This window comes from Streptomyces sp. NPDC002467 (assembly GCF_042889825.1).
Classification (GTDB): Bacteria; Actinomycetota; Actinomycetes; order Streptomycetales; family Streptomycetaceae; genus Streptomyces.
In genome coordinates, this window is record NZ_JBIARJ010000026.1 from 54,884 (window position 1) to 106,159 (window position 51,276).

The 51,276-nt window shown below is 71.3% G+C and carries 56 protein-coding genes (1 of these 56 running past the window's edge); 28 read left to right on the top strand and 28 right to left on the bottom strand.

Going from position 1 to position 51,276, the window contains the following annotated elements:
• Positions 1-514, top strand: the 3' portion of a protein-coding gene (locus ACFYYJ_RS36840) for a hypothetical protein (protein WP_389138734.1). The gene continues 755 nt to the left of window position 1, outside the view; 514 of the gene's 1,269 nt are visible here — the last part of the coding sequence; the start codon falls outside the window, past its left edge; the stop codon is at positions 512-514.
• An 85-nt stretch (positions 515-599) separates the two neighbouring features.
• Here ACFYYJ_RS36840 and ACFYYJ_RS36845 read toward each other — a convergent pair whose 3' ends face one another.
• On the bottom strand, positions 600-1,172 hold the full coding sequence (locus tag ACFYYJ_RS36845; protein ID WP_385123270.1) for an antibiotic biosynthesis monooxygenase: 573 nt from the start codon (positions 1,170-1,172) through the stop codon (positions 600-602).
• Positions 1,173-1,237: 65 nt separating this feature from the next.
• On the bottom strand, positions 1,238-1,582 hold the full coding sequence (locus ACFYYJ_RS36850; RefSeq protein ID WP_389138736.1) for a GNAT family N-acetyltransferase: 345 nt from the start codon (positions 1,580-1,582) through the stop codon (positions 1,238-1,240).
• A 166-nt stretch (positions 1,583-1,748) separates the two neighbouring features.
• Between ACFYYJ_RS36850 and ACFYYJ_RS36855 the strand changes: the two genes are divergently transcribed.
• Entirely contained in the window at positions 1,749-2,273 is a 525-nt protein-coding gene (locus ACFYYJ_RS36855; RefSeq protein ID WP_389138738.1) for a carboxymuconolactone decarboxylase family protein, read from the top strand.
• Between the two features lie 98 nt (positions 2,274-2,371).
• Here ACFYYJ_RS36855 and ACFYYJ_RS36860 read toward each other — a convergent pair whose 3' ends face one another.
• From ACFYYJ_RS36860 to ACFYYJ_RS36880, 5 genes are all read right to left on the bottom strand, one after another.
• A complete protein-coding gene (locus ACFYYJ_RS36860) occupies positions 2,372-3,976 on the bottom strand; it encodes an MFS transporter (RefSeq protein WP_389138740.1) in 1,605 nt (534 codons plus the stop codon).
• Positions 3,957-4,943: an FAD binding domain-containing protein gene (locus tag ACFYYJ_RS36865; protein ID WP_389138742.1), complete on the bottom strand. Its 987-nt coding sequence runs from the start codon at positions 4,941-4,943 to the stop codon at positions 3,957-3,959. Before ACFYYJ_RS36865 ends, ACFYYJ_RS36860 begins: the two co-directional genes overlap by 20 nt.
• Positions 4,940-7,108 carry a xanthine dehydrogenase family protein molybdopterin-binding subunit gene (locus ACFYYJ_RS36870; RefSeq protein WP_389138744.1) on the bottom strand — a complete coding sequence of 723 codons (2,169 nt, stop codon included), beginning with the start codon at positions 7,106-7,108 and terminating at the stop codon, positions 4,940-4,942. The genes ACFYYJ_RS36865 and ACFYYJ_RS36870 overlap by 4 nt, the downstream gene beginning before the upstream one ends.
• Positions 7,105-7,611: a (2Fe-2S)-binding protein gene (locus ACFYYJ_RS36875; protein WP_389138746.1), complete on the bottom strand. Its 507-nt coding sequence runs from the start codon at positions 7,609-7,611 to the stop codon at positions 7,105-7,107. Before ACFYYJ_RS36875 ends, ACFYYJ_RS36870 begins: the two co-directional genes overlap by 4 nt.
• 193 nt (positions 7,612-7,804) lie before the next feature.
• Positions 7,805-9,217: an aminopeptidase P family protein gene (locus tag ACFYYJ_RS36880; protein ID WP_389138748.1), complete on the bottom strand. Its 1,413-nt coding sequence runs from the start codon at positions 9,215-9,217 to the stop codon at positions 7,805-7,807.
• Between the two features lie 158 nt (positions 9,218-9,375).
• Here ACFYYJ_RS36880 and ACFYYJ_RS36885 point away from each other — a divergent pair, with 158 nt between their 5' ends.
• The 3 genes from ACFYYJ_RS36885 to ACFYYJ_RS36895 all read left to right on the top strand — a co-directional run bounded on the left by ACFYYJ_RS36885 (position 9,376) and on the right by ACFYYJ_RS36895 (position 11,902).
• Positions 9,376-10,359 (top strand): LuxR family transcriptional regulator, encoded by a 984-nt coding sequence (locus tag ACFYYJ_RS36885; RefSeq protein ID WP_389138750.1) that lies wholly within the window; start codon positions 9,376-9,378, stop codon positions 10,357-10,359.
• A gap of 160 nt (positions 10,360-10,519) precedes the next feature.
• Complete coding sequence (locus tag ACFYYJ_RS36890) at positions 10,520-11,497, top strand: MBL fold metallo-hydrolase (protein ID WP_389138752.1); 978 nt, start codon at positions 10,520-10,522, stop codon at positions 11,495-11,497.
• 42 nt (positions 11,498-11,539) lie between these two features.
• Entirely contained in the window at positions 11,540-11,902 is a 363-nt protein-coding gene (locus ACFYYJ_RS36895) for a hypothetical protein (RefSeq protein ID WP_385366641.1), read from the top strand.
• Between the two features lie 11 nt (positions 11,903-11,913).
• Here ACFYYJ_RS36895 and ACFYYJ_RS36900 read toward each other — a convergent pair whose 3' ends face one another.
• A complete protein-coding gene (locus ACFYYJ_RS36900; protein WP_385123298.1) occupies positions 11,914-12,504 on the bottom strand; it encodes a hypothetical protein in 591 nt (196 codons plus the stop codon).
• A gap of 207 nt (positions 12,505-12,711) precedes the next feature.
• Here ACFYYJ_RS36900 and ACFYYJ_RS36905 point away from each other — a divergent pair, with 207 nt between their 5' ends.
• Positions 12,712-13,218 carry a hypothetical protein gene (locus ACFYYJ_RS36905; RefSeq protein ID WP_389138754.1) on the top strand — a complete coding sequence of 169 codons (507 nt, stop codon included), beginning with the start codon at positions 12,712-12,714 and terminating at the stop codon, positions 13,216-13,218.
• A 66-nt stretch (positions 13,219-13,284) separates the two neighbouring features.
• Here ACFYYJ_RS36905 and ACFYYJ_RS36910 read toward each other — a convergent pair whose 3' ends face one another.
• On the bottom strand, positions 13,285-13,809 hold the full coding sequence (locus tag ACFYYJ_RS36910; RefSeq protein ID WP_389138756.1) for a DUF1877 family protein: 525 nt from the start codon (positions 13,807-13,809) through the stop codon (positions 13,285-13,287).
• Between the two features lie 357 nt (positions 13,810-14,166).
• Between ACFYYJ_RS36910 and ACFYYJ_RS36915 the strand changes: the two genes are divergently transcribed.
• From ACFYYJ_RS36915 to ACFYYJ_RS36940, 6 genes are all read left to right on the top strand, one after another.
• The gene (locus ACFYYJ_RS36915; protein WP_385366644.1) at positions 14,167-14,937 is read left to right on the top strand and encodes a metallophosphoesterase family protein; all 771 of its coding nucleotides are present in this window, start codon (positions 14,167-14,169) and stop codon (positions 14,935-14,937) included.
• A gap of 104 nt (positions 14,938-15,041) precedes the next feature.
• Entirely contained in the window at positions 15,042-15,701 is a 660-nt protein-coding gene (locus tag ACFYYJ_RS36920) for a helix-turn-helix domain-containing protein (RefSeq protein WP_389138758.1), read from the top strand.
• Positions 15,698-17,050: an MFS transporter gene (locus ACFYYJ_RS36925; RefSeq protein WP_389138760.1), complete on the top strand. Its 1,353-nt coding sequence runs from the start codon at positions 15,698-15,700 to the stop codon at positions 17,048-17,050. The genes ACFYYJ_RS36920 and ACFYYJ_RS36925 overlap by 4 nt, the downstream gene beginning before the upstream one ends.
• A gap of 68 nt (positions 17,051-17,118) precedes the next feature.
• Positions 17,119-17,934: a hypothetical protein gene (locus tag ACFYYJ_RS36930; RefSeq protein WP_389138762.1), complete on the top strand. Its 816-nt coding sequence runs from the start codon at positions 17,119-17,121 to the stop codon at positions 17,932-17,934.
• A gap of 825 nt (positions 17,935-18,759) precedes the next feature.
• Positions 18,760-19,353, top strand: a complete 594-nt coding sequence (locus ACFYYJ_RS36935; protein ID WP_389138764.1) for a hypothetical protein — start codon at positions 18,760-18,762, stop codon at positions 19,351-19,353.
• 115 nt (positions 19,354-19,468) lie between these two features.
• A complete protein-coding gene (locus tag ACFYYJ_RS36940; protein ID WP_389138766.1) occupies positions 19,469-20,071 on the top strand; it encodes an SMI1/KNR4 family protein in 603 nt (200 codons plus the stop codon).
• Between the two features lie 42 nt (positions 20,072-20,113).
• Here ACFYYJ_RS36940 and ACFYYJ_RS36945 read toward each other — a convergent pair whose 3' ends face one another.
• Together ACFYYJ_RS36945 and ACFYYJ_RS36950 are read right to left on the bottom strand one after the other, a co-directional pair.
• Positions 20,114-21,166 carry a beta-propeller fold lactonase family protein gene (locus ACFYYJ_RS36945; protein ID WP_389138769.1) on the bottom strand — a complete coding sequence of 351 codons (1,053 nt, stop codon included), beginning with the start codon at positions 21,164-21,166 and terminating at the stop codon, positions 20,114-20,116.
• 130 nt (positions 21,167-21,296) lie between these two features.
• Positions 21,297-22,340, bottom strand: a complete 1,044-nt coding sequence (locus ACFYYJ_RS36950; RefSeq protein ID WP_389138771.1) for a sulfotransferase family protein — start codon at positions 22,338-22,340, stop codon at positions 21,297-21,299.
• A 336-nt stretch (positions 22,341-22,676) separates the two neighbouring features.
• Between ACFYYJ_RS36950 and ACFYYJ_RS36955 the strand changes: the two genes are divergently transcribed.
• On the top strand, positions 22,677-23,510 hold the full coding sequence (locus ACFYYJ_RS36955; protein WP_389138773.1) for a PIG-L family deacetylase: 834 nt from the start codon (positions 22,677-22,679) through the stop codon (positions 23,508-23,510).
• Between the two features lie 142 nt (positions 23,511-23,652).
• Here the strand turns inward: ACFYYJ_RS36955 and ACFYYJ_RS36960 are convergent, their stop codons facing one another.
• On the bottom strand, positions 23,653-24,249 hold the full coding sequence (locus ACFYYJ_RS36960) for a DinB family protein (protein WP_385123329.1): 597 nt from the start codon (positions 24,247-24,249) through the stop codon (positions 23,653-23,655).
• 52 nt (positions 24,250-24,301) lie between these two features.
• Positions 24,302-24,628 (bottom strand): hypothetical protein, encoded by a 327-nt coding sequence (locus ACFYYJ_RS36965; RefSeq protein ID WP_389138776.1) that lies wholly within the window; start codon positions 24,626-24,628, stop codon positions 24,302-24,304.
• 32 nt (positions 24,629-24,660) lie between these two features.
• Here ACFYYJ_RS36965 and ACFYYJ_RS36970 point away from each other — a divergent pair, with 32 nt between their 5' ends.
• The 3 genes from ACFYYJ_RS36970 to ACFYYJ_RS36980 all read left to right on the top strand — a co-directional run bounded on the left by ACFYYJ_RS36970 (position 24,661) and on the right by ACFYYJ_RS36980 (position 26,309).
• Complete coding sequence (locus ACFYYJ_RS36970) at positions 24,661-25,347, top strand: HAD-IA family hydrolase (protein WP_389138778.1); 687 nt, start codon at positions 24,661-24,663, stop codon at positions 25,345-25,347.
• Positions 25,348-25,770: 423 nt separating this feature from the next.
• The gene (locus ACFYYJ_RS36975; RefSeq protein WP_389138780.1) at positions 25,771-26,028 is read left to right on the top strand and encodes a hypothetical protein; all 258 of its coding nucleotides are present in this window, start codon (positions 25,771-25,773) and stop codon (positions 26,026-26,028) included.
• Positions 26,029-26,135: 107 nt separating this feature from the next.
• Positions 26,136-26,309 carry a hypothetical protein gene (locus ACFYYJ_RS36980; RefSeq protein WP_389138782.1) on the top strand — a complete coding sequence of 58 codons (174 nt, stop codon included), beginning with the start codon at positions 26,136-26,138 and terminating at the stop codon, positions 26,307-26,309.
• A 133-nt stretch (positions 26,310-26,442) separates the two neighbouring features.
• Here the strand turns inward: ACFYYJ_RS36980 and ACFYYJ_RS36985 are convergent, their stop codons facing one another.
• Positions 26,443-26,811: a hypothetical protein gene (locus ACFYYJ_RS36985; RefSeq protein ID WP_389138784.1), complete on the bottom strand. Its 369-nt coding sequence runs from the start codon at positions 26,809-26,811 to the stop codon at positions 26,443-26,445.
• A gap of 649 nt (positions 26,812-27,460) precedes the next feature.
• Here ACFYYJ_RS36985 and ACFYYJ_RS36990 point away from each other — a divergent pair.
• From ACFYYJ_RS36990 to ACFYYJ_RS37000, 3 genes are all read left to right on the top strand, one after another.
• Positions 27,461-27,916 (top strand): hypothetical protein, encoded by a 456-nt coding sequence (locus tag ACFYYJ_RS36990; protein ID WP_385123338.1) that lies wholly within the window; start codon positions 27,461-27,463, stop codon positions 27,914-27,916.
• 454 nt (positions 27,917-28,370) lie between these two features.
• Positions 28,371-29,249 carry a class I SAM-dependent methyltransferase gene (locus ACFYYJ_RS36995; RefSeq protein WP_389138787.1) on the top strand — a complete coding sequence of 293 codons (879 nt, stop codon included), beginning with the start codon at positions 28,371-28,373 and terminating at the stop codon, positions 29,247-29,249.
• A 90-nt stretch (positions 29,250-29,339) separates the two neighbouring features.
• The gene (locus tag ACFYYJ_RS37000) at positions 29,340-30,164 is read left to right on the top strand and encodes a hypothetical protein (protein ID WP_385123344.1); all 825 of its coding nucleotides are present in this window, start codon (positions 29,340-29,342) and stop codon (positions 30,162-30,164) included.
• A gap of 363 nt (positions 30,165-30,527) precedes the next feature.
• Here the strand turns inward: ACFYYJ_RS37000 and ACFYYJ_RS37005 are convergent, their stop codons facing one another.
• On the bottom strand, positions 30,528-30,899 hold the full coding sequence (locus ACFYYJ_RS37005) for a winged helix-turn-helix transcriptional regulator (protein ID WP_389138790.1): 372 nt from the start codon (positions 30,897-30,899) through the stop codon (positions 30,528-30,530).
• An 82-nt stretch (positions 30,900-30,981) separates the two neighbouring features.
• On the opposite strand from ACFYYJ_RS37005, the gene ACFYYJ_RS37010 reads away from it, so the two are divergent.
• On the top strand, positions 30,982-31,890 hold the full coding sequence (locus tag ACFYYJ_RS37010) for an NAD(P)-dependent oxidoreductase (protein WP_389138792.1): 909 nt from the start codon (positions 30,982-30,984) through the stop codon (positions 31,888-31,890).
• Between the two features lie 65 nt (positions 31,891-31,955).
• On the top strand, positions 31,956-32,585 hold the full coding sequence (locus ACFYYJ_RS37015) for a hypothetical protein (protein ID WP_385366565.1): 630 nt from the start codon (positions 31,956-31,958) through the stop codon (positions 32,583-32,585).
• A 36-nt stretch (positions 32,586-32,621) separates the two neighbouring features.
• Here ACFYYJ_RS37015 and ACFYYJ_RS37020 read toward each other — a convergent pair whose 3' ends face one another.
• The 4 genes from ACFYYJ_RS37020 to ACFYYJ_RS37035 all read right to left on the bottom strand — a co-directional run bounded on the left by ACFYYJ_RS37020 (position 32,622) and on the right by ACFYYJ_RS37035 (position 36,324).
• The gene (locus ACFYYJ_RS37020; protein ID WP_389138795.1) at positions 32,622-33,749 is read right to left on the bottom strand and encodes a hypothetical protein; all 1,128 of its coding nucleotides are present in this window, start codon (positions 33,747-33,749) and stop codon (positions 32,622-32,624) included.
• 160 nt (positions 33,750-33,909) lie between these two features.
• Positions 33,910-34,515: a GPP34 family phosphoprotein gene (locus tag ACFYYJ_RS37025; protein ID WP_389138797.1), complete on the bottom strand. Its 606-nt coding sequence runs from the start codon at positions 34,513-34,515 to the stop codon at positions 33,910-33,912.
• Between the two features lie 115 nt (positions 34,516-34,630).
• Positions 34,631-35,566: a zinc-binding alcohol dehydrogenase family protein gene (locus tag ACFYYJ_RS37030; RefSeq protein ID WP_389138799.1), complete on the bottom strand. Its 936-nt coding sequence runs from the start codon at positions 35,564-35,566 to the stop codon at positions 34,631-34,633.
• A gap of 257 nt (positions 35,567-35,823) precedes the next feature.
• A complete protein-coding gene (locus ACFYYJ_RS37035) occupies positions 35,824-36,324 on the bottom strand; it encodes a MarR family winged helix-turn-helix transcriptional regulator (protein ID WP_389138801.1) in 501 nt (166 codons plus the stop codon).
• Positions 36,325-36,393: 69 nt separating this feature from the next.
• Between ACFYYJ_RS37035 and ACFYYJ_RS37040 the strand changes: the two genes are divergently transcribed.
• Both ACFYYJ_RS37040 and ACFYYJ_RS37045 read left to right on the top strand, forming a co-directional pair.
• Positions 36,394-37,167 (top strand): hypothetical protein, encoded by a 774-nt coding sequence (locus ACFYYJ_RS37040; protein WP_389138803.1) that lies wholly within the window; start codon positions 36,394-36,396, stop codon positions 37,165-37,167.
• 5 nt (positions 37,168-37,172) lie between these two features.
• Positions 37,173-37,997 (top strand): SGNH/GDSL hydrolase family protein, encoded by an 825-nt coding sequence (locus ACFYYJ_RS37045; RefSeq protein ID WP_389138805.1) that lies wholly within the window; start codon positions 37,173-37,175, stop codon positions 37,995-37,997.
• A 90-nt stretch (positions 37,998-38,087) separates the two neighbouring features.
• Here the strand turns inward: ACFYYJ_RS37045 and ACFYYJ_RS37050 are convergent, their stop codons facing one another.
• A complete protein-coding gene (locus ACFYYJ_RS37050) occupies positions 38,088-39,509 on the bottom strand; it encodes a cellulase family glycosylhydrolase (protein ID WP_389138807.1) in 1,422 nt (473 codons plus the stop codon).
• 336 nt (positions 39,510-39,845) lie between these two features.
• On the opposite strand from ACFYYJ_RS37050, the gene ACFYYJ_RS37055 reads away from it, so the two are divergent.
• Entirely contained in the window at positions 39,846-40,844 is a 999-nt protein-coding gene (locus ACFYYJ_RS37055; protein ID WP_389138809.1) for a hypothetical protein, read from the top strand.
• A gap of 94 nt (positions 40,845-40,938) precedes the next feature.
• Here ACFYYJ_RS37055 and ACFYYJ_RS37060 read toward each other — a convergent pair whose 3' ends face one another.
• Positions 40,939-41,241, bottom strand: a complete 303-nt coding sequence (locus tag ACFYYJ_RS37060; protein ID WP_389138811.1) for a hypothetical protein — start codon at positions 41,239-41,241, stop codon at positions 40,939-40,941.
• A gap of 216 nt (positions 41,242-41,457) precedes the next feature.
• Here ACFYYJ_RS37060 and ACFYYJ_RS37065 point away from each other — a divergent pair, with 216 nt between their 5' ends.
• Positions 41,458-41,985 carry a hypothetical protein gene (locus ACFYYJ_RS37065; RefSeq protein WP_389138813.1) on the top strand — a complete coding sequence of 176 codons (528 nt, stop codon included), beginning with the start codon at positions 41,458-41,460 and terminating at the stop codon, positions 41,983-41,985.
• A 21-nt stretch (positions 41,986-42,006) separates the two neighbouring features.
• On the opposite strand, the gene ACFYYJ_RS37070 is transcribed toward ACFYYJ_RS37065, so the two are convergent.
• Complete coding sequence (locus tag ACFYYJ_RS37070) at positions 42,007-42,537, bottom strand: hypothetical protein (RefSeq protein WP_389138815.1); 531 nt, start codon at positions 42,535-42,537, stop codon at positions 42,007-42,009.
• On the opposite strand from ACFYYJ_RS37070, the gene ACFYYJ_RS37075 reads away from it, so the two are divergent.
• A complete protein-coding gene (locus tag ACFYYJ_RS37075; RefSeq protein ID WP_389138817.1) occupies positions 42,526-42,648 on the top strand; it encodes a hypothetical protein in 123 nt (40 codons plus the stop codon). The two genes, ACFYYJ_RS37070 and ACFYYJ_RS37075, sit on opposite strands and share 12 nt — an antisense overlap.
• A gap of 48 nt (positions 42,649-42,696) precedes the next feature.
• On the opposite strand, the gene ACFYYJ_RS37080 is transcribed toward ACFYYJ_RS37075, so the two are convergent.
• Positions 42,697-43,038: a HopJ type III effector protein gene (locus ACFYYJ_RS37080; RefSeq protein WP_385123380.1), complete on the bottom strand. Its 342-nt coding sequence runs from the start codon at positions 43,036-43,038 to the stop codon at positions 42,697-42,699.
• A gap of 217 nt (positions 43,039-43,255) precedes the next feature.
• Between ACFYYJ_RS37080 and ligA the strand changes: the two genes are divergently transcribed.
• On the top strand, positions 43,256-45,349 hold the full coding sequence (gene ligA / locus ACFYYJ_RS37085; protein ID WP_389138834.1) for an NAD-dependent DNA ligase LigA: 2,094 nt from the start codon (positions 43,256-43,258) through the stop codon (positions 45,347-45,349).
• A 28-nt stretch (positions 45,350-45,377) separates the two neighbouring features.
• Here the strand turns inward: ligA and ACFYYJ_RS37090 are convergent, their stop codons facing one another.
• The 5 genes from ACFYYJ_RS37090 to ACFYYJ_RS37110 all read right to left on the bottom strand — a co-directional run bounded on the left by ACFYYJ_RS37090 (position 45,378) and on the right by ACFYYJ_RS37110 (position 49,630).
• The gene (locus tag ACFYYJ_RS37090) at positions 45,378-46,679 is read right to left on the bottom strand and encodes an MFS transporter (protein WP_389138819.1); all 1,302 of its coding nucleotides are present in this window, start codon (positions 46,677-46,679) and stop codon (positions 45,378-45,380) included.
• Complete coding sequence (locus tag ACFYYJ_RS37095; protein WP_385366805.1) at positions 46,676-47,215, bottom strand: ArsR/SmtB family transcription factor; 540 nt, start codon at positions 47,213-47,215, stop codon at positions 46,676-46,678. Before ACFYYJ_RS37095 ends, ACFYYJ_RS37090 begins: the two co-directional genes overlap by 4 nt.
• A gap of 214 nt (positions 47,216-47,429) precedes the next feature.
• Positions 47,430-47,600, bottom strand: coding sequence for a hypothetical protein (locus ACFYYJ_RS37100; protein ID WP_389138836.1), 171 nt, complete (start codon positions 47,598-47,600; stop codon positions 47,430-47,432).
• A 182-nt stretch (positions 47,601-47,782) separates the two neighbouring features.
• Positions 47,783-48,328, bottom strand: a complete 546-nt coding sequence (locus ACFYYJ_RS37105; RefSeq protein ID WP_389138822.1) for a hypothetical protein — start codon at positions 48,326-48,328, stop codon at positions 47,783-47,785.
• Between the two features lie 15 nt (positions 48,329-48,343).
• Positions 48,344-49,630 (bottom strand): DUF2716 domain-containing protein, encoded by a 1,287-nt coding sequence (locus ACFYYJ_RS37110; RefSeq protein WP_389138824.1) that lies wholly within the window; start codon positions 49,628-49,630, stop codon positions 48,344-48,346.
• Between the two features lie 82 nt (positions 49,631-49,712).
• On the opposite strand from ACFYYJ_RS37110, the gene ACFYYJ_RS37115 reads away from it, so the two are divergent.
• Positions 49,713-51,077, top strand: coding sequence for a glycosyl hydrolase family 28-related protein (locus ACFYYJ_RS37115; RefSeq protein WP_389138826.1), 1,365 nt, complete (start codon positions 49,713-49,715; stop codon positions 51,075-51,077).
• The last annotated feature ends 199 nt before the right edge of the window (positions 51,078-51,276 follow it).

Here is a 51,276-nt window from a genome sequence, read left to right on the forward strand (position 1 = left end):
CGCGGTGAGCGCGCTCCCGGGCCGTTCCGACGGCATCCTCGCGCTGGCGGCGGCCGAGATCCTGGGTCTGGAGCTGGTCCCGTACGACCCGGACCGCCCGGGCACCCTGCTCGTGGCCTATGACCTCAGCGAGCACGACGAGGACGTACAGGCCGGACTGCGCGACCGCGCGCCCGGTCAGGTCCTGTATGAGCACGCGAGCCGGTGGACCGAACCCGGGACGGTTCCGGCCGACTTCAGCTGTCTGCAGCGGCAGATCGGTTCCGAGCCCTGGGGCGGGCAACTGGGTGTGGACGGCATCGGCGAGGCGGATTCCCGGCAGCCGGAGGCGATCGCGCGCGACATCGTGACGGCCGACGGGGCCGATGCCGACCCGGGCGACGGTTCCGCTCCCGTCGACGCGGACACCGACGCGGCGTTCCGCGCCTTCGCCGCCGCGGTCGCCCCGCTCTGGCTCACGGGCCCGCGCGCGGCCGTCCGCTCGGCGGGCCCGATCCGGAGCAACAGCTTCTGACCTTCGGACCAGGGGGCGGTCCGTGTGCTCCTCCGGTCCCGGCGGACGCCGTCGTGTCCGCCGGGCAACCGGCCCCTGCGAAGCGCTACGGGGCGAGCCAGCCGCGCAGGAGTCTGCTCACGGCGGGCATCGCCACGTACGTCATCAGCACGTTGAACACGGCGGCCGTGATCAGGCTGTTGAGCAGGAGCGGGAGTGCGGCCAGGTGCGGCACCAGGAAGAGGCCGCCGAGCACCGAGATCGGGTAGATCGCCAGCGTCGCGCTGATCGCCATCTTCCACCGGGGCGGCGCCGGCCGCGTCGAGCCCGGTGCGGCGAACCAGGTCTCCATGCCGGTCAGGTGGCGCCGGGCGATCTCGGTGTGGTGGTGTCCCTCGCAGTCGGCGAACCAGGCCGCCCGCTCGGGGGACTCCTGCCAGGCCCGGCAGGCCTCCGCGTCCCTGAAGCGGTGCACCAGGAACCAGGGGGCGTCGCCGCCGGAGGAGCGGAAGAGCCCGTACCCCAGGTGGCCGGGGAAGCCCGCCGCGCTCTCGAGGATGCCCTTCGCCCACAGCTCGAAGTCGGTCTCGTAGCCGGGGTCGACCCGCCGGGCTATCAGAAGCGTGACCTCGCCGGTGTCGGCGGGGACGGTGGAGTGCTCAAGGCTGACAGCGGTCACGTGTACTCCTCATGATCACACCGCGCCCGGCCACACTCTACGCGCCGTACTGTGCCGCGAAGGGCTCAGCGCCCCAGCACACCGTCGAGCCAGGTGAGGATCTCGGGGGTCACGGGGTCCGTGATGTCCGCGAACTCCGTGTGCTTGGTGAGGAACTTGGCCACATAAGGGCAGACGGGCACGATCCGCATGCCCGATGCGCGGACGTCGGCGAGGGCCTGTTCGACGAGGACGGAGGCGAGCCCCTGGCCGGCGTGGGCGTCGTCGATCTCGGTGTGGAAGAAGACCCGCCGGCCGTCGCGGTCGCGGTAGGCGGTGAGGCCCGCACGGTCCTCGCCGACGAGGATCTCGTAGCGGTGACGGGCGTCGACACGGCTGACGACGGGGGCCGGGGTGGTCTGGTCGCTCATGGTGAAGGGCCTTTCGGTACTGCGGTCGGAGGTGCGCTCCCGCTCCTACCGTGCCTCGACGACGTCCCGGTTGCTGCGGCCTCGCACCAAAGTGGTTTCACTTTCAACAATCATGGGTGATCATAGTCGCGAAGACAACCCGCGACAACAGGCGAAGGAGCACAGGGTGATCGAGACGGAACAGGCCACGCAGGCCCCCCGGGCCACCGGGCGGATCCACCTCGACAAGCAGGGCCCCGCCGCGTACCAGGCGCTGGTCAAGGCCGCCGACACCGTCCGCACGACGGCTGCCGAGGCGGGCCTCGACCGAATCCTGGTCGAGCTGGTCAACCTCCGCGTGTCCCAGCTCAACGGCTGCGCCTTCTGCCTCGACGTCCACACCCGCGCCGCGCTGCGCGCCGGGGAGAGCGCCCGGCGCCTCGGCGTACTCGCGGCCTGGCGCGACACCGAGCTCTTCACCGCCGGGGAGCGCGCGGCTCTCGCCCTCGCGGAGGCCACCACGCACCCCGCCGACGCCCTCGCCCAGGAACGGGCGTACGCCGAGGCCCGGGAGGTGCTGGACGACGGCGAGATCTCGGCCGTGATCTGGGTGGCGATCACGATCAACGCCTTCAACCGCGTCTCGATACTCAGCAAGCACCCGGTACGGGAGACGCCCGGCTACCGAACCGGTCTCGACCCGCGGTCGTAGCCGGGGCCGCGCCCTGCGGGGCGGCGGCACGGCGGACGACCGGTTCGGCGGGAGGCGGAGGCCGCCGCCCGTGCCCGACCCCGGCCGGGCGCACGCCCTCACGCGGGATCCGCGTCCGTGTCCCGGCCCCCAGCGGCGGAATCGGCCTTGCCGGGCAGCGTGAGGACGGCCAGGGCAGCCGCCAGCAGCACGGCCGCCCCCACGGAGAACGCGGCCGAGACGGCGGTGGTGACCGCCCCCTTCAGGGCCGGGAGCAGATCGGCGGGCAGCCCGGCGGGCAGGCGAGAGCCCTGCTGTGTCGCCGCCACCGCCTTGCCGACCGAATGCTCGACCGCCTCCAGACGCCCGGCGGGGACGCGGCCGTCCAGGCGCAGGACCCGTCCCAGCCGTCCACCCTGTACGTGCGACACGACCGCACCCATCACGGCCAGTCCCAGCGCCGCGCTGATCTCTCGGGCGGTTTGCGTCACCCCGGCCGCGCGCCCGCGCATCCGCGGGGCCGTACCGCCGAGCGCGGTGGTCCAGGCCGGGCTGACGGACAGACCCATGCCGATGCCCATCGCGGTGTAGAAGGTCAGCAGCCAGGCGTACTCCTGCCGGTGCAGCGCCACCGCCGCACCGAGCATGGCGGCCACGCACAGCCCCGTGCCGATGCCCAACGGAACCCGCGGCCCCAGCCGGTCGTGGAGTCTGCCGCCGAGCGGTGCGCACACCACCGTGGGGAGCGTGAGCGGCAGTACGGCCAGCCCGGCCTCGAACGGGGACATCCCCACGACGTCCTGCAGCCACACGACCCCGAACACCGCGAACCCCACGAACGCGAACCGCACCGTCGAGACGACCGCCGTCCCCACCGCGAACTTCCGGTACCCGAACAACTCGAGGTGGAGCAGCGGGTGGGAGACGCGCCGTCCGCGCACCACCAGCAGCGCCAGCAGAACGGCCGCGGTGGCGAACAGCGAGATGACGGCGGCCGAGGACCAACCCCAGCGGTGCGCCTGCGTGAGCGGCAGGACCAAGCACACCAGACCGCCGATGAGCAGGGGAGCGCTCGCCCAGTCGACCGGTTCGCGCCGCGCCGGCGAGTCCGTGAGCAGAAGACGGGCGAGGGCCACCGCGGCGATGCCGAGGGGCGGGTTGACGAAGAAGATCGCGCGCCAGGAGATCGCCGTCGTCAGCACTCCCCCGATCAGGGGCGCCATTCCGTAGAACAAGGTCGAGACGCTGGACGAGATGCCCATGGCCTGTCCCCGTTCCCCGGCGGGGAACTCCTTGACGATGATCACCTGGGAGGCGGGCCGCAGCAGGGCCGCACCGGCGCCCTGGACCGCGCGGGCGGCGATGAGCCAGGCCTCGGTCTGCGCCAGACCCGCCGCGAGCGAGGCCGCGACGAACAGCAGCGTGCCCAGGCGGAAGGTGCGTTCATGCCCCAGGTCATCGCCGATGCGCCCGCCGATCGTGCTCATGCAGGCGAAGCTCAGCAGATACGCCGTGATGATCCACTGGAGGCCGGTGGCGGAGGCGCCAAGGTTCCGCTGGATGGTGGGGAGGGCGACCAGCACCACCAGCGCGTCGATGGCGATCATCGACGAAGCGCAGGTCATCACGGACAGGACCCACCATCGGTGACGCCCTCTCATGAGCCGAACGCCAACGGCCGGGACGCCGCCGCCCACGTCCCCATCAGCCTCGCCCGCACACATCGAGCAGCGTGTCCACCAGCGTGTCGCGGGCGAGCGGAACCTTGTACGCGTTGGCGCCGACCGTGCGGGCCGCGGAAAGCTCCTCGCGCGCCGCGGTCGCGAACCGCTCCGCGGTGGCCGGGGCACCGAGGAGGGCACGCTCCGCGCGGCTCGCGCGCCACGGCTTGGTCGCGAGTCCGCCGAAGGCGATCCGTGCGTCCCGGATCGCGCCGCCGTCCAGGTCGACCGCCACGGCGACCGACACGAGCGCGAAGGCGAAGGAGGCCCGGTCGCCGACCTTGCGGTAGCGCGAGCGGGCGGCCATCGGCAGCGGCGGCAGCTCCACCGCCGTGACGAGGTCTCCGTGGTCGAGCACCGTGTCGCGCTCAGGGTGGCTGCCGGGCAGCCGGTGCAGGGAGGCCACCGGAATCCGGCGGGAGCCCGCGCGGCCCCGCACGCAGACCACGGCGTCCACGGCGCACAGCGCGACCGCCAGATCGGACGGGTGGACCGCCACACAGCTCTCCGACGCACCGAGCAGGGCGGGTTGCGCGGTGCGGTCCTCCAGGGCGGCGCACCCGGAGCCGGGTTCCCGCTTGTTGCACGGGGTCCGCGGGTTCTGGAAGGAGGGGCACCGGGTGCGCTGCATCAGGTTCCCGGCCAGGGTGGCCATGTTGCGCAGCTGGGGTGACGCACCGGCCAGCAGCGCCTGTGAGACCACCGGATAGCGCTCGCGCACCGCGGGATGGGCGGCGAGATCGGCGTTGCGGACGTTCGCTCCGATGCGCAGCCCGCCGGCGGGCAGCGTCTCGACACCGTTCAGCGGCAGGCCGGTGACGTCCACCAGCCGACGTGGCTCGGCGATCCCCAGCTTGAGGTGGTCGAAGAGGTTCGTGCCGCCGGCCACGTACACGGCCCCGGGATCGTCCGCGACCAGTGCGACGGCCTCCGGAACGGTGGCGGGCCGCTCGTAGGCGAACGGCTTCACACCCCGTCACCCACCACTGCGCCGCCGTCCGTCACCGCGCCGCCGGCCACCGCCGACTCGGCGTCCACCAGACGGCGCACGCTGAGCGGCAGGCCGCGCAGGCGCAGGCCGGTGGCGTGGTGGACGGCGTTCGCGACGGCGGCCGCCGTCCCGACGATGCCGATCTCCCCGACGCCCTTCGCCCCCATGGGACTCGTGTGGAAGTCCTCCTCGTCGATCCACACGGCCTCGATCCGGGGAACGTCCGCGAATGTCGCGATGTGGTAGGTGGCGAGATCACGGGTGTGGAAATGCCCGTACACCGGGTCGATGACGCCCTCCTCGCACAGGGCCATCGAAACGCCCATGGTCATGCCCCCGACGAGCTGCGCGCGCACGGTCATCGGATTGATCACACGGCCCACGCCGAAGACGCCGAGCACCCGTGACACCCGGATCTCCCGCGTGGCCGTGTCCACCTCCACCTGGGCGAATTGCGCGCCGAACGCGTGCTGGGAGTGGGCGCGCGGTGGTGCGAGTTCCTCCAGGGTGTCCGCGGCCGCCTCCAGGCCTTCGTCCGGCACGATGCCGCCGCGGCGACCGATCTCGGCCCGCAGGGCTTCGCAGGCACGCACCACCGCGGTCCCCCAGGAGGTCGTACCGCTGGACCGCCCGGCCCAACTGGCCGACGGGTACGCGCTGTCGCCGATCTCCACCGTGACGCGGTCCAGGCCGACGCCCAGGGCGTCGGCGGCGATCTGAGCCAGGGCCGTGCGCGCCCCGGTCCCGATGTCCACCGCCGCGAGTCGCACGGCGCAGCGGCCTCTCGAGTCGGTGCGGACGCTCGCCCGGGAGGCGAAGCGGTACTGCGGAACGGTCGACGCGGCGACGCCCATGCCCACGAGCCGGCGCCCGTCGCCCCGCTCCGCGCGCAGCCGGTCCCGCTCCGCCCACCCGAACCGCTCGGCCCCCAGCCGCAGGCAGGCGGCGAGGTTCCGTGAGCTGAACGGCAGCCCGCTGTGCGGATCCGTCGCGGTGTCGTTGCGCAGCCGCAGTTCGACCGGGTCGACCCCGCACGCGACCGCGAGTTCGTCCATGGCCGACTCCAGCGCGAACATCCCGGGGCATTCCCCGGGCGCGCGCATCCACGTCGGGGACGGGACGTGCAGCCGCACCCGCCAGTGCTTGGTCTCGCGGTTCGGAGCCGCGTACATGGTGCGGGTGGGCGCGGCCGCGTACTCGGTGTGGTCACTCGTCAAGGACGTCTGCTCGAACGACACGTGGGAGACGGCCAGGAGCCGCCCGTCGGCCTCGGCCCCGAGCCGGATCCGCTGGACCGTCGGCGTCCGGTAGCCCGCGATGACACTGAGCTGCTCGCGGGTGAGCACGGTCTTGACGGGCCGGTCGACGACGAGCGCCGCCACCGCGGCGAGGGCGAGTTGGGCCTTCGGCGCGGCTTTGGAACCGAACCCCCCGCCCACGTGGCGGGCGAGGACCCGGACCCGGTCGCGGCGGATGCCGAAGAGGTGCGCGAGGACGTCACGCGTCCCCGAGGGCCCCTGGGTGGTGTCGTGGACGGTCAGCGCGCCGTCGTGCCAGTACGCGACCGTGCCGTGCGGTTCCAGCGCGTGGTGGTGGTACGGGGGAGTGGTGTACACGGCCTCGACCCGTACCGGAGCGAGCGCCAGCGCCCCTTCCACATCACCGTGCGAGCAGTCGGTGGGGAAGAACGGCTCGTGGCCCGGTGGCCGATGCAGTCCGGCTCCGGCGGTGTCCAGGTCGAGCCGGTGCGGGCCGACCGCGTAGTCGACCCGCACCGCCCGCGCCGCTTCGCGGGCGATCTGCGGGGACTCGGCGACCACCGCGGCGACGAACTGGCCCCGGTAGGTGACCGAAGGGCTCTGGAAGACGGCGAGGTCGGCATCCCCGGTCCGGTGCAGACGAGGGCAGTCGCCGCCGTGGATCACGGCCAGCACACCGGAACGGGCCAGGGCGGCCGCGGGGTGGACGGCCGTGACCCGCCCGTACGTGATCTCCGCCGGAACGACGGCGACGTACGCGAGGCGGGGCGGCGCCACGTCACCGGTGTAACGCGCACGGCCGGTCACCTTCTCCCGGGCCTCCCGTCGGGGAACGGATTCCCCGACGACCCGGGGCCGCGCCTCCAGGATCCCCGCGCCCGTCACGTCGCCACGTCCATGACCGCCGCCACGATGTTCTGATAGGCGCCGCAACGGCACAGGTTCCCGCTCATCCGCTCACGGATTTCCGCCTCCGTGATCACGGGAACACCCGAGGACAGTGCCCCCGTGGCCGAACTCGGCCACCCCTGGGAAATTTCGTCGAGCATTCCGATCGCGGAACACACTTGTCCGGGAGTGCAGAACCCGCATTGGAACGCGTCACGGGCGACGAACGCCTCCTGCAGCGGATGGAGCCCGGCTCCGCCCAGCCCCTCCACCGTCACGACGGAGGCGCTTCCACCGGCCACGGCGATGGCGAGGGTCAGGCAGGCGTAGACCCGCCGACCGTCCACCAGCACCGTGCAGCACCCACAATGGCCACGGTCGCAACCTGCCTTGGCTCCGGTCAGGCCGAGGGAATCACGCAGCACGTCGAGGAGCGACATTCTGGTGTCGACCGTCAGGAGGTGGCTTTCTCCATTGACGTCGAGCGTGATGGTTTCCAACGGGAAACGCCCCCGTCCAAGCGATCCGCAATGATCCGTAGTATTCCGCCGCGGACTCCGCCGCCGTGTGTGGACATGACGTTCGTCCCGGCGGCGGACCCGTTCGGGTGCATCCAGACCTCAGGGTCCCGACGGGTACGCGACGGAAGTCCCGGCGCCACGCGGGCGGCGCCGGGACTTCGGGATCCTTCCGTCAGCCCGCGACGCGGGCCATCCACGCCTCGACCTCGTCCGACGAGCGCGGCAGACCCGCCGACAGGTTCTCGTGGCCGTCGGCCGTCACCAGCAGGTCGTCCTCGATCCGGACCCCGATGCCGCGCCACTCCTCCGGCACCGTGAGGTCGTCCGGCTGGAAGTACAGGCCGGGCTCCACCGTGAGCACCATGCCCGGCTCCAGCACGCCGTCGACATAGTCCTCGTTGCGGGCCTCGGCGCAGTCGTGGACGTCCAGGCCGAGCATGTGGCCGGTGCCGGCCATGGTGAAGCGGCGCTGGAGTCCGAGCTCGTACGCGCGCTCCGCCGGGCCCTCGATGAAGCCCCACTCGACGAGCTTCTCCGCCAGGTACCGCTGCGCCGCCACGTGGAACTCGCGGTACGCGGCCCCCGGCTTCACGGTGGCCATGCCCGCCTCCTGGGCCCCGTACACCGCGTCGTACACCTTGCGCTGCACGGGAGTGAACGTGCCGCTGATCGGCAGGGTGCGGGTGACGTCGGCGGTGTAGAGGGTGTTCGTCTCCACGCCAGCGTCGAGCAGGAGCAGGTCACCGGGGTGCACCGGCCCGTCGTTGTCCGTCCAGTGCATGATCGTGGCGTGGTCGCCCGCGGCGCAGATCGAGCCGTAGCCGACGGAGTTGCCCTCCAGCCGTGCGCGGCGGAAGAAGGTGCCCTCGATCCACCGCTCGGAGGACGCGACCGCCCGGGACAGCTCGCCCACGCAGTCGGTGAAACCGCGCACGGTGGAGTCCACCGCCTTGCGCATCTCGCCGATCTCCCACGCGTCCTTGACGAGGCGCAGATCGCTCAGGGCCTCTTCCAGTACCGCGTCGCGGTCCGCGTCGGTGGTGACGGCGTCCTCCAGCACCGGGTCGACGCCGCGGACGATGCGGGTGGGCACGTCGGGGGCGGCGGCCAGTTCGCCCGCCGCCGTGCGCACGTCGCGGCAGGCCAGCCCGAGCCGGCGCTCGGACTCGGCGAGGGAGGCGCGCCGACCCATCCACAGCTCGGCGGTGTAGCCGAGCCAGAACTCGTCCGTGTCCCGGCCGTCCCGCGGCAACTGGTAGCAGTACGCGTCGTGGCCGCCGTCGGCACGGGGTTCGAGGACGAGCGCGCCGTCGCGGGCCTGGTCCCCGGTCATGTGGACGTAGCCGGAGTACGGGCGGAACGGGTAGGTGTCGTCGTTCGAGCGGGCCTTGAGGTTGCCGGACGGGATCACCAGCCGCTCACCGGGGAAGCGCGCGGAGAGCGCGGCGCGCCTGCGGGCCGCGTACGGAGCCTGCTCGTCGAGCGGGACGTCGTGCCGTTCGGTGTCCGCCCAGCCCGTCTTCATCAGGGCGGACAGTTCCTCGGAGATCCCCGAGTAGAGGCCGTTCTTCCGACTCTTCGCCACGTCGTGCACCTTCTTCCCGATGGGTTCGACTGCCGCCCGAGACCTCGTCGACTCGGCGACTCCCGGACGGTACTGCGCTACGGCGGGCGGGGGAGGACCGATGGTGCCAGTGGCACTGATCGGCCATTCCCCCCTCGCCGGCGTCGATAATGTGGTGCATGGCGAACACGAAACTGGGCGAGGCCTTGACGCTGCTGGGCATCGACCCGGTGGCGGGCCGCGTGTACCTGGCGCTCCTGGAACTGGCCCCCGCTCCGCTCGGCGCGATCGGGGAGGCGGCCGGAGTGGACGGCGCCGGGCTCGCCGCGGCCTACGGCGAGCTGGTCGACGCCGGTCTGGCCAGCGCCGCCGAGGAGGGCGCGGACGTGGTGGCGCCGGTGCCGCCCGCCGCGGGCCTGGAGATCCTCGCCCGGCACAGGGCGGCGGAGCTGGAGGAGTCGCGCATCACGGTCGGCGGCGCGTTCGAGTCGTTCCGCCGCCAGCGCCTCGCGGCGTACAACGACAACCTCGTCGAGGTGGTGACGGGCGACGCCATCGGCCCGAGGATGCGCCACGCGTGGGCCAGCGCCCGCGAGCAGATCCGGCAACTGGACTCGCCGCCGTACTTCCCGCTGGTCGGAGCCACCGACGACGCGCTGGCGACCCTCGCCCGCGGTGTCACGCAGCGGGTGGTCTACTCGCGGGCGTCGCTGGAGGTCCCCGGGCAGCTGGAGACGGCCATCGAACCGTGCATCGAGGCCGGCGAGCAGGCCAAGGTGGCGCCGTCGGTGCCGGTCAAGTTGGTGATCATCGACGAAGCGTACGCGCTGGTGTCCCTGTCGATCAGGGAGGCGGACGTGCACAACACGATGCTGGTGGTACAGCCGTGCGGTCTGCTCTCCGCACTGCTCGCTCTGTTCGAGCAGACCTGGCAGGCGGCCATGCCCCTGCACGGCCGTGCCACCCGCCCGGCCGGCCTGCCGCCGGCCGACCGTCGACTGCTCCGCCTCCTCGCCGGAGGCGCGAGCGACGAGGTCATCGCCCGTGAACTGGGCGTCAGCCGACGCACGTTCTTCCGCCGCCTCCAGGTCCTGATGGCCCGCCTGGGCGCCGAGAACCGCTTCCAGATGGGCCTCCAGGCGCAACGCCACGGCTGGCTGTGAGCGGGGGAGCACCGGAACCGGCACCCACCCGCCCCGATGAGGAGTCGGCAGGTCCGGGCCGTGCCGCCGGCGCGGAAAACCACGGGCCGTCCCGCCACGGTGACCGCTACGATCGCGTCCCTCACCTCGATCACGGCGGTCCGACGGAGGCACCGGCACGATGGCACAGCCCCCCGAGCGGCGCCCCGAACGGACCCCCGCCCACCCCGAACGGCTCGAACGCGGACACCCGTTCCGCCAGTGGAAGACCTGGCGGATACCCGGCACCGAGCTGACCCTCACCGGGTACTCACGCGCCAACGACAAGACGTTCTTCCACGTTCCCGAACTGCGCTGCGCGCTCGACGCCGGCCTCGTGGAAGGCCGTCAGCCGGAGACGGTCTTCCTCACCCACACCCACCACGACCATTCCAAGGACCTCGACCACCTCGCCGCCAGGCCCGCCGGCGTCGACATCCACCTGCCCGCCCCCGCCGTCCCGTACGTGGAGCGCTTCCTGCGCACCTCCGCCGAACTGAACCACGGCACGGCCTACGACCCCGCCCTGGCCGCGAACTGCCGGCTGCACGGCGTGCGCGGCGGCGACGAGTTCACCTTCGGCCGTCGCGGGCACCACGTACGGGTGGTGGAGTGCGTGCACAAGGTGCCGTGCGTGGGTTACGCGTTCTCCGAACGCCGCAAGGAACTGCTGCCCGAATACGTTGAGTTGCGCCGCTCCCTCAGCGCGCAGGGCCGGAGCGGCGCCGAGTTCGGACGCATCCTCGCCCAGCGCCGCAAGGAGGGCGCCGAGGTGGAACACGAGTCACTGCGACCGCTGTTCGCCTTCCTCGGCGACACCCACGTGAGCGTCTTCGACGCCAACCCGTGGCTCTTCGCCTACCCGGTGATCATCACCGAGTGCACCTTCCTCGACGACGCCGAGCTGGACCGGGCCGACCGGGTCGGTCACACCGTGTGGAGCCGGCTCCGGCCCGTCGTCGAGGCCCACCCGGAGACCCTCTTCGTCCTCACCCACTTCAGCCTGCGCCACTCGGACCAGGACGTCCTCGCCTTCTTCGCGGACGAGCGCCCAGACAACGTCCTCCTGTGGGCCCACCCCGACAGCCGACTGCCCGAACAGCACCGGCACGGCGGCTGACGTCGGCTGGTTTGATGGACCTCGGCGAAAGGGGGATCGGCGATGGCCGGTATGGAGACATGGGCGTTCGGGCTGGTCAACTGCATCCTGTACCAGGCGATGTACCGGGAGAGCGGTGCGGCCCTCGGCGACGACCTCGTACGCCGGTACGCGACGGCCATGCAGCTCGAACCGCTCTCGGACCGGCCGATGGCCGAGCAGGTGGCCGCGTTGCGGTGGGTGCTGACCACGGACCGGCCACTGGCGAGCACGTTCGACCCGTACGAGGGTCAAGAGCCCTTCGGGGAGGACGAGTTCCGCGCCTTCCTGTCCCGGCTCGCCGACGAACTCGAATCCCACGGGCCCTGGCCGCTCGCGGCGAAGCGCCGCGGAGGCCGGCTGCGGGACCTGTTCAACCGGCGTTGAGGCAGGCGGTGTCAGCGGTAGCGGGCCGCATCCGCTGCGAAGGCGGAGGCTTGCGCGGCGGGCGAGGCGAGCAGGGCGACCCACGAGCCGTCCGTGAACTCCATGTCCATCCGCCCCTTCTGGAGCACCCCCGTGGGGTTGACCCGCAGGGCGGCGACGGCCTGTCGGGGCGCCTCCCACACCTGCTGCATCACCGGGGTGAGCTGCCACAGCGGCGATACGTCGGCCAGGGCGAACCAGCGCCGGTCGGTGACGGCGAGCAGGCCGCCGGTGGCCGAGCCGCGGGCGTTGGCACGGCTGATCACGAAGTGTCCGGCCGCGCTCTCCCAGCCACCCTCCATGCTCTTGCCGTGCATCATGCGGGTGCCCAGGTCGTCCACCGCGTCCGGCAGTCGGTCGACCGCGTTCGCCGCGGCCGCGGGCCGGGACCGGAGGGGATCGAGCAGCCGGGACCGGGTCAGCCGGCGCAGCGGCTGGGGCAGCTTCTCCTCGATGCGCCGGTGGAGCTCGGAGGGTTGGGGCGGGGCCAGCAGCGCTTCGGGAGGGGTCGGGACCCCTGGACCCAACTCGTAGGAACACACCGCGATGAGCTGTTCCCCCATGTGCGTGAACGGTCGTACCTGCTCACTCTTCTCCGCGTCCGCGATCAACGGGAGTGCCCCCTCTTCCTGCCACAGGCCGTCGCTTGCTCTCGCTCGCTCGTGTCATGTGCATTCTCCTCGATGCGCAGACCATCATGATCATCGGGGTCCCCGGGGGGCCACGGAGAATGCCGTACCGGCCGCGTGCCTCACGGAAACGGAGGAGTCGTGAAGAAGAACCCGAAGATGACCGCACTCCTGGCGGAACACCCGCTCGCCGAACTGACCGACGAGGACATCCCGTACCTGTTCCGCCAGGTCAAGGAGAAGGGCTGGACGTACACCCCGAACGGTTCGCGGGTCCTGACCGGGTTGATCCCGAAGACCGTCCCCCCGTACGTCGACGTGCTCCAGGAGGAGACCTGGATCAACGGGCGGGGGATGACCGACCGCGACCTCCCGCGGGCGGAGTCCGAGCGGACGGGGCCTCTCCTCCGCAGGTGCTTCGCCTATGCGTTCGCCTGCCTGGTCGAAGCGGAGCGGCGCTTCGGCGACCAGGACGCGTTGGCCTACGTCATCCTCTCCCTGGGCGGACTCGACGACGACCTCCTGACGGCGACGGTCACCTTCTGCACGCGCGACCTGAACACCAGGCCCTACATCCCCGACATCGAGAACGTCCAGGACGCCGCGGTGGCCGAACTCACCTTGAGCGATCACGACATGGGGCGCTGAACACGATCCGCCGGCAGGTACGCCTTCCCCGGAGCCCGACCTGAGCAGACGGCGAGACCGTCCCTCTCAGTCCCACCAGAGCACGACGAGAAGCCGGCGTCGGGATGCGTCGTGATAGAACTCGCGCAGGGAGTCGAAGTGCCCCAGCAGGTACTTCCTCGGGCCGCCGACGATCGTGTCCGCGTCATTTCCGATCAAGGCGGCGGCCTGTGATTCGTCGTCCGGCAGGGTGGCAAGGAGGGCCGGGAAGTCGATCTGCCCGAGCAGTTCCGAGACGTGAGCCACCCGAGCCGCGGAGAGGGACGTGGGATCCGGTCCGAAGGGACCGATGGCGTGCGGATGTGTGTTGAGGAAGCCGAGGTCGACGACACTGTCGCCCGTGAGCGCCTGCCGGAGCGCGTTCAGACGGACGCCGTCGAGACCTCCCAGCACGCCGACCCGTTCGAGCAGGGACGGCGCCCAGTCCAGGTCGAGGACATCCCCCTGCGGGGGATCCCAGTGAGGGTCTCCATCCGGCGATTCGCCGGCGGACCGGCGGCAGGTGGAGAGGTACTCCGCAGGGATGCGCGCGAGCTGCTGGGTGACTGCCATGACGTCAGTATCCGGATGACGTCCACCGGGTTGTGACCGGCCCACGCTCACCGACCGGCTCCGGTAGGCGCGGGGCGCCTCCGGGCCCCTGTTCCCCGCATCCGCAGTGGTGCCCCGCGACACGGGTGGGCTCGTACGGGCTCCCGCCACCCGAGGATCCGATGGGAGTTGCCAGGCGGAGCCCCGGGCGCACGTCGTCGTCCGGCTGGTGAGTCCCACACACGTGGGGTCGGCCATGGAGACGGAGGCGCCGGCGTCGACTCCGCGCAGGGCCGCGCCTCGGCCATCCGCCAAGAGGAGCTACGCGCCTGGCGAAAGATCGCACCACCCGGCCCGCTTCAACCCACAGTGGTGACCATGCCGAACCGAACAGCCGTCCTGTCCGACATCCACGGAGTCCTGCCGGCCCTGGAGGCCGTGCTCGCCGAACCGGACGTCCGTACCGCCGACCGCATCGTGCTCACCGGTGACATCGCCGCCGGCCCGCAACCGACCCGGGTTCTCGACCTGCTGACCAGCCTCGGCGACCGCGTCATCTGGATCGGCGGCAACGCCGACCGCGAACTGCTCGAATACCGCCGGGGGCAACGCGACACGATCCCCGACCCGATCGCCCCCTGGGCAGCCGAACAGCTCCGCGAGGACCATCTCGACCTGCTCGGCTCACTGCCACCATCGCTCTCCCTCTCCGTGAACGGGCTGGGGAAGACGCTGTTCTGCCATGCCACCCCTCGCGACGACGAGGAGGTCGTCCTGGTCGATTCCCGCCTCGACCGCTGGCAGGAAGTCTTCGACGGACTCGACGCCGACATCCGCACCGTGGTCTGCGGCCACACCCACATGCCGTTCGTCCGTCTCGCTCACGGCAGACTCGTGATCAACCCCGGCAGCGTCGGCATGCCCTACGGACGGACCGGCGCACACTGGGCCCTTCTCGGCCCGGGCGTCGAACTCCGCACCACACACTTCGACCTCGAAGCCGCGGCCACCCGGCTCCGCCAGGACTCGTCCTACCCCGACATCACCGAGTGGGCCGAGTACTTCCTGCACGCTCGCGCGACCGACGCCGACGCCCTCGCGGCCTTCGCGCCGCGGGACGGCCGCGGGGCCGGTCCCGTGCGGGAATGATCGCCACCACACCGAGCGCGACGCCGCGCACCACCGACCAACTTTCCAAAACAAATTCTGCAAAAATACTTTTGCGAACCATCCGAGGCCCATAGCCTCCGGTCATGGTCAGCGAAGAACAGAGACGCTTCCTCGATCCCGAGCGGGATGCCGCAGCCCTCAAGGCCCTGACGCACCCCTTGCGCATCCGGCTGCTCGGGCTGCTCCGGCAGGACGGCCCGGCAACCGCCAGCGAGCTCGCCGTCAGGACCGGCGAGTCGTCCGCCTCCACCAGCTATCACCTGCGCGTCCTGGCGAAGTACGCGTTCGTCGCCGACGCCGAGCACCGCGACGGGCGAGAGCGCCGCTGGCAGGCGGTGCACTCCGTGACCTCCTGGAACAACCGGGCGATGGAGGCCTCACCGGACAGCCGGGCCTTCCTCGGCTTCTCCCGCAAGAGCCAGGTCGAACACCTGGAGGCGTCACTCGCCCGACACGAGGCGGACGTCGCGGCCGGTCGACTGGGCCCGGAATGGCTGGAACCGGCCGGGATCAACGACTTGATGCCCCGTCTCACCCCCGAGTCGCTCACCGAACTCTGGGACACGCTCGACCGGAAACTGGAAGAGCTGACGCAGCGCGACGAGGGCGACCCCCGCGCCGCGCATGTCGTTCTCGTCACCGCCGGACTGCCACTCGCTCCTCACGACACCGCGCCGCCGGAGCCGGAGCCGGCGCCGGACGCCTTCACCCCGTCGGAGACGCGCACCGAGGCGGCACAGTGACCGCGCCGCCCGACCCGCGCTCCGCACGACGCCGCTACGTGACGGCCTGTGTCCTCTTCTGGCTGCCCTTGAGCCTGGCCGGCACCCCCCTGATCCTCCTCTTCTCCGAACGCGGCATGACCCTGGCCGCCATCGCGGGCTTCTTCGTCGCGCACTCCCTCACCGCCGCCGCACTCGAACTGCCCACCGGCGGACTCTCCGACGTCCTCGGCCGCCGGGTCGTCCTGGCCGCGGCCGGCCTGCTGAACCTGGCCGCCTTCACCCTCCAGGGCCTGGGCACCGCGCCCTGGGTCCTCACGCTCGGCATGGCCCTCATGGGCGCCGGGCGCGCCCTGTCCAGCGGGCCGGCCGAGGCCTGGTACGTGGACACCGTCCAGGCGCACTCCGGCCCCGACGCCGACCTGCGCACCGGACTGGCCCGCGGCGGCTCCGCCACCTCCGCGGCGCTCGCCGCCGGCACCCTCCTCGGCGGCGCCCTCCCATGGCTCCTCGCACTGGTCCCCGACGTCGGTGCCCGACTGAGCGACGCCACTTCAGGGCTGGTGATACCGCTCTCCGTCCCACCGCTGCTCGGCGCGGCAGCCCAGATCGCCTTCGTGCTGTACGTCCTCGTGGCCCTCCCCGAGCCGCCCCGTGCACCCAGTACGCCGCGCTCCGTGTTCCGGGGCATACCGGCCACCGTCGCGGACGGGCTGCGGCTCGGCGGACGCGACGTCCTGGTCCGGCGCGTGCTCCTCAGCGCGGCGGCCGCCGGCAGCGCCCTGGCCGCGGTCGAGCTGCTGACGCCGAACCGTGCCGCAGCGTTCACCGGAGGACCGGAATCGGGTGCGATGCTCTTCGCCGCACTCGCCTGCGCCGGCTTCGTCTGCTCGGGCATCGGGAGCCATCTCGCGCCCACGGCCGCACGGTTGGCGGGCAGCGGCGAGCGTGCGGTTCTGGTGAGCCTGGGCACCAGTGCGAGCGGCCTGCTCCTGCTCGGCGCGACCGCCGTGGCGACGGGCCCCGTATCCACGGCCCTCGCGGTCGCCGGATACGGCCTGGTGTATCTCGGCCTCGGCGCGGCCGGACCCAGCGAGAACGACCTCCTGCACCGTCGAGTCCCCAGTGCGGGACGCGCCACGGCCCTCTCCGTCCAGTCCCTCGCCCTGCAACTGACCGGAGCCCTCACCGGCCTGGCCGTCGGCGTCCTGCCGCACGGCCCCCTTCCCTGGCTGCTGGGAGGCACTGTGCTGATGGCCGGGGCCCTCCTGTGGATCCACCGCGGCGAGCCCACCACGCCCGGTCCCGCCGCCTCCGACCCGGCCCGGCCGCACGCCGAGCACGCGCACCAGGACGCGGAACGCACATGAGCGCCCGAGTACCGCGCCCGAGGAGCGCGCCCGAGGAGCGCGGAACCAGGTGCCCATATCCTGAGCGGATGTACGAGACCCCAACGGCCCCGGTGACCGCCCTGTGGCCGCTCGCCACGTCCGCGGAGACCGACGGCCTGCGGGAACTGGCCGACGACGACGGGCTCACCGGCTTCATGCCGCCGGCGCTGCCCGACGCGGCCTGGGTGCTCCACTCCATGTACGAACACGAACTCGGGCCCTTCGACATGTCGTACGTCGAGTACCAGCGGGCCTTCCTGAACAGTCGGACCGGAGGCCGTGAGATCATCCCGGGCCTCGACCCCGCAGAGGTGTTCGACGATCCCTCCGACACCTTCGCGCCGTCCAAGGGCGAGCACCCGGGACCCCGCTGGCGCCGCCTGCGCTGGGCAGAGCTCGCCCGGCGGACGGGAGATCCCGTGGCCGCGGAGGGGCACCTGCCCGACTACAGGTCCTTTCCCTCTCTCCGCGAGTCGGGCGGCTGGCCCGTCGGCATCATCGGTCCGTCCGAGTGCACCCTGAACCGTGCCGATTGGGACCGGCTGATCGAGATCCTCACCGAACACGGCCCCCAGGGGCCGGACACCCGCTGCCTCGCCTACTACACCCCGCTGGGTCAAGGGGCCGAGGACTTCGACAACCTGCACGTCCGGGCCGGCCGGCTCGCGGACGCCAAGGCCTTGTACGACCACCCCGACGAAGGATGGTGGACCCCGTCCAACTTCTGGGCTGATGACCGCTCCTGGATCCTGTGCACGGACTACGACTTGTGGGCCACCAAGGTCGTCGGCCCGGCCCCGCTCGTCGAAGCCCTCCTCGGCGACCCGGAGATCGAGGCCGTACGCCTGCCCTGGGCCCACTGACCCGACCGCCCGAGGCGGGAACGCCCGGACGGCCACGGCCACGGCCCGGCACGGCCACGGCCGCTCACCCCGAAGCCGTGGCCGACCGGGCGCCTCAGGACGTGGGCGGTTCAAGGGGTCCGGCTCGCAGAGGCCGGCGGCGAGGTGGGCGACACCGGCCGCCCCAGGGCCGAACTCGGCGTACCGCACGGGGCGCCGGGAACGAGCCCCGAGTCCGGATCGGGCGCGGTGGTCGACTCCGGCCCGTCCGCGGGGTGGTCGCCACCGGTCCGGCACCACGGCGGGACCCGGTCCTTGAACTGCTGTTTGACGTCGGCCGCCTTGGGGGCGCCCAGGGGGGTTGCCCGCCGCGTCCAACGCCTGCACCTGCACCTGCGGGCGGATGCAGGCGGGGTCGGCCGGCGGCCGGGAAGGCCAGGCGTGCCTGGCCTCGCGGAACATGCTGCCGGGCGGGATCGCCGCACGTTTCCCCACGGGGGACGACGAGCTCCATTGGGCCGCCACATCGCCGATCGCCACCCGGCCGCGCATGCGCCAGAAGCGCACCAGGGCTTGCTGTACGAGGTCCTCGGCGCGGCCGACGTCCAACGTCAGCCCGTGCGCGAAGCGCACGAAAGCCCCCCAGCGGGCCCGTGTGAACTCGGCGAACTCCGCGTCGCCGAAAGCTCCTTGCCTGTTCCCTCCCAGATGGTCGCCCTCTCGACGACCCGAGCCCACAACGAGGTTGAGTGATCCGGATCACAGTGAACGGCGGCGCGGGCGGCCGGGCTCGACCGGCTCGGCTGCGTGCGAGATCCTCGACGCGCACCGAACCGAGGAGACGAGTTGATCACGGAGCACCAGCAGCGCGTACGCGACCGCTACCTCGCTGCCCCCGTCATGCCGGCCCCGGCACCCTGGCAACCGGTCATGGACCGCACGACCACCATCGGCGGCCTGCTCGGCATCGGCTTCGCGGTCCATCCGGACACCGGACACGACCTCGTCATGGTCGTATCCCAAGACGGCCACGGACTCTTCGACGCCGTCACCGGCGAGAAGATCGCACGCGACCGGCACCCCGACCCCGCCACCAGCGTCCCCGACGCACACCCGGACCTGGCCTGCCCCGGACTCGGACCCGTCGCGGGCACCGAGATCCGCATCGCCGGCCTCTTCGGCGGCGGTCTGCACCTCACCACCCCGGACGGTTGGACGCTGGATGTCGTCAGCCCCGACTGGCCCCAGGACCGCGTCATCCTCTCCGTCGACGGCGGAGCGAACGACGGAGCGGCGGGAGGCACCTGGTGGCACGTCTTCCACTCCAACCGCTCGACGCTGCGCGCTGCCGGTTTTTCCCCCTCCGGTCTCACCCTGGCCGTCGCGACCAGCAGCGACCTCACCCTCTGGACCCGGCCCCGGTTCCCCATCGACGACTGAACGCCCACCGGACGGGAGCGGACGGGACCGGACGGGCTGCGCCGGTGTTCGGATGGGGCGGGGTCGGCGACGGCCTATTGCTATGCTCCCGGTCGACGAGAGAAGAGGTCCTTCGATGGACCACCGGATACCGCGCATTCGCACCAAGCTGGCCCGAATGCCGTACCAACCGCAGCGCAGCCACTCAATGGGCGCCGAGCGTCACCAGTTCCGCCTCGGGGCGCGCATCGGATCCGCGCAGGCCGACGCCTTCGAGGCGGAACACCACATCGCACTCCCGACGGCCTACCGTGAATTCCTCCTCCGGCTCGGAGGCAGTGGGGCCGGCCCCTTCTACGGTCTCCTCCCGCTGGAGGAGTGCAGGCTGTTCACCATGAACGCCAAGGCGCAGGACGGAAGTCCACGTGGTTTCACCCACGTCTTCCACCCGAGCGCCATGCGTGGTGACAGGTTCCTCCACATCGTCGAGATGGGCTGCACCGACCTGTGCCTCATCGGCGTCACGGGACCGCTGGCCGGCCGCATGCTCACCGGCAACGCGGACAGCTTCTGGTCCGCGAACGTGTCTTCGGCCCGGGACTTCCTGTCCTGGTACGAACGCTGGCTCAACCACATGGGGGACGGCAAGGACAACGCCGCCCTCGGACTCACCTCCCCGCCGATCGTCGCGAGCGCACGGTGGGGCCCTCGGGCCAGGGCACGGAACCCCCGGCCATGACCCCCGCCGGCCCGGCGCGGTGTCCGGGGCACCGAACCCGGTTCAGCCCCTCTTGCCCTCTGCCTCTGGCTCTGCCACTGCCACACCCGTCGGCCCGTCGCCCACGGACACCGTGTCCGTCACGCGGCCCGTCGAGGTGTCGATGACGGACAGGCTGTCCGAGTCGAAGTTGCTGACGAAGACCCGGGAACCGTCCGGGCTGACGGCGAGGCCGTTGGGGGCGTTCCCCACGGCGATGGTGTCCGTGACGGCTCGGCGGCGCGTGCTGATCGCGGACACGTTGTCCGAGCCGATGTCGGCGACGTAGACCCGGCGGCCGTCCGGTCGCACCCCGATTCCCGCCGGTTGGTCGCCGACCGGGATGCGGTCCGATTCGGTGCCGCCGTGGACGTCGACCACCGACACGTCGTCCGAGTCCATGTTGGACACGTACAGGTGACGGTCGTCGGGGGTGAGGACCAGGGCGGTCGGTCCGCTGCCGACGGGGACGGTGCCGGCGATCGTGCCCGTGGAGGTTCGGACCACCGAGACGGTGCCGGAGGCGGCGTTGGCGACGTACAGGGTGCACCCGTCGCGGGTCACCGCCACGCCCAGCGGGGCACGGCCTACCCGGATGGTGCTCGTCACCGAGTGGGTGCGGGTGCTGATCACCGACACGTCGTCCGACTTGACGTTGGCGACGTAGACGTTCCGGCCGTCGGGGGAGACCGTCACCCTGCTCGGTTCGTCCCCGACCGTGACGGTGTCGACGACCTTCCTGGTACGGGCGTCGATCACGGACACGGTGTCTGCCGCCGAGTTGGTGACGTAGACCCGGGAGCCGTCCGGGCTGACGGCCACGCTGTCCGGTCCGTCCCCGACAGGAATACTGCCCACGACCCTGCCGGTGCCGCCGTCGACGACCGACACGGTGTCGGAGTGCAGGTCGGCGATGTACACGAGGGCACCGGGTCGTGGGGACGTCCCGGCCGCCGCCGTCCCGGTCGCTGCCGTCCCGGCGGACGCGATGCCGGCCGGACTCCCCGGCCCCATGAGCGCCACCGTCGCGCAGAGCACCACGGCCGCCCGCCGCCCCATGGCCTGATTCCTCGTCATGGACCCACGCTAGGGTCCCTGAGCGGAAGGCCGTGCGAGGCTCACGCGGAGGTGCGCCGAACGGCACGCCGAACGGCACACCGACGTGCGCCGGACGACGGTACTGGACGCCGCTTCACCACACCTCCGGTCACCACTCCTCCGGTACGCGGCTGTGTGCCAGAGCCCGTGCACCGGGGGCACAGGCCTCGCGCAGCGCGGCGAGTTCGGTCTCCGGCAGCCGCAGGGAGGCGCCCCGGCGGCCGGCGTCCAGGCGCGCGGCCCCGGCGTCGAGCCATTGCGGGAACGGCTCGACACCGATGAAAGCGGCCAGCCGCGTCAGCTCCTTGTGGGGCTCGTCGAGCAGGTCCTCGTAGGCGAGGGTGGTCCGTGCCGGTGCGGGCACCGCGTCGAGATGCGCCACACCCTGGACGATGAGCTGAGACCACAGCGTCGCGAAACCGGTGGACGGCAGCTCGCGGTCCAGTACGAGTGCCGAATCGAACGGCTCGGACAACAACGGTGACAACTCGGCCGGCAGGGAGCGGATCTGCTCCTTTGTCAGGTCCTCGACGCGCTCGACGCCGGTCCGGGCGAGGATCTCCCGCAACAGGAAGATCAGCCGATAGCCCGTGTGCCGGCTCATGGACAGCGCGCAGTCGGGCCCGTCCCTGAACAGGTGCACGAAGCGCGCCCGCGGGAAGACCCTGCGCAGCAGCGGCACCCGCTCCAGTGAGTAGCCCGACCGCTCGACCACCGCCGTACGCCCGAACCGCTCGCACAGCAGGCCGAACAGGGTCTCGTACTGGCCGGCGGCGGTCCGCTCCGGCCAGCCGCGCACCTTCTTCTCCAGCTCGTCGAGCAGGCCGTCGGGGTCGTCGCTGAGGTGGGGAAGGACCATCAGGGACAGGGCGGGGATGCCGGTGGTCTCGGTCGCGAAGCGTCCGGGACGGCGCGTGTAGAGGAACTCCGGCATCGGCACCCCGTTGCGGATCATCCGCTCGAACAGGGGATTGGGATCGGCGAGCAGTCGCCAGAACTCCCCACCGCCCAGCCGGCCTTCCGGGAAGCCCCGGCTCTGCACGGACGACAACAGCTCGTTCAGACTGAGCACGTCCGGATGCGCGTTGAGGATGCCCGACAGCGCGGTGGACCCGCTACGGCCCGTACCGACAACGAAGGTCAAAGTGCGCACGTCAGCAATCTCCCTCGACGACGACCGTGGCGATCGCGAGCAGACTTCCCCCAATCGCGCCGACCGACCCCTTTCCCGGGCGACTACCACCACCCGGACGCCCTCGACCCGCACCAGCCCAATCGAACGCGACTCGCACGGACGTCTTGAAGACCAAGCGGCCGCGCGGGGAACAGCTGATCCGGTATGCAGGTTGCACCCACCGAGGGACGGCCACGCACGGGTGGGGGAACGCGGAGTACGCCGGGAACTCGGAGAGCGTCCGGCCGTCCGCCGGCACGCCCGCCGTGCCCTCGTGGCAAGACGATGAATTTCCACTTTTCACTGGAGGACCGCATGACCGACCGGCCTTTGACGCTCATGGCAGTGCACGCCCACCCCGACGACGAGGCCACCGGCACCGGTGGGGTCCTCGCACGGTACGCGGCGGAAGGAATCCGCACCGTTCTCGTGACCTGTACCGACGGCCGGTGCGGTGACGGACCGGCGGGTGCCAAGCCGGGCGATCCCGGCCACGATCCGGCCACCGTCGCCTTGATGCGCCGTCGAGAACTCGAGGCGAGCTGTGAGGTCTTGAAGGTCGGCGATCTGGAGATGCTGGACTACGCCGACTCCGGGATGATGGGCTGGCCGAGCAACGACGCGCCGGGATCCTTCTGGCGGACCCCCGTGGAGGAAGGCGCCGCCCGACTCGCGGAACTCATGCGGCACTACCAGCCCGATGTCGTCGTCACCTACGACGAGAACGGCTTCTACGGCCACCCCGACCACATCCAGGCCCACCGCATCACGATGGCGGCGCTGGAGATGACCACGCTGACCCCGAAGGTCTACTGGACGACGATGCCCCGCTCCGGGATGAAGCGGTTCGGGGAGATCATGCGGGAGTTCCACGAGGACATGCCGGAGCCGGACCCCGCCGAGGCCGCCGCGCTGGCCGAGATCGGCCTCCCCGATGACGAGATCACCACGTGGGTGGACACCACCGCGTTCAGCGGCCAGAAGTTCGACGCGCTGGCCGCGCACGCCAGTCAGGGCGAGAACATCTTCTTCCTCAAGATGGGCAAGGAGCGGTTCGGCGAGTTGATGGGCATGGAGACCTTCGTCCGTGTCAAGGACACCACCGGCGCGGCCGTACCCGAGAACGACCTCTTCGCCGGCCTGCGCTGACCCGCCCGCCGGCCCGCCGGCCCGCCCGTCCGGCCTTGGCAGGGGCGGGGGCCTCCCCGGTCGCGGGTTCCGTTCCGGCAACCCGCGACCGGGGAGGCCTTCGCCGGGGTCCGTCTCCTCGGCGCGGCGTGTCGAGTGGGCCTCAGTCCTTCGCTTCCCGCGCGACGCGCTCCAACCGCTGCCGGTGGCCCTCCCACCAGGCCTGGTCCTCCGGCGGCATGTTGTCCGTGCCTCGCAGATGTCCGACGGATCCGTCGATGAGCTCTCGCAGGATGTCGGCGTGGCCGGCGTGCCGCTGAGTATCGGAGATCACGCGCACCAGGACGTGGTGCAGCGTCACCGCTCGTCGTTCCTCCGGCCACCACGGGACGTGCCCCACCGCGTCGAGCGCCAGCGTCGCGATCGTGCTGTCGGAGTGCTCCCACGCCTGCCGGTACAGCCCGATGATCTGCTCCCGCGACTCGTCCGCCGTGGCCCACATGTCCGCGTTGGATTCCGTCTCCTCGGTGTACCACCACGGAGGCGGCTCCTCGTCGAAGAACGGTCGCCCGAACGTGTCGCCGAAGTAACCCAGTTCCACACCGGCGACATGTTTGACCAGCCCCAACAGGTTCGTTCCCGTGGGGGTCAGGGGGCGGCGGACGTCATACTCGGAGAGTCCGTCGAGCTTCCACACCAGGGCGTCCCGCGCCTCCTGGAGGTATCGCAGTAGGTCCGCTTTCGGGTTCGGTTCGGTCATACGGGCAGTCTTCCATCCGCCACTGACATCGCTGCCGGTCGTGGTGGCCCGGTCAGCAGGTGGAGGAGGAGATCCGAACGCCGTCCGCGTATCGCATCGGTTCGTCGTTGACGAACGAGTAGCTGCTCCAGGGCTTGATGCAGTGGACCGTCCCGTCCGACATGTGTACGTACGCCACATCGTCATGACGGGTGTTCACCACGTAGTCGGCACCCCGGGAAGTGCCGCGAGTTCCTCCTACGAGAGCCTGCGGTGCGCGGTGTGGCGCGGGGAAGCGGACGCGCCGCGCCACGCCGGCCCGCGCCGGGTCGGGCGCCAGTGTGGCGGACGAGACGGCCGGCCCTCGGACCACCCCGAGGTCGCCCTCGTCCTCGCGCACGCGTCGTCCGCACCTGATGGCATGATCGACAGATGATCAGCGAACCCCGCCCGTCCGGCGCCATGAGGTATGTCCTGTTCGATGTCGACGGCACGTTGATCGATGCCCTGGACAATCAGCGCCTGGTCTGGCGAACGTGGGCCGAGCGATACGGCCTGGACCCCGATGAGGTCCACCGGGTGGCGCTGCGAACGCGGCCGATGGAGACCTTCGCCCAGGTCGCTCCGGACCAGGACCCTCGCGAGTGCCTCGCCGCGCTGCACGAGTTGGAGGACGAGGACGTCCGCACCGGCACCTACGGGGCCTTCGACGGCGCCTCGGAACTGCTCGGTGCTCTGCGGCCCGGGACCTGGGCGCTGGTCACGTCGAACTATGAGCACCGGGTGCGCGGCCGTTTCGCACGGACGGGCCTGCCGGTCCCGGAGGTCCTGGTGGACGCGGCCGCCGTGGAGGAAGGCAAGCCGTCGCCGGTGCCGTATCTGCAGGCAGCCGCGCGACTCGGGGCCCGCCGGGAGGACTGTCTGGTCATCGAGGACGCCCCCTCCGGGGTGCGGGCCGGCCTGCGCGCCGGGATGACGGTGTGGGGCGTCAACACCTCCACGGCGGTGGACGGCGTACATCGCCACTTCGGCACCTTGCGCGAAGCGGTCGAGGAAGTCCTCGCCTTCGCTTCGGCCACCCTCCCCGCCCGGCCGGAGGCGGCGGCCACAGTGGAGTGACCAAGCCGTCGAAGCAGGCCTTCACGCCCGACCCGAAGATCCTGTGCGGGACGACCCCTCGCCTGGTCAAGGCAACGCGTAGGGGAACTGCCTTGACCGAATACGCAACGGCCCCGAGCTGATCGCAGCAGCGCACCACATCCCACCTGCGATCTGATCAGGGCCTCGCGATGCGGCTGGGTGGTCACCTCATGAGAGCTTGGATCACTGCTGGCGGATGACCAGGAGTAGGGCTCAGCCGGCCAGCTCGGCGGACGCCGGATGGGCACGAGGAGGCGCACAGCGAGGGCCGGCTCTGTGAGGCACAGCCGTGTCCACGGCGGGACCGGTCCGGAGTGACCGTGCCACCTGCCACACAACGACGAGTCGCACGTTCGAGAAGGGCGAGACCCGCGCCCGGCACAGAACAGGCAGGGCCAAGCCATGGACCACACCACCCTCCTCCGACTGCTGCTCGCCGCCGATCCGCCGCAGGCGGCCTGCTCGTTCCGTACGGTCTTCACGGACGGGGAAACCGGTGAGACCGGGACTTTGCGCTATCTGGCGACCGACCGCTGGATCCTGGACGTCGACCACGGCGGGCGCACCATCAGCACCCCTCACGGCTCCCGGCATACAGGCCCCGACGGGGCCGACCTCACCGGCCCTCCCGCCACCCCTTCGTTCACTTCCCCCCCGTAGCGCTCCTGCTGCCCCGCCACCGAGGGATCGACGGCCGCCAAGGCCACGATTGGGCCCTGGACCCCGCGACCCCCATCACCCAGACGGCCGACGGCTCGCTGGGGGCCGTGTTCCGGCACACCGAATACCCCGCCTACCAGGCCGAGACCACCATCCATCAGGCCCTCCACTGCATCCTCGTCAAGCGCACCCCCGCAGGGACCGCGGAACTCCTCGACCTCCGGACCACCCTGAGCGGACCCGAACTCAACGAGATGGAGCAGCTCCTCAACGAGATCTGAGACGTCCGGGGCCGTGCACATGGGATGGGTCGGCGCGCCGCACTCCACCACCAGATCACGACATCCACGGCATTGAGGTCGAGCACCGTTCCGATGGCGTCGACGTCTTGCCCGTCGACGACGCACGAGTTGGTCAGCACCCGTCGCCGAGGTTGATCCCCGTCGCGGCGGCCGAGTACACGGCGTACAGCTGGATCAGTTCCATCGGAATCAACAGAACGTTGAACCCCACGGTGGTAGCCGCGACGAGGCCCGGCCGGCTGTCTCCGAGCCGGAGGCCGTACCGTCCGCGGAGCCGGCGCGCGAGCAGCACGAACACCGCTACCGCCATCAGGCCGAGGCCCACACCGGCCCACGCCGCGCCGTACTCCGTCACCGGGAAGGGCAGGTGTCGGCAGGCTTCGATCTGCCGGTCGGCCCACTCGTACTCGATCTCCTGCGTGTGCAGGGAAGTGACCACACCCGCCACGGTCAGCAGCGGCACCAACAGCGCCGCCGTCACGGTGCCCGGCGTGACGTCGCTCGCGGCGGGGGAGGAGGCCGCGCCAAGGCCTGGAGACCGGCCCCTGACCTCGGCCCCGATACCCGTACCCCTGTCCCTGTGCCCAGTACGCAGCACGCACCTCCCCTTCCGCGAAGTCCCGGCGCGACAGACGCAGACCGAGGGACTCTTCCAGACCATGAAAGTACAGCTCGAACGTGCTGGTCAGTTCGGGGTGGTCCACTCATCCGCCCCGCAGACAGGGGGCACGGCCGCGACCTGCGCGGGTGTCCGCTTGGTGATCGCCATGCCATCAGCATGGGAAGGCCCACTGACAACCGGTCGCCCCGCCACCGGTCGACCGCCGGCCCTTCCGGCCGAAAAGCCTTCGCGCCCGGTCCGGCCGGGTGTCAGACTGCGGCTCATGACCACCAGTCGAAAGGGCCGTGCCGCGTAGGCGCCGTCCAGCCTCCGGGCAAGACACCGACCGTGGTCCGTTCACCGCGGCACAGATCATCCGGTTGGAACGTACACGGCTCCAGCCCGGCCTGGTCGAGCAAGCGCTCTCTTGTTGGACCGGTGCGGAGTCGTCGAGTGTTGCCCGGAGCCCGCTGAGCTGGTGGCACAGCGCCGTTTGACTTCGTAGGCGCCGAAGGACGAGGCGGAAGACATGCAGATTGCCGGTGCCGAGGTCTTCTCTTGCGCCGTGTGCGGCACCCGGCTGTCCGAACCCGTGCGCGAGGTGCACCCGCCGGCAGACGGAGAGACCTGGACGCCGCTCGACTCTCCTGTGGACCCCTGCCCACCCAGGATGGCGCCCGGCACCTTCGCCTACGACCCGCAGCCGGGACGCATCACCTGGGGAGCGCCGCCCAAGGGGTTCGGGAAGTCCCGGGCGGGGCACGGGCCAGGGGTGGATCCGCTGTTGAGCCCCGGGGACCTCGTCGGTACCACGAAGATCCGGAGCCGATGGGTCGGCTGCTGCGGGCCGGCCGGGTACGAGGGGCCGAACCTGGCCTGCGCCGGGTGTGGAGCCGAGGTCGGTCTGTGGATCGGCGACTGCTACACCTGGCTGGAAGTGATCCTCGACGGGCGCCTGGTCAGACGTTCTCCGTCGCGGACGTAGGGGCATCCGCCGCCGAACCGTAGTGAGGATCGGGTACCGGCGGCAGGGCGAGCGTAGGCTTGTGATCATGATTCGTCCGGCGGAGTGGAGTGACCAGCCGTGATGCCCCCGCATTGCACGATCTGCCACGCGTCCTTCAGGGACCACGACCACGAGACCTTCACACTGGTGTACTTCCGTCCCATAGGGCCACCATTCGAACATCAGGGGCATCCCGAGAACGCCCTCTGGTTCTGCGAGGACCACGTTCGGTACACCGTGGGCAAGACCCACATGAGCGCCGTCCTGGCCATGGTCCACATACTCGCGGCGATCCGACGCAACGCCCCGAACCCCTGGCCGCTCACCAGCATCCCTTGATCCGAATGCCTGTACCCCGATCCGCTGGGCGTGGGCGTCGAACAGCTCCCGGTGAACCAGCCGCAGCGGATCATGTGACAACTAGGCTGCGGCGATGGAACGCTTAACCGAAGTACCCGAAGGCATCGCACGGTCCGCGGATCGGGGCCAGGTGAATTCCTACGACAGTTTCGCCGAGGCGTACTCGGCGGAGAACGAGAACAACCTCGTGAACGCGTATTACGAGCGGCCCGCGATGCTGGCCCTCGCCGGAGATGTGACCGGTCGTCGGATCCTGGACGCCGGCTGCGGCTCGGGCCCCCTGTCCGCCGCGTTGCGGGACCGCGGTGCCGACGTCACCGGCATCGATGTCAGCGCCCGCATGCTGGAACTGGCCAAGCGGCGGCTCGGTGACGACGCGGCCCTGCACGTGGCCGACCTGAGAGACCCCCTGCCGTTCGACGATGGCGCGTTCGACGACGTGGTCGCCTCGCTGGTGCTGCACTACCTGGAGGACTGGGGTCCGACGCTGGCCGAGTTGCGGCGAGTGCTCAGGCCCGGTGGCCGACTGATCGCGTCGGTGGACCACCCCTTCGTCGCCTACACGATCAAGGATCCCCGGCCCGACTACTTCGCGACCACCGACTATTCCTTCGACTGGACGTTCAACGGGCAGTCCGTCCCGATGAGGTTCTGGCGCAGGTCGTTGCAGGCGATGACCGATGCCTTCACCACCGCCGGCTTCCGCCTCTCCGGCATCAGCGAGCCGCAGCCCGACCCGGCCGCGCGTGACCTGTTCCCCGATGACTTCCATGACCTTTCCACCAAGACCTGCTTCCTGTTCTTCGTCGTCGAGGCATGGCCATTGGCTGCGGAATCGGACGGATGCCAGTGCCGTCGTGAGGCGGTCGGCGGGGCCCGTGGCGGGCCGCGTTCGGCTGTTCAGTCGACGAACCCGGCCGCGGTGCCGGGCGTCGCGGGCACGGGAGGGTAGCGGCCTGTGATCATGTGCCTCGGTTGCAGCTGATCGACGGGGGGCTCCAGGTCGGCCGCGGGGCGGATGCGTCGCGGCCGTGTGACGCTCGTGGAACGCACTGTGGGTGATGTGGTGGACTGGTTGACCTCGCTGCCGGCGGTCGTGCTGGTTGTGGGCTGGCTCTTTCTCGCCCTGCTGGTCGCGGCCGTGGCGCGGGTCGGCGTCCGGGCGCTCGTACCGGTCGGGGAACAGGACCGGGTGCCGCAGATCGCCATGCCGCTGATGCCCACGCTCGGCGCCGCCTTCGCGATCTTCGCGGCGCTCTCGCTGGCCAGCGAGGCCGGATACCTGCGCGCAGCGGAGGGCTTGGTGAGCGACGAGGCGGCCGCGGCCTCCCGCCTGGCGTGGGCGGCGACGAGTCCGCGCGTCCGGTCGGAGCCGATCCACGCGGCGCTGCGGGACTACCTGCAGACCACCCGGGCCAGGGAATGGGAAGGTGGGTCCGCGGCGTCCGCCGACGACGCCGCCACCGCTCGCGCGATCGCACGGCTGGAGCGGAGCGTGCGCGCGGAGGCGGCCCGGCCCGAGCTGGGCTCCCCGGCGAGCACGGAGCTGCTGGTTTCCCTGGACAGCGTCACCAGCGGCCGTCGCGCCCGTGTCGCGGCCGCCTCGCGCGACGTTCCCACGCTCTACGTCGTCACGCTCGTCGCCGGCGGACTCGCCTTGATCGTGAACGCCGGGGCACTGATCTTCCGCAGCAGTCTGCGAACGTCGTTGCTCGTCGTGGGTGTTGCGAGCGTGGTCGGGCTGAGCCTGGCGTTGCTCTTCGCGCTCAGCGCGCCCTGGAACGGGCCGTTCATCGTGAGCGGCCATCCGATCGACGCCGTGATCGGGGACCTGAAGTCCGGCTTCTTCGGCGGCGGGGGGCCGTAGGCGTCCGCCCCGCCCATCGCCTCACCGTTCGTGCCGGGTACCCGGGTCAGGGGGCGGCGGAGTCGAGCGGGCATAGCGGAGCGCGAGCCGTCGGAGGTGCTACGAGGCGGGCCACGACGCGAGCGCCTGGGCCCCGAAGGCGCGCGGCACCGTCCCGACCGGTGTCGCCGTCGCCCTGAACACCGACGTCGCCATCCGGCGCTTCGCCGAACGGGACCACAACATCACGCATTGGACCGAGCTGGAACGCGGCGGCAACTTCCTCGCGCTGGAGCAACCCGAGGCGTTCGTCACCGACGTCCGAGCCTTTTTCGGCACACTCGCCGGCTGACGTCCGCGAGAACGCCCGGGCGGTCGGGATGCTCAGACGCGTGAGGGCTCGTCGACGGTGACCCTTTCGGAGCCCTCGCGACGCATCCGCTCGACACCCCAGACGCCGAGCGGACCGAGCGCCTGATTGAGCGTGTGTCCGTGCTCGGTCAGGGAGTACTCCACCCGCGGCGGCACCTCGGCATGGACCTCCCGGTGCACGAGTCCGTCCGCCTCCAACTCACGCAGATGCTGAGTCAACATCTTCTCGCTCACACCCGGCAGACCACGGCGGAGCTCGGCGAAGCGGCGTACGCCATGGGTCTCCAACTCCCAGAGGATCAGCCCCTTCCACTTGCCGCTCACCACGTCGAGCGCAGCGTCGATACCGCAGATGTAAGGCCCGTTCCTCGGAGCCTTGGCCATCTCCGCCCCCTTACTAAAAGGTAAGTACCGCAGAAAATAGTAGGTACTTCCGAGATTAGCGGCACTCTCCGAGCATGAAGAGGTGAACGAACGACAGGAATCCACCACCAGCCAGAACAACGCCGTGACCGTGATCGGACTGGGCCCGATGGGCCAGGCGATGACCCGCACCCTCCTCACCGCCGGCCACCCGGTCACCGTATGGAACCGCACCACGAGCAGGGCGGACGACGTCGTCAGCGCCGGAGCGCGTCTCGCGGCGACACCCGGCGAGGCGGTCGAGGCGAGCGACCTCGTGATCCTCAGCCTCACCGACTACCAGGCGATGTACGACGTCCTCGACGGCGCTTCCGGATCGCTCGCCGGCCGGACGCTGCTCAACCTGAGCTCCGACACGCCCGAACGCACACGCGAGGCGGCGGCCTGGGCAGCGGACCGCGGAGCCACCTTCCTCACCGGAGGCGTCATGGTTCCCGCGCCGATGGTCGGCACGCAGGCGGCCCACGTCTACTACAGCGGCCGCGCCGAGGCCTTGCGGAGCCACCTTGAGACCGTCACCTTGCTCGGAACCCCGAAGTACCTGGGCGAGGACCCGGGGCTCGCCCAGATGATGTACCAAGCCCAACTCACGGTGTTCCTCGCCACCCTGTCCGCCCTGATGCACGCCACGGCGATGCTCGGCACCGCGGGCATGGAAGCCAGGGAAGCGCTCCCCGAGCTGCTCTCCTCGGCAGACTCGATCGGCGCCATCCTGAGGGCGGGTGAAGAGAACCCGGGCACCGCGCTCGATGCGGGGGTGCATCCCGGTGAGCTCAGCACGGTCACCATGATGGGTGCGACGTCGGACCACATCGTCGAGACCAGCGCGTCACTCGGCCTCGACCTCGCGCTCCCACTGGCCGTGCAGTCCCACTACCGGCGCGCGATCAAGGACGGGTACGGCGGAGACAACTGGACCCGCATCATCGACGGCATCCGAGGACCGCGCTGACCCCTGGGGCGGGTGGTCGGGGCGGCCCCCGCATGCGAGGCCGCGGCAGGGGGTACTCAAGTGGCGTGGGACGTGAACGGCTGAGCTTCGACGGCTGGATCGCAGCCGTCGGAACGGCATCCGGCACGCGCGTGGTCGTCGGTCACTGGCCCCGATCGCCCTTCGGGCCGTTCAGCGACGTGATGCTGGAACGCGCGGACGGCCGGCGCGTGCTGTTGGCACCCACCGCGCGGACCGCGGAGTACGTCGCGGGCGTCTACCACTTCGACGAGGTCCGGACGGGCCCGGTGAGCGTGTGCGGACGCGACACGGCGTGGGACGTCGCGGCGGGGCCCCTGGCCCTGCGCTTCACGGTCGGCCGCCGCAGCGCCCTCGGCCACGCGCTGCGGGCCGTCCCCCGGTGGCTCGCCCGTCGGCCGCTGTGGGCGGTCGTGGCCGACGTCCCCGCCCGCCTGATGACCGGCGTACGCACCCGGGGGAGCTCACGCCCCGGGTGCCGGCAGTGGTACGCGGCCCGTGACCTGTGGCCGATCGTCGCCGCCGACGCGTCCTTCGACGGGATCGACCTCGGGCCCCTCGCTCCCGTCGTCCCGCCGGTCCGCTTCGGCTTCGCGTCTGCTCCCGCGAGGCCGGCGTTGGTACGGGTCCTCTCCGTCGTCGAACGCGAAGGTCAGGGGAAGACCGCGAGGCCGTGAGGCCGTGAGGCCGTGAGGACCGTGGGGCGCGACCGGTCAGGCGCAGGTGACGGTCACCTGACCGCTGCCCCCGTTGCTGGTGAAGGCGATCGTGAACCTGCCGTTCGCGGGCTGCTGCTCCGTCCGGCCGCCCAGCGTGAGCACCTGGGAGCCGCCGGCGTCGAGGGAGCCATCTCCCCGGCTGACGGTGACCCCTTGGGGCAGCCGGCCGACGGACCAGTTCAGGTGTCCGCTCCCGCTGTTGCGGACCACCAGGGTGTTCGGCCACTCGCCGTTCCCGCAGTACTCCTGGACGCTGCTCGGACGCAGCGCCAGTACGGGCACGGCGGCCGGAGCGGGGGTGCCCGACGGCTTCGGCTGAGCGGAGGGGGTCGACCGGCCGGGCGAGGCGCCGTGGGAGGGCGGGGTGGAGGCGACGGGCGCCGGGGTCTCCGCAACCGCGGCCGGAACGCTTCCGCTGGGAGCGGCGGCCGGTGCGGTGTCGCCGGGGGAGAGCGAGGGGGTGGGCGCGATGGCCGAGGCGACACCGCTGGGCGTCCCCACGGCCTGTGGGGCGATGGTGGCCGGGTGGTGGCCCAGCTGCCGTCCCACGACCGCCCCGCCGATGACGGCCACCAGGATGCCGCCGATGACGAGGGCCATGGTCTTCATCTTCGTCCTGGCCCGCTTCTGACGCGCCTTCGAACCGGGGTGCCCGGTGCGCCCGCCCTGGACGATGATCCCGTGCCCGACCGTCCGGGGGTCGTCCTGCTTGGGTCCGATGGCCCGGGGGTCGTCTTGCTTGGGTCCGATGGCCCGGGGGTCGTCCTGCTTGGGCCCGATGGCGCGAGGGTCGTCCTGCTTGGGCCCGATCGCGCGGGGGTCGTCCTGCTTCGGTCCGATGGCCCGTGGATCGTCCTGCTTCGGTCCGATGGCCCGTGGATCGTCCTGCTTGGGGCCGATCGCCCGTGTCGAATCGTGGAAGCCGGAGGTGGTCCGTCCGCCCTGGACGATGATGCCGTCCTGGCCCGGGGTCGGATCGGTGAAACCGCCTCCGGCGCTCGGCGTGGTCCCGTGGGGGTGGGGCGTGTTCGTTCCGGGCGAATCGATGCCCTCCGCGCGAGCGGCCGCACCCGCGTTCTCGTCCGGACGAGGCACGTCCGGCCCACCTCTGCCATCGCTCATGCCGCCAGGTCCTCCCGTGTCAGCGCGCTGGTGTCGTTTCCACTCAGCCGGCTTTCGGCCACAACGTCCAGCCCGGGATCGTGACGACAACGTCCCGGTCTGGTACCGGAGTTGTGCGGCGCCAGAGCCCCCGCGGCCGTCGGAGGTCACGGCACGGAGTTCACGGCGCCCGCCAGACGTTGGAGAAGGCGGCGTTCTCGATGGTCCTCCGCTGGCGAACCGCTTCCAGTTCCATCACGGCGTCGTTGACGGCGGCCACCACCGTCGTCACCGCTTCGCCGTCCGGCCCAGGAGCACCCTCGGACGGTCCGCGGCGGATGCCGATGGCCACGGCGAGGGCCCGGAGGACGGGTTCGTCCTCCTCCCAGCGGTCCCGCGCCCGCCGCCGCGCCGGCGTGTCGACGAGTTCCACGTGCTCGGCGCCGAAGGACAGGCGGCCGCGCCGCGCACGCGTCAGCAGGCCGTCCTCCTCGAACACGTGCTGGTAGGACGCGGACAGCTCGCGGCCCCTGCGCCACAGCCAGTCCTCGACGCGCTCATACGGATCCTGCCGGACGAGCGCCGATGCCGCCCCCTCCAGCAACCGGTCGGCCTGTGCCCACTGCGGGGCCGGCCGGATGAGATCGTCGTCCAGCGCGACGGCCTCCGCCCCGATGAGATCGATCAGCTCGGCACCGGCGAGGGCCAGGGACAGGTCACCCTGTCCCACGGGGCGCTCCGGCGGAGCCTCCAGGGCAATGATGAACAGGTCTTGCGCCGTGGTCATGAAGGGCTCCCTCGTGATCGGCCGAACCAGCCTCCCGTCGTCGAGGCGGGTGGGGTCAAGTATCACCTCGTCACCTCCGGATGGATCAAGTCGCGTACGCGCGCGCCGACCGACCTCAGGAGACGGTGACGACGACCTTCCCCCTGATGTGCTTGCCGGCGAAGTCGGCGACCGCCTGCACGGCGTCGTCGAACGGGTAGCGGGCACCGATCTCGACGCGCAGACCGCCGTCCGCGGCCCGGCCGGCGAGATCCTCCAGATCGCCCGGCTCCGGCACGAACGAGCCGATGTAGAACGGGGTCACGCCGCGGTCCAGCTCGCCCGGGCCGAACAGCGGGGACACCAGCCTGCCGCCCGGCCTGGCCGCCCGTGCGCTACCGGCCAGCCCCTCACCGCGGTTGATCAGGTCGACGACCACGTCGACTCCGCCCGGCACCAGCTTCAGGGCCCCTTCCACCACGTCGGCCTCCCGGTAGTCGACGGTCTCGGCGGCACCCAGCTCGCGGATGTAGTCCGCGTCCTGGGCGGTGGCCGTGGCGATCACGCGGGCTCCGAGCGCGTGCGCGAGCTGTACGGCGTACAGGCCGATCCCCCCGGTGGCGCCGATCACCAGCACGCTCTCGCCCCCGGTCAGGCCGACCGCCCGCAGCAGGCACACCGCGGTCATGCCGGACTCGGGGATGGCGGCCGCGTGGACGGGGTCCAGGTCCTGCGGCCGGTGGGCCAGCCGGGGACCCGGCTGGGCCACCGTGTACTCCGCCACGGAGCCCACCTGGCCGACGAACCCGAGCACCCGATCGCCGGGCGCGTATCCGCTGACCCCGGCCCCGGCCTCCACGACGGTGCCGGCCATGTCCATGCCGACGATCAGCGGGTGTTCGGTCGGGAAGAGGTCCTTCGCCGCCCCTGTGATCAGCATGAGATCAAGCGGGTTGAGTGCGGCCGCTTCGACCTTGACCACGACCTCGCCCGGTCCCGCGGCCGGCTTCGGCAGCTCGGCGATGGTCAGGCGGTCAAGCGGCTGGTAGTCGGTGGCGACGAGGGCTTTCACGGGCGATTCCCTGAGTTGGGGCCGTACCGGAGCCGTACCGACGACGCCGCACGGCACGGGCGGAGGCGGTCACTGTCTGCCGACGCCTCGGGCCCGTGGGCCTCAAGGCGGCACGCGGTTCCGTTTCTACGTCACCAGGCCCGATCGACGGCCAAGGCTGTCCGTACCGCTGCCCCGCACGACACGTTCGGCGCAGTCCGCCTCCTCCACCGGCCGCCCCGGGCCGAGTTCCCGCACGGGCTCCGGCCGGGCCGACTTCAGCCGCGCGTGCGGTAGCCGGGGTGGACTCCGGGGGTCAGTTCCTGTTCGGCCGCGACGCGTTCGAGCAGGCCGAGCAGGTGTGCGCGCTGCTCCGGGTCGAGGGCGGCGAGCAGGGCGTCCTCATGGGCCGCGGCCGCGCGCGAGACCGCGCCGAGGGTGCGTCTGCCCTCGTGCGTGAGGTGGAGCTCGTAGTTGCGGCGGTCCTCGGCGCTGCGCCGCCGTTCGACGAGGTCCTTGCCCTCCAGGGCGTCGATCAGCGCGACGACACGGCTCGGTACGACGCCCAGGTCCTCGGCGAGGGACCGCTGGCTGCGCCCCGGCTGCCCGGCGACCATGCGCAGCAGTCCGACGTCCGCCGGGGTCAGTCCCAGGTGGCCGACGCGTTCGGCGAAGCGTCCGGCGGCGTGCGCGCCGATCTGGGCGAGGAGGAACGCGGCCCCCCGCGGCCCGGGGGCCGGGGCGGAGCCCGTCGTATGCGGTTGCCGAGGGCTGTTCATGGGCCTATCGTAAGCCACACGCAATGATTCTCCTCAGTGAACGATTTACTAGAGAGAACGGATTCTGCCGTGACCGCCACCCCAGAGACCGCAGCCCCGGCGACAGCCGCCCAAGAGGCAGCCGCCCCGGCGACAGCCACCCCGGCGAACGGCGCGCGAGAGACGCGCGGCCACCGCGACCCGCAGGCCGGGCCGCCGCCCGGCATCCTCGCCGTGGTCTTCACCGCCCTCTTCCTCGCCGGGCTCGTGCTCAGTGCCGTCCTCGCCGGCGGGGAGCCCTTCCCCTCGCCCTTCGGCTCCACCGACTCGGTGACCGCCTACTTCCGCGACCACACCGGTGCGATCCGTGTCTCCGGGGCCCTGCAGTTCGCGGCCTCGGTGCCGCTCGCGATCTACGCCGCGACCGTCTCGGCGCGGCTGCACAAGCTAGGCGTCCGGGCCCCCGGCGCCACCATCGCCCTCGCCGGAGGCGCCCTCGCCTCGGCCTTCCTCGCCTGCTCCGGACTGGTCACCTGGGTGCTGTCCCGGCCCGAGGTCGCCGGCCACGGCGAAGTCGTACGGGCCCTGCAGTACCTGGCCTTCGGGCTCGGCGGGCCCGGTCACGTCGTCCTGCTGGGGCTGCTGGTCGCCGGGATCGCCGTACCGGGGCTGCTGGCACGGCTGCTCCCGCGCGCCCTCGCCGTCGCGGGACTGGTCGTCGCGGCGCTCGCCGAACTGTCCACCCTGGTCCTGCTGGTCGACGGCGCCGCACTGCTGCTGCCGATCGCCCGGTTCGCCGGCCTGCTGTGGCTGATCGCGGCCGGGTTCCTGCTGCCGCGCCGCCGCGTCCGTGCGGAGGTCTGACCGTCATGACGAGCGCCACCACCGACCGCGCCCCCGCCCACGACCCGGCGGAACGGATGCTCCGCTTCCACCAGCCCGAGAAGGTCCTGCGGTACCTCGGTCCCGCCCCCGACGAGGACGTGCTCGGGGCCCTGTTCGGGCTCGACCCGGCCGCCTACCGGACGCGCCTGGACCGGTTCGACGAGCGGAACCGGGCGGCCGCCGCTGCGGTCGCGGCCGCGCCGGGGGCAGCCGCACGGCTGGCCGGACTGCCGTTCCGACCGGGCGAACACGTCGTGGCCGTGGGCGAGAGCACCACCGCCGACCGGTTGTCATGGTTCGAGATCCTGCGGCACCTGCTCCCGGAGGGCGTCCGCCTCACCAACCTGGCCGTGTCCGGCAGTACGACGACCCAGGCCCTGGCGAACCTCCCGCTGCTCGCGTTCCAGCGGCCCGACTGGGTGCTGTGCATGCTGGGGGCGAACGACGTCCAGAGGCTGGACGGGGTCCCGCTGGTCGCCGCCGCCGAGACCCGCCGCACCCTGCGCGCCCTGCGCGACCTGACGGTACGGCGGACCGGGGCCCGGTGGGTCTGGCTCACCCCGACCGGCGTCGATCCCGGGCGGGTCGCGGAGTACGCGCACTTCCGACGGGCCGGGCTCGACTGGGCCGGGGCGGACCTCGACGCCGTCGCGGAACTCCTGCTCGCCGAGCCCGAGGTCACGGTCGACACCCGGGCCGCCGCGCACGGCCACTGGGAGGAGGACGGCGTCCACCTCACCCCGGACGGTCAACAGCACGTCGCAGCAGCGGTGTTGGCCGCGCTTGGGTCGGGGCCCGCCCCTGGATGACGCGCGTGTGCGCCGACCGTGGACCACGCCCGCTCGATCGATCGGTACGGAGCCGCGGGCGTGGTTCCGGAATGCGGGCTCGGCGGAGGGCTACCTCGGGCTGATCGTGACCTCGTACGTGGTCCCGGTCCTGCCGCGGGTGTTCACGTTCACGGTCTGGCCGCCGTGGCCGTCCCACCTGGCGTTGCCGCCTCGGACCGTGACGCGGTAACCGCTCGGGTAGGTGTCCTTGGGCACGGTGATCTGGGTGGGCCCCTCCGCGTTGTCACGGGTGCGGAAGGTGAGGGTGTAGGTGCGGGTGGCCGGGTCGTACGCGTAGCCGAGCGGGTCACCCGCGACGGCCCGCGCGTAGGGCTGGACGAGCAGCCGGGCGTTGGGCTTCACCGCGCCCGTCTGGTCGAGGAAGCAGTAGCCGCCGCCCCGGCACCACTGCCACCACGTCCAGCCACTGGAAAAGCGGTCGAGGGAGGCCGTCATGTCGTTGACGAACTGGCTCGCGTGCGGGACGTAAGGGTTGCCGCCCCACTCCCCGACGATCACCGGCATGCGGTTGCGGGTCGGATAGTCGCTGATCGCGGCCTCGTAGGCGGGTATGAAGGAGCCGTTGGGGTCGTAGTCGCCGCCGGTTTCCATCGCGGTCTCGTAGAAGTGCGGCGCGTACCCGGCGTGCGGGTCGTCGATCCGCCCCAACCGGGTGGGCACGCCGAGACCGACGATGACGGTGGGCTCGACGAACACCCACGACTTGCGGTCGACCAGGCGGATCGACCGGGCGAGGCGGTTCCACATCTCGGTGAGCTCGCCGGCCTCGAAGCGGGCCGCGGCGGCGGGGAGGTCCTCGCCTTCGAGGAACCTCGCGAACGGCTCGTTCATCAGGTCGTAGCCGAGCAGGGCAGGGTGCCCGCCCAGGGAGGAGGCGACCGTCATCCACATGCGGGCGTGCGCGGCGCGGAGGTCGGCGTCCTTGTAGAGGTGGTCGAAGGCGGCCTGGACGGACGGCTCGAAGTACTGGGAGAACCAGTCGTCGGGTATCGGCGTGAACGGCAGCCCCTCGTCGCGCGTGGCCCAGTCGGGGACGCCGCGTGCGCCGAAGTGCGGTCCGTACACGTCCTGGTGGGCGTCGAGGACGACCTTGACGTGGTAGCGGTCGGCCCAGTCGAGGATGCGCCGCATCTTGGCGAGGTAACCGCGGTCGTAGTGGCCGGGGGTGGGTTCGAGGTCGTCCCAGAAGAACGCCAGGCGTGCGAGGTTGAAGCCCCGGGCGGCCATGTCCTTGAGGTCGCTCTCGTGGATGTCGGCGAACGCGTCGGCGCCCCGGCCGCTCTTGTCGGACAGGTTGAATCCGCGCCACTGCAGCGCGCGGCCCTGGCCGTCGGCGATGAAGGTGCGCTCCCCGACCGTGACGCGGTCGGGGCCGCGGCCGGGGTGGGCCTGGGCCTGCGCGGGAAGGACGCCGAGCAGGAGGGCTGCCACGCCGAGGGCGACGTGGGCGAAGCGGGAGGTCCGGCGCATGCAGGAGACCCTTTCGGGGGTGGATTCTCGGACGGAGTGCCACTGGCCGGTGGGATGTTACTGATGAGTGACTCAAGTTCCCATGGTTTCGCTGGGTCGCTTCGATGTCGGCCGCGTGTGCCGTGGATTCGGTGCTCATGCGAACCATGCCGTGCCCTCAGGTCAACTTGAGGTCAAGCGGTGATCGGCCACTGCCCAACGGGCGTTCGGCCCGCACCGTCTCCCGGGCGGCGGCGTTCCCGGAACCGCCGGAACGAGGACCCTCACCTGGATGGGGGAGGGGCCTCGTTCCGGCGGCTGACGCCACCCGGCCGCGATTGGTGGGACGTTCGGAGCATGACGAGTGACGAACGGACGACGAGGACGTGCCGGGTGGCCCGGGCGGCCACGGTGTGGGCGGTGCTGTACGCCGTCTTCGGTCTCGCCTGTGCGCTGAGCGGGGTCTCCTTGCTCTACCACGGCGGCTCAGGGGTCCCGGGGTTGGGATGGGCGGTGGCGGCGGTGGGCGTTGCTTCGGCGTCGGTCAGCGCGATGGTCGTGCTGTACGGACCGCGGCCGGCGCTGAGGGTGTTGCTGTGGGTGCTGTGCGTCCTTGCCGGGATCAGCGCGTTCAGCCTGCTCATGGACGTGATCACGCTGATGTTCGGTCAGGGAGTGGACAGCGCGGTCTCCGCCGTGAACAAGGCTCTCGCCACGATCGGGGTGGTCCTGCTCGCGGCCACCGCCCGATCTGACCGGCAGCCCGCCGACACCGCGGTACAAGGGGCGTCCACCGGGTCGTGGATCGCTCAAGGCGCAGCCTGGGCAGGGACGTTGGCCTTCGTCCCGTACGCGGCGATGAAGCTGCTCTGGGCGTTCGGCGGGACGTTCGCGGGAACCACCGGTGAGGAGATGCTCGCGATCTCGCGGCGGAACGGCGCCTCGGGGATCTTCCTCACCCTGGAGTCCTGGGGCTTGGATCCCACCGCGCTGCTGGCCGCGCTCGGCGTCTTCCTGCTCTGGGGCCTGGTCCGCCCCTGGGGGCAGGTCTTTCCCCGCTGGACACTGTTCCTACGCGGCCGCAGGGTGCCGCGCCTGCTCCCGCTCGCACCGGCCCTGCTCGGCGCTGCCACGCTTGCCCCGTACGGCGTCCTCGGAATCGGCTACCTGGTCCTGGCCGCGTGCGGAGTGACGACCATACGAAGGGGCGACTTCCCCTCCTCGGGCGACGCGTTGCTGGTCGGCTGGATCGGCATGACCGCCTTCGCGGTCTACGGCGTCGCCTTGGCCATCACGGCCCACTCGTACTGGCTTCGGACGCGCCCCGCACGCCGGATGCCCGCCGGCACGGCGTGAAGGTCCGTGGCCGGTCCGAAGTCACTTCGCCAGGGTGTGTCTTGAGCCCGTCCGGGACGGGCGGCGCTCCGCCGGCAAGTGCTGCCCGGGAAGGTCAACTGCGGAACAGCATGACCGTGGAGACAGGCACCGCCACCATCCCGCAGACGGCCAGGAATCCACCGACCAAACGCACGAAGCCCTCGGACACATCGCGGGCTGCGGCCTGCCGTTCGGGATTCCGCTCCAAGCGGTTCACGACGCGAGTGCGAAAGCCGGCAGCACCTCTCTTCGTGGCAAGGGCGCCCCCGGCGAAGATCGCTGAGAGCCCCCAGACCAACAGGAACACACTGCCTGCGGCGGGATCACGCTGACCGGCGAGAAACAGCATGCCCGAATCCTTGACCGCCGACGCCATGGGGGTCAAGGTCGCGGCCCACGTTCCGCGACGATCGCCGACCGCGCGACCGCGCAGGTGCGAGCGGGCTTCGCACACACCCTGGGGGAGTGGCCGCGTGCCACTGCCAGAGCGAACGACATGGGCCCGCGCAGGTCGAAAGGAGGGCCGTCGAGCAATCTGCCGCAGTTCGTATTGCCAAGCACTCCCGCGAGCAGTGCCGGCATCGTATGACCCATGGCAGTAGCGACAGAAGACACGCCTGAACCCGACAACCCCGGGCGCGGCGTTCAATTGCCCCTGGAAGAGGCGGCGTGGCTGTATCAGGCGGATCAGGTGCGTCCGGAAGACCTGCCGATGACCGCTGCCCAGGCACTCGCAGTGGGGGTGGACAGTCCGGCCCTGTGCGAGCTCGCCGGTCTGTCGCGCCGCGCGGACCCCCGGGACATCCGCGATGCGTTCGACCAGGCCCTCGCAGAGTTGGCGATCGCGTTGCCCGATCGCGGCCTGGCCCAGCGGTACGCGCTGCGCAGGCTCGCCACTCGATTCAGCGCCGGGGAGGCGACTCTTTCGGAGTTGGCATCGGACGAGTGGTTGGAAATCGAGGCCGAGACCGCTGAGGAACGAGCATTCGTGGCGCTGCTCCCGCCATGCGCGTGCTGCATCGAGTACACGCTGGGGCTCGACGAGGCGACGTGGGAAGCGCGGATGCAGCTCGCGACCCGCGCCTTGGCCTCGCACCCCACTGTCGGGCCGGACATCTGACAGGAGCCGGGCCGGGCCGCTCTACAGGAAGGGAGGCAGCCACACGCGCATGCCCAACTGCCGGTAGGTTTCCACGTCGTCCCGGATCGTCCACCAGTTCCGCCGGGTGAACTGCAGGGAGGTCGACTGCTCGGGGTGGCGTTTTCCCAAGGCCCTGCAAATCTCCGCCAGGTCGGGCGGGAACGCCAGGACACCGGTCACCTCGAACGCCTCGTAGACGACGAGCGTGTACCAGGCAACGCCGGGGATGCTCCGGACGGAGTGCTCGTTCGGCCAACTGTCGAGTGGATTGGCGAGGTACTTGACCTGGACGAACGCGCCGTCGGCCGACACCAGGTCGTAGCGCGCCTGCACGCGGGATTCGGCGAGCCGGCCTTCCCACAGGGCCAGGGCCAGATGCTCGGCGACCTCGGCCAGAGGGTCCCGGTTGGATCGGCCGAGCCCCATGGTCTCCAGCAGCTCCTGCCGCGCCGTCCGGTAGGAGGCGAGGGAGCTCAACAGCCCGAGTGCGGCAGCAGCATTGGATGCGGGATGAGGCGCGTGACCGGTCACCCCACCACGATAACCATCCGATCCGTGACCCTCCGCGCCGGCCGGACCGCCGAAACCCTCGACCGTCCGGCCGTCCTCGAACGCCGGGCCACGCTCACCGTCGCGGCGTAGGGGACTCCTGAACCGACACAGGACCCCGCCGGGAGCGCACTGGCCTGCTCAGCTCTTGCGGGTCAGCGGCTGCCCGGCGAAGCTCACGCCTGCCAGGCCGTGGGCCGCGAGGTTGCGGATGTTCCCGTGATCGGTGTCGTTCGGCGTCGCCAGCACACCGCGGTAGTACTCACCGAAGGCCAGCAGCGCTTCCTGGTCGCTCAGTCCTTCCAGCACGGCCAGTCCCAGCGTCTTGCAGGAGCCCTCGTTCTCACCCGCGGCGTTCTCCAGATCGCCGTTGCGGAACGCCTGCGGCTGGTACTCGTAGTGCGCGGCGACGAAGGCCAAGGTGTCGGCGAACTCGTGCTCACCCGACGCAAGGCTCGCCCGCAGCGAGTTCAGATCGGACATGTCGGCTCCCCTGGGTTGGACAGACGATCCGATTGCCGTCCGTGACCGGACGACCATACCCCGCTCGAGGCCGCCGGCCGACAACGCGCCACATGTCGGAACGAGCGGCATCTCCGCAGGTCACGACGTATGGCCAGGTGACCCGCCGGGGGCCGGGCGGCCGCGTCTCGTGGCGCGGCGGGGTCGGGCGGCGGCGTTGTCAGTGCCGGGCAGCATGATGACCTCCATGACCGAAAACAGTGCCCTGCTCTCTCCTGCCGCCTACGCGGAGGCCGTGACCACCGCCGTGGCGGCTTCTGCCGCGTACTATGGCGACGGGACCACCCCGCTCGGCGACGACGAGTACGACGGGCTGCTGCGCGCCATCGCGGCCTACGAGGAGGCCCACCCGGACGAGGCGCTCGCCGAGTCGCCGACCGGGAAGGTGGCGGGCGGGGCCGTGCAGGGTGACGTGCCGCACTCGGTGCCGATGCTCTCCCTCGACAACGTCTTCGACGCCGCCGAGCTCGCGGAATGGGCCGAGGGACTGGAACGGCGACTCGGGCACCCCGTCGCAGGGTGGTGCGTGGAGCCGAAGCTCGACGGCCTCGCGGTGGCCGCCCGGTACCGGGGCGGCCGGCTCGCCCAGGTCCTCACCCGCGGCGACGGCCTGGCCGGCGAGGACATCACCCACGCCGCCGACGCCGTCCTGGGTCTGCCCCCGGTACTCACCGAGCCGATCGACGTCGAGTTGCGCGGCGAGGTGCTGCTGACGACGGCGCAGTTCGAGGAGGCCAACCGGATCCGGCTCGCCCACGAGGCCACGCCCTTCGCGCACCCGCGCAGCGGCGCGGCCGGCACCCTGCGGGCCAAGGACCGCCCCTACCGGATCGAGTTGACCTTCTTCGCCTACGGCGCGATCGGCCTGGACGACCTCGGTCACGTCGCTCTGCTGGAGAAGCTGGCCGCGCTCGGCGCGAACACCGCCGCCGGCACGGCCGCCGCCCCCATGCGCTGCGAGACCGTGGAACAGGTGCAGGAACGCATCGACGTGATCGCCGGCCTGCGCGGAGACCTGCCGTTCGGGATCGACGGTGTCGTCGTCAAGGCCGACACCGCCGAGGACCAGCGACAGGCCGGCAACGGCTCGCGCGCACCGAGGTGGGCAGTGGCCCGGAAACTGGCGGCCGAACACAAGGTGACCCGCCTGCTCGCGGTGGAGTGGAACGTCGGCCGCACCGGGATCATCGCCCCGCGCGCCGTCCTGGAGCCCGTGGTCATCGACGGGGTGACGGTCACCTACGCCACCCTGCACAACCCGTCCGACATCACCCGTCGCGGGCTGATGATCGGCGACCAGGTGTTCGTGTACCGGGCCGGCGACGTGATCCCCCGGGTCGAGGCACCACTGGTCGACCAGCGCACCGGCGCAGAGAGCCCGATCGCCTTCCCCGAGGCGTGCCCCCGCTGTGGCGACGTGATCGACACCTCCGAGCAGCGGTGGCGGTGCGTGCGCGGTCGGAGCTGCCAGGCCGTGGCCTCGGTGATCTACGCGGCCGGTCGGGACCAGCTCGACATCGAAGGTCTCGGCGGCACGCGCGCGATCCAGCTGGTGGAGGCCGGTCTCGTCAAGGACGTCGCCGACCTGTTCACGCTGACCCGCGAGCAGCTCCTCGGTCTGGAGCGGATGGGTGAGACCAGCGCCGGCAACCTCCTGACCGCGATCGAGACCGCCCGAGGAGCCGCGCTGAACCGCGTGTTCTGCGCCCTCGGTGTCCGCGGAACCGGGCGCACCATGTCCCGCAGGATCGCCGCGCACTTCGGCTCGATGGCCGCGATCCGGGCCGCCGACGCGGACACGCTGGCCGAGGTCGACGGCATCGGCACCGAGAAGGCCCGCGTCATCGCGGCCGAACTCGTCGAACTCGCCCCGCTCCTCGACAAACTCCAGGCCCAGCGGGTCGGCACGCAGGTCACCGAGCCCCGGAAGCCCGCGGCCGACGGGACCGGCACGAGCGCTGCGAGCGCCACGAGTGCCACGAGCGCGCCGAGCGACGGCGAGGACTCGGCTCGCGGCCCGCTGGCCGGACAGGCCGTCGTGGTGACCGGCTCCATGACGGGCCCCCTCTCGCTGTTGTCCCGGAACGAGATGAACGAGCTGATCGAGCGGGCCGGCGGAAAGGCGTCCTCGTCGGTGTCCAAGCGCACCACCCTCCTGGTGGCGGGCGAGAAGGCCGGCTCCAAGCGGACCAAGGCCGAAGAACTGGGCATCCGCATCCTCGACCCCGAGGAGTTCGCCGTCCTCGTCGCCGATCTCCTCCCGACCGACTAGCCGCCCCTGTACGCCACCTCCCGGAGCCCTAAACGGCACCCTCGCGAAGGGGCTCCCGGGATTCCGGCTGATCCGGTTCGCCGGCGGGGGCGGCGGCGGCCAGGGCGGCGGCGCGCAGCGCGGCTTCGACGCGGCGGTTGCCGGTCATGGACGCCGTGATGGCAGTCATCGCGAGGAGGAGGCCCGCGGCGGCGAAGAGCGGGGTGCGGATGTCGTAGGCGGTGGCCAGCCAGCCGCCGAGGAAGGCACCGAACGGAGCCGCACACATCGCGAGCATGCGGGAGGTGGAGGCGACCCGGCCCATCAGATGGGCGGGGACGATCGTCTGCCGCAGGGAGGGGGCGAGCACCATCGTGGCGCCCATGCCCGCTCCGCAGACGGCGAGCGCGAGGCCGGCGACGTAGGCGTTCGGGGCGGCGGCGAGACCCAGGACGGCGAATCCCTCGACCGCGGCCGTGCAGGTCAGCGCGGTTCCGGTGCCGAGTCGTCGGCCGAGGAAGGAGGCGATGGCCGCGCCGAGCAGACCGCCGGTGGCCTCCGCCGTGAGGAGCAGGCCGAAGCCGAAGGTGCCGATGCCGAGACGCTCGTGCGCGAAGAGGGCGAGCACGGTCTCCACGGCGATGAAGGCGACGTTCCCGACCGCCGGACGCAGCGCGAGCCCCAGCAGCAACCGGTCCCGGAACACGTACGAGGCACCGGCCCGCGCCTGGCGCAGCAGCGACTCACGAGCCTGCGGCACGGGCCGGGGCACGGCGGGCAGTGACCGTACGAGCAGTGCGGAGACCGTGAAGGAGACCGCGTCGGCGACCAGCGGGACCGCTCGCCCGAGCGCGAGCAGCGCACTGCCCGCGGGCGGCCCGGCGAAGCCGGACGCGGCGGTCTGGGTGCCGCGCAGGCGGGAGTTGGCGCGCTCCAGGAGCACGGGGTCCCGGCCCAGCAGATCGGGCAGATAGGCCGTGGCGGCCGTGTCGAAGAAGAGTCCGCCGAGGCCGAGCAGGAAGGCGACGACCGCGAGCAGCGCGATGTCCAGTACGTCGAGCACGGCCGCCACCGCCGGTATCGCGAGCAGCACCGCACGTGCCGCGTCCGTGACCCACATCGTGCGCCGGCGGTCCCAACGGTCCACCAGCGCGCCGCCGAGCACCCCGAAGAGCAGCCACGGCAGCGTTCCGGCGGCCGTGACGACGGCGAGCGCCATCGGATCCCGGGTCAGCGCCAGCGCGAGCAGCGGCAGCGCCGCATGGGTCACGCCGTCACCGAGAGAGGACACCGTCTGCGCGGTCCACAGCCGTCCGAACCCGGTCGGGAGCTTCTGAACGTCCGAGGTCACTTGGCCTCCCCTCCGGCCTGTCGGCCCGATGCCGGGTGGAACAGCGCGAAGACGAGCGACGCGTCCGGCAGCGAGGGGTCGGACAGCTCGCGGTACTCGTCCGCCAGTGCCTCCAGCCGCGCCCCCAACTCCGCGAACTGCTCATCGGTGAGCCGCAGGTGCGCCATCCGCACGTGCCGCTCGTCGTCCGCCGGCGCCGCCTCCAGGTCCGCCACCGCGTGCCGCATCAGCATGTCCGGGCCTCCCTCGCCCGGATCCGGCAGCACGATCGAACGCGCGGCCATCGCGTAGTACCGCTCGTTGACGCCACGGACCTTCCGCGTCCGGACCACCTTCACCAGGCCGGCCCGCTCCAGGAGCCGCACGTGGTAGCTGGAACTCCCCTTCGCGAGGCCCACTCGGTCGGCGATCTGGGTGATCGTCGCGGGCTCGAAGCGGAGCACCGCCATGATCCGGTGACGCGTGAGGTTGGAGACGGCGCGCAGCTGCTCGTCAGTGGTGACGTGGAACGTCTCGGGAAGATCATCGGTTGGCATGGACACAATGGTCAACGTTTCTTGACCATTGTGCAAGGGCTTTTCGCTCCGACTTCCGGAACCGGGAGTTCACCATGCGCGGCGCGTGTCCTTCACCCCTGCAAGCACCTTCGCGGCCTCGCGCAACGGACACGCGGAGGCGTGGGTGTGGCGCCCGACAAGGGCCGCGGCATGGAACCTCGCAGTGACCGCGGACTCGCAAGACGGACGGTCTTCAGGATGCGTCGGCGTAGGCGAGGTGGGTGCCGCAGGCGGTGCAGCGGAAGGGCATGGCGCTCGCTCCCTCGCCCAAGTGGTTCAGGAAATGGTGGAGTTGGATCTCGTCGTGCCGGCCGCCGAGGCGGCCGCGTCGCGGCAGTGGACGAGCCGGTGCGGATCCTGCCATGCGCGGAATCCAGGGGTACGACGGGTGACCTCATGCAAGACGTCCTCGCCTACACCGTCGATCGCACCTCGATGACCATGCCTTTCGATTCCATGGGCCGAGTCCGTCCGTAGGGAGGCCGGCGATCAAGCTGCGACGTCCGACGTCCGACGTCCGACGGCCCGGCCGATGGGGATGGCTTCTCAGTCCTCCCCGACCTGGATCAGCATGGCGAAGTACTCACCGTCGGTCCCGGCCACCACGCCATCGAACGTGCAGGCGGTCACGGGATCCCAGGCATTGCCTTGACGGTTGGTCCACCACGTCGCGTCGGGCCCGAGCCACTTCACGATGCGCGTCACAGCGTGTCGGGCCAGCTCAGGGTCCATGAGCTTCGAGCCGGGCCATACGAGGTTGTCGGCGGCGAGCTTGGTCATCAGGTCGACGGCCGCGTCGGCGCTGAGCGGCTCCAGCGCGGTTTCGATCTCTGCGGTGCTCGGGCGTTCGGACCCGCCGGCGACGTATCGCTTCCACAGGGGGTGAACCTTGGCGACGAGATCGTGCACCTGGCCGGCAAGGGGGCCCAGCCCATGACGGGAGGTTCCGCCACCCGGGAAGCGGCCGTACCGCACGGAAACGAAGGGCCTTTTCGACAGTGATGTCAGCAGGGCGCCGAGCTCGGGCAGGTTCGATGTGCGTTCACTACTCTCCACCGCGGCATCGTGACATGCCGTGGACAGGGCGAACACCTCCTGCGTGTGCGCTCAGTCCCGCCGTCTGACCGGCTCTCCGAGCAGATCGGTCAGCTCTCCTTCGACGGCGGTGACGAGTGCCGGTCCCCAGACGGTGAGGGTCTGTTCCCAGGGGTGGCCGAAGGTGCCCAGGCGCAGGTCGTGCGTGAGGTGGAGGTAGTAGTCGCCGTTCGGGTACGTGCCTCGGCCGGGGACCGCAGGTCGGCCGGGCGCGTCGACGCGGCGGGGGTCGTAGCGGTAGCCGTCGTGCTGCCAGTCCAGCCAGTACACGAACTCCCCGGGCTCAGTGGCGGCGAGCAGCCCGCGCCGGACGATCGCGTCGAGCGCTGCGGGGAGGTCCGCGACGAGCCGGTGGTGGGAGTGCAGGTTCCAGACCACCGAAGGGGACGGATCCGTGATCGCGGGCCGGTGGGCCGTGCTCGGCTTGAAGTCGAACTCCGCGTAGAAGCGGTCCCACAGCGGATCGTCGTCATGGAGCCAGTCGAGGAACTGCGCGGGCCGGCCGGGCTCCGGGGTACCCGGCGGGCTCCAGTGGTAGGAGCGGACGGAGGTGACCTCTACGAAGCCGGCCTCCAGGAGCCGCGCGCGCAGCGGGCCGTCGGCTTCGGCGAGGAGGGGGCAGCCGAGCCAGGCGTCGCGGCGCCAACCTTCGGTGCAGGCCCGGACGAAGTCCTCGTCGTCGCTCGTGAGGCCGCCGACGACGGTGAAGGGCTGCTCGTCGCCGTGGGCCCAGGCGACTGCGGTGACCAGACCGTCCTCGAGCAAGACCTCGATGAACACGTCCCCCTCGTCCGAGGAACCGTCCGCGATCATCTCGGCGTACGGCATTGCGTGGGGGCCGGGAGAGCCGACGGCGACCTCCCACGTCCGCCCGGCCTGCTCGCGCACGCGGTACAGGTCGCGTACGCCCTGCCGGAGGGGCTCCGCCGCGGGGACGGGACCCCCCGAGAGCGGAGCGTCGCGTTCCTCGGGGGGCAGGGGGTCTGCGATCAGTACGGAACGTTCCCAGCCCGCGCTGAACCCCGCCGCCCTCAGCGCCGGGCCCAGCTCCGGCGAGTCGTGCCCAAACGCCTTCCACTCCACGGGCTCGCCGCGCTCCGCGAAGGCCGCCTGTTGCCGCCGTACCAGCGCGGCCAGGTCGGTGCCGGGTGCGATCGGGGCGTGCTCGACGTTGCCGTGAGTCCCGTAATGCCGGCGCACGACAGGCCCGTCGGCCTCGATCACCACCCCGACGGGATGCCACGCGGGAATCCGCCCCCGCAGTGCGTTCCATCTCGCCCACTGCTCGCCCATGTCCATGATCAGGAGCCTAAGCGGGGAGGCGCTGTCAGTGGCGGCCGGCAAGATCATCGTTGTTGTCCGTCGTCACAAGGGGGAGACCATGACCGAACAGCCGCAGACAGCCCGCCGTTCACTGTTGACGGGAGCCGTGGCCGGACTCACCGGGACCGCGCTGATATCCGGCGGAGGTACGGCCGCCGCGGCGACCACGGCCGCGGGAACGCCGGACTGGTTCGACGTCAAGACCCACGGCGCGGTCGGCGACGGCTCCGCCGACGACACCGCCGCCGTCCAGCGCGCACTCGACGCGGCGGCCGCGGCGGGCGGTGGCACCGTGTACTTCCCCGTCGGGAAGTACCTGGTCAAGCCCTCGGCCGGGGCGCCCGCCCTCGCCGTCAAGGCCGACGGCATCCGCCTGTCCGGCGCCGGGGCCAAGGCCTCCATGCTGGTCAAGGGCGGCGACGGCATCCTGCTCCGGATGTCCGGCACGGGAGCGGCCTACTCCACCGGCGCCACCCACCGCCGCTACTGCTCCGTCGAGAACCTCGGCTTCAACGGCAACGGCAAGACCGGCCTCCTGCTGGAGCTCTACTACAACAACAACTCCTATTTCCGCGACGTCTTCATGACCTCGAACAAGGACATGTGCATCGACGCCGTGGAGTTCTGGGACTCCCGCTTCTACAACCTGGTCATCGAGGACTGCACCGGCACCACCGCCAGCACGACCCAGCCCAACATCTGGCTGCGCAACGCCTCGTCCGCCACCGAGGGGGCCTGGGGCCACAGCAAGGACAACATCAATCAGATCCACTTCATCGGCTGCCGCCTGGAGGCCTTCGGTACCGGCGCGCTGTGGATCGGCCAAGGAGCCGTCACCACCAACAACCCCAATGGCGTCTACATCACCGACTGCAAGTTCGAGACCTCCCGCATGCAGGGCGGCCCCCACCTGAAGACCGACGCGGGCTGCCGGCACATCTACGCCACCAACATCTACTGCTACGCGGGTGACTTCGCGGCGGGCACCCCGGCCACCGCGCGGAACATCATCAGTTGGGCGGCCAGCGCCAGTGCGCTGGAGAACGTGGTCATCGCCAACCGGGACAAGGCCACCGTCAACGCGGGCGTCGCGCTCTACTCGGGCCCGAACTCCACCGCCGTGTTGCGCAACGTCGTCGGGCTCTACGCCACCGCGCCCACCGGCACCCACGTCTACTACGAGCAGTCCTCGACCGGCGACTTCCGGGTGGAGAACAGCTACGGAACCCTCGGCGCCCAGGCGACCGGAACGATTCCCGTCAAGAACGCGCCGAACCCGCCCCTGCGGCTGGTGCCCGGCCCGGTCAGCGACGCCTCCTTCACCCGTCAGCCCCTGGACGGCACGATGGCCGTGGACTCCGCGAACAAGCGGCTCTACGTCCGCGTCGGCGGCCAGTGGCTCTGGTCGGCGCTCAACGCGTAACCACGCGACGCGTCCGCCCAGCGGGGGCCGGGGGGCGGTCCACCTCCGGGGTGGACCGCCCTTGACGGAGCCTTGACGTCGACGGCCGCAGTCCATACGCCTCGCTGACGACGGACGGGCACGGGGGCGGGGCGGAGGGGCCCTCGGCATGCCGTCCTCGACCGGAACGCGAACGCCCCGAGACATCGGCGGACCGATG

Bases quoted from the DNA above. Each gene is read 5' to 3' on its own strand.
- ligA (WP_389138834.1), top strand. From the start codon at position 43,256: ATGACCTCCATGACCGAAAACAGTGCCCTGCTCTCTCCTGCCGCCTAC.
- ACFYYJ_RS37005 (WP_389138790.1), bottom strand. From the start codon at position 30,899: ATGGCCAAGGCTCCGAGGAACGGGCCTTACATCTGCGGTATCGACGCT.
- ACFYYJ_RS37060 (WP_389138811.1), bottom strand. From the start codon at position 41,241: ATGGCGTCGGCGGTCAAGGATTCGGGCATGCTGTTTCTCGCCGGTCAG.
- ACFYYJ_RS36975 (WP_389138780.1), top strand. From the start codon at position 25,771: ATGGACCACACCACCCTCCTCCGACTGCTGCTCGCCGCCGATCCGCCG.
- ACFYYJ_RS37095 (WP_385366805.1), bottom strand. From the start codon at position 47,215: ATGCCAACCGATGATCTTCCCGAGACGTTCCACGTCACCACTGACGAG.
- ACFYYJ_RS37050 (WP_389138807.1), bottom strand. From the start codon at position 39,509: ATGCGCCGGACCTCCCGCTTCGCCCACGTCGCCCTCGGCGTGGCAGCC.
- ACFYYJ_RS37065 (WP_389138813.1), top strand. From the start codon at position 41,458: ATGGCAGTAGCGACAGAAGACACGCCTGAACCCGACAACCCCGGGCGC.
- ACFYYJ_RS36945 (WP_389138769.1), bottom strand. From the start codon at position 21,166: ATGACGAGGAATCAGGCCATGGGGCGGCGGGCGGCCGTGGTGCTCTGC.
- ACFYYJ_RS36955 (WP_389138773.1), top strand. From the start codon at position 22,677: ATGACCGACCGGCCTTTGACGCTCATGGCAGTGCACGCCCACCCCGAC.
- ACFYYJ_RS36990 (WP_385123338.1), top strand. From the start codon at position 27,461: ATGCAGATTGCCGGTGCCGAGGTCTTCTCTTGCGCCGTGTGCGGCACC.
- ACFYYJ_RS37100 (WP_389138836.1), bottom strand. From the start codon at position 47,600: ATGGCAGGATCCGCACCGGCTCGTCCACTGCCGCGACGCGGCCGCCTC.
- ACFYYJ_RS36970 (WP_389138778.1), top strand. From the start codon at position 24,661: ATGATCAGCGAACCCCGCCCGTCCGGCGCCATGAGGTATGTCCTGTTC.
- ACFYYJ_RS37115 (WP_389138826.1), top strand. From the start codon at position 49,713: ATGACCGAACAGCCGCAGACAGCCCGCCGTTCACTGTTGACGGGAGCC.
- ACFYYJ_RS36860 (WP_389138740.1), bottom strand. From the start codon at position 3,976: ATGTGTGCGGGCGAGGCTGATGGGGACGTGGGCGGCGGCGTCCCGGCC.
- ACFYYJ_RS36885 (WP_389138750.1), top strand. From the start codon at position 9,376: ATGGCGAACACGAAACTGGGCGAGGCCTTGACGCTGCTGGGCATCGAC.
- ACFYYJ_RS37045 (WP_389138805.1), top strand. From the start codon at position 37,173: ATGACGAGCGCCACCACCGACCGCGCCCCCGCCCACGACCCGGCGGAA.
- ACFYYJ_RS36900 (WP_385123298.1), bottom strand. From the start codon at position 12,504: ATGGGGGAACAGCTCATCGCGGTGTGTTCCTACGAGTTGGGTCCAGGG.
- ACFYYJ_RS36850 (WP_389138736.1), bottom strand. From the start codon at position 1,582: ATGAGCGACCAGACCACCCCGGCCCCCGTCGTCAGCCGTGTCGACGCC.
- ACFYYJ_RS37055 (WP_389138809.1), top strand. From the start codon at position 39,846: ATGACGAGTGACGAACGGACGACGAGGACGTGCCGGGTGGCCCGGGCG.
- ACFYYJ_RS36920 (WP_389138758.1), top strand. From the start codon at position 15,042: ATGGTCAGCGAAGAACAGAGACGCTTCCTCGATCCCGAGCGGGATGCC.
- ACFYYJ_RS36910 (WP_389138756.1), bottom strand. From the start codon at position 13,809: ATGGCAGTCACCCAGCAGCTCGCGCGCATCCCTGCGGAGTACCTCTCC.
- ACFYYJ_RS37020 (WP_389138795.1), bottom strand. From the start codon at position 33,749: ATGAGCGATGGCAGAGGTGGGCCGGACGTGCCTCGTCCGGACGAGAAC.
- ACFYYJ_RS37035 (WP_389138801.1), bottom strand. From the start codon at position 36,324: ATGAACAGCCCTCGGCAACCGCATACGACGGGCTCCGCCCCGGCCCCC.
- ACFYYJ_RS36960 (WP_385123329.1), bottom strand. From the start codon at position 24,249: ATGACCGAACCGAACCCGAAAGCGGACCTACTGCGATACCTCCAGGAG.
- ACFYYJ_RS37025 (WP_389138797.1), bottom strand. From the start codon at position 34,515: ATGACCACGGCGCAAGACCTGTTCATCATTGCCCTGGAGGCTCCGCCG.
- ACFYYJ_RS36890 (WP_389138752.1), top strand. From the start codon at position 10,520: ATGGCACAGCCCCCCGAGCGGCGCCCCGAACGGACCCCCGCCCACCCC.
- ACFYYJ_RS36995 (WP_389138787.1), top strand. From the start codon at position 28,371: ATGGAACGCTTAACCGAAGTACCCGAAGGCATCGCACGGTCCGCGGAT.
- ACFYYJ_RS37110 (WP_389138824.1), bottom strand. From the start codon at position 49,630: ATGGACATGGGCGAGCAGTGGGCGAGATGGAACGCACTGCGGGGGCGG.
- ACFYYJ_RS36915 (WP_385366644.1), top strand. From the start codon at position 14,167: ATGCCGAACCGAACAGCCGTCCTGTCCGACATCCACGGAGTCCTGCCG.
- ACFYYJ_RS36930 (WP_389138762.1), top strand. From the start codon at position 17,119: ATGTACGAGACCCCAACGGCCCCGGTGACCGCCCTGTGGCCGCTCGCC.
- ACFYYJ_RS36895 (WP_385366641.1), top strand. From the start codon at position 11,540: ATGGCCGGTATGGAGACATGGGCGTTCGGGCTGGTCAACTGCATCCTG.
- ACFYYJ_RS36940 (WP_389138766.1), top strand. From the start codon at position 19,469: ATGGACCACCGGATACCGCGCATTCGCACCAAGCTGGCCCGAATGCCG.
- ACFYYJ_RS37080 (WP_385123380.1), bottom strand. From the start codon at position 43,038: ATGTCCGATCTGAACTCGCTGCGGGCGAGCCTTGCGTCGGGTGAGCAC.